We start from the raw sequence: 57671 nt of genomic DNA, 5'->3' as shown, positions 1-57671 counted from the left end.
AAGCACAAAACACAAAATGGAAACAAAAAAACAACATTTATCTGCTATTTAATCCATTTACATTCAGGATTAGGCACTTCTCCCCTTGTGAATATTACAAAAATATTGCATTTTTATGCATTTATTCTTATTCCTTAATCGGTCACATAGAGCATTAACCTAAAGAGCGGTCTAACCACAGCCCTATTATTCCGGCAACAACAGATCCTCTCGCTAAGAATCAACTAACTAACAAATGCATAAATAATCATTTGGCCAATATTGGTAACTTGTGCTACCTAAAAAATAAAAAGCAGTTCATTTAACTGGCTTTACTTGATATAGAAGGATATTGAGTCAATATTAAAATAACCACAATCAGGCAAATAAAATAGCACTAAAAGCCAGATACTGATCTAATAATTAGAATTAAACACCAAATAAAATAAAAAATATGGATTTTATACCATTTTTGGGTTTGGTGAATAATTCATCCTACTGGTTTGACTTCATATTTTCGCTTCGGTTATACCATTAATAACGTTAACAACCAGTTAACAGAAAAATAATTTATACCTAGGAAGATAATGGAGCGCATGGATGTATAAAAAAAATACAGCGTTGTCGGTTGCCGTCAGCCTAGCGCTAGGCTCATTGAGCGTAGCCCCTATGGTCGCCTATGCCGAAGAAGAAGTTGAAAAGCTTCAAAAAATGAAAGTAACGGGTTCACGTATTTCTCGTGTTGATATGGAAGAAGCGGAACCGGTTCAAGTACTTTCCTCTGATTATATTGAAAATACGGGATTAGTTTCACTTGGCGATGTCTTAAACCAAATACCAGGAGTTGGTGGCACAGTTCAGAGCTCTTCTGTCAACAATGGTAGTAATGGTGCAGCAACAGTTAACCTAAGAGGACTAGAAGCTAAACGTACTTTAGTTCTTGTTAACGGTCGTCGTATGGTAAATGGTGGTACAGGTGCAAATGCTTCTGTTGACCTTAATATGATCCCAACCGCGATGGTTGAACGTATCGAAGTGCTAAAAAATGGTGCATCGTCTGTTTACGGTTCTGATGCTGTTGCTGGTGTTGTTAACATTATCACTAAGCAAGACTACGAAGGCTTTGAAGTTAATGTAAAGCAAGGGGCAACCTCAAAAGGTGATGGTCAAGTCACTGATGTTAGTTTACTTGCAGGTTCTTCAAGTGATCGCGGTAATATCACTTTCTCTGCTGGCTACTCTGAAGAAAAGAAAATCATGGCGGGTGACCGAGGGTTTTCTAATACAGACATCATGCATGACGGTCTAGGTGGTACATACGTAGGTGGTAGTTCTGCTACACCATGGGGTTACTACGATGGAAAAACATTTGGTCCAGAAGGTGGCAGTTCGCTGCGTGATTTTTCTGCACCCGATGATTTATACAACTACGCGCCAGATAACTACTTAAAACGCCCATCGGAACGTATGTACCTAGCAACACAAGGAAATTACTTGGTTGCTGAAAATGACATTTTAGGTCCAGTGACGGCAAGTTTTGAAGCGCTTTATTCAAATTCAAAGTCAAACTACCTTCTTGCTGCTGAACCTATTTTTGGTGCATTCCAAGGGTATGGCCCAATCTCTGCTGACAATGAGTTTAATCCAACAGGTGCTGATATTACTGACTGGCGTCGACGTATGGTTGAAACCGGTGGTCGAAATCGCTCATTTGAATCAGATACAGCGCGCTTTGTCTTCGCTTTAGACGGTGAATTTTCTAACGGTTGGATGTGGGATACTAGCTTTAACTGGGGTAAAACCAAAACTAACCAGCTTGAAAGCAACGTATTCATGAAAGATCGCGTTTCTAACGCTGTCGGCGCATCAGCAAACGGTCAATGTTTAGATAGCGATGGCACTGTTATTGCCGGCTGTGTACCGATGAATGTATTCGGTGAAGTTAGCCAAGCCGCTTTAGACTATGCGACATTCACTCGCCAAGATTCAGGGTATAACCAGCAACAAATTTTCGACTTTAATGTTACTGGCGATCTTTTTGAACACGAAATGGGTACCGTCGCCTTTGCGGCAGGTTATCAAACGCGTACTGAAAAAGGTGGCTCTCAACCAGATGCATTGGTCGTGCTTGGTAATGCTAGTGGTAACGCAGAATCGCCAACTGAAGGTTCATACAGTGTCGACTCTTTCTACGGTGAATTACTGATCCCTATCCTTTCAGATGTCACATTAGCTGATTACCTTGAAGCAAAAGTCTCGGCTCGACATGATAAGTACTCATCGTTTGGTGGGGAAACGACGATGGGCTATAGCTTCTTGTATCAGCCAGTTGAAGATGTCCTGTTCCGAGGCACGTACAGTGAAGTATTTAAAGCACCGTCAATCGCTGAACTTTATGGTGGTTCAGCAGAAAGTGCGGATGTCTTAACGGATCCTACCGGTCAAGACTCAAGTGGACGATCTCAGTTCCCTGTATTCTATGGTTCTAATGAAGAGCTTAAACCAGAAGAGGGCCACACAGCTTCTCTTGGTTTAGTGTATTCACCATCATTTGTTGATGGACTATCAACCACTGTCGACTACTGGCAAATTGAGTTAGAAAACTTAATCGATAATATCGATCCTCAATTAATGCTTGATGAGTGTGCAACGTCAGGAAAGTACTGTGACAAGATCACTCGTTTTGCTAATGGTGATATTAAAGCTATCGATGCGCGTTTAACTAACGTCGGTAATTTGAAAACTGACGGTCTAGATGTAAATGTCCGTTACGCCTATGACTTTGACCCTATGGTACTGAGTCTAAACTGGGAAAATACATACGTTTTAAACTACGAACTGACTCAGTCTGATGGCACAGTTGAAGATTACAACGGTAAATTCATCAGTGATTCGATAGGTCTATTCTCAAAATTCCGTTCAACACTAAATGTTGGTCTAGCACAAGATGCATGGCGTGCTAACTGGACGACGCGTCTGATTGATGGTGTTGATTACGAACTACCAGGTACTGATAAAGAAACATATGACTTTAGCGTTCCAACCGTTGTTTACCACGATATAAGCGCTGCATATGCCTTTGATAATGGTATTACGCTATCTGGTGGTGTGAATAACTTATTTGATAAAGAGCCACCACTCATTCTAGATACCATCTCTGCTAACACAGATACAACAACCTATGATGTTGGCGGTCGATACTTCTACGCTAACCTAAACTTCAAATTTTAAAGTAACTAACTGATTAAGTTACTAATAAATTATAAATTTCCGGCACGATATATCGTGCCGGCCTTCCCCCTGACTGACAAGCCACACAAACAAGGATGTATCAATGAAATTAAAAACATTCGGTGTGAATGCCATCACCGCAGCCTTGCTCACTTTTAGTGGTGCAACTTTGGCATCAAATGCAGATGCTGTTATTTCAGCTCAAGCGAAAGCCGATAAATCAGCCCAAGTCTCGCAAAATAAAATCGATAAATATGCTGATAGTGCAGATGCGATGTTAGCCGAATACAAAGGCCTGCTTCGTCAAATTGACAGTATGACGGTCTATAACAAGCAAATTGAACGCATGGTGCTATCTCAACAAGAAGAGCTTAATTCACTCAACAATCAAATTGCTCAGATAGATCAAACAGCAACAGAGGTTGTGCCGTTGACACTAAAAATGGTGACGGCTCTCGATGAATTTATCGCTCTAGACCTTCCATTCCAGCAAGAAAACCGTGAAAAACGCATTAATGAATTGAAGCGAATGATGGACCGCGCAGATGTCACTACATCTGAAAAGTTCCGTAAAGTGATGGAAGCATACCAAATTGAAGAAGGCTTCTCGCGCTCGATTGAGTCTTACAAAGCAAGCTTAGATCGCGATGGTGAAACCGTTACTTATGACTTTTTACGCATCGGTCGTACCGCCCTTCTTTATCAATCACCAGATGGTGGAGAAACAGGGATGTGGAATCAACAATCGGGCAAATGGGAAACTCTGCCAGAGAGTTACCGCATTGCTGTTCAACAAGGTATTCGAATTGCTAAGAAACAAGCACCACCAGCACTGATTAAGCTACCTGTATTCACTGGGGAGGATAAATAATGAAAGGATTCAAATCATTAGCAGCAGTTTTACTCGCCAGCCTTTTTATGGTCTCAAGCGCACAAGCTGAAGCACCTAAAAATCTTAATGAGCTTCTAAAAAGTGTTAAGTCTGAAAGTATTGTTGAGTCAAAAGAAAACAAAGCCCGTGAAGCTGAGTTTCTTTCAGATAAAAATAAACAGGCCGCATTATTACAACAAGCAAAAGCAAAATTACAAGCAGCAACCGAGCAAGGTGATCAATTAAAAGCCACTTTTGATGACAACGACAAACAATTAACAGAGTTAACAGAAACCCTGCGCGTGCGCTCTGGTACTTTAGGTGAAATGTTTGGTGTTGTTCGCCAATATGCGGGTGAATTTAAAGGACTCTTTCACGCGTCACAAAATGCAGTTCAGTTTCCTGAGCGCGATGCTTTACTGACAAAATTAGCTGAGAGTAAAGAGCTACCTTCAACTGAAGAGCTAGAGTCTTTTTGGCACACTATTTTACAGCAAATCATTGTATCAGGCGAAACGTCTACGACACCGGCAACCGTAGTGTATGGCGAAGGTAAAGAAGCAACGACTGACGTAACACTGCTTGGTGAGTTCAATGCTATTGCTGACGGTAAGTATGTTACATACGTACCTGAAACACAGAAATTTGAAGAGCTATCGCGCCAACCTGCTAACAATATTACGACATTAGTATCAGGTTTCGAGGCCAATAAAGACACTTACCAACCACTTTTCATTGACCCATCTCGTGGTGTCATTCTTTCACTACTGGTACAAAGCCCAACTGTTAAAGAACGAGTAGAGCAAGGTGGAATTGTTGGTTATGTCATCCTTGGTATGGGTGCGATTGGTGCATTAATTGCGCTAGTTTGTTACCTACGACTACTGATTATTGGCAACAAAATGCGTAAACAAGAAAAATCAGACACGCCGCTGAAAAATAACCCATTAGGTGAGGTGATTGAAGCCTACCAAGATCACAAAGGTGACAACCTTGAAGATCTTGAAGCCAAGTTGGATGAAATCATTCTACGAAACGCACCTCGTATCGAACGCTTTGTTGGCTCAATTAAATTGTTCGCCTCTGTCGCCCCACTACTTGGCCTACTGGGTACCGTAATGGGTATGATTGGTACTTTCCAAGCTATCACGCTATTTGGTACAGGCGATCCAAAACTGATGGCTGGCGGTATTTCTGAAGCCCTAGTAACCACAATGTTAGGTCTGGTTGTCGCAATCCCACTCCTGTTCCTATACACCTTGGTACACAGTAAGAGCCGTCGCTTGATCCAAACACTTGAAGAGCAGAGTGCAGGCTTTATCGCTCGTTACCAGGAAAAGCTACACAAAGCCCAAGATTAAGGAGGCGTTATGTGGTGGTTAATTGAAGAACTGGAGTCAATAAGACGCTTTCTAGGTATGGGTGGTGATGTCCTCATCGCCATCTTTATACTCAGTTTTATGCTTTGGATTGTTCTCCTTGAACGTTGGTTTTACTTCATCGCTGTTGCACCCAAAGCCGCGAAAAGTGCACTTAACAATTGGATGACAAGAAAAGATCACAACAGTTGGAATGCAAAAGCTATTCGTCAAGAAATTATATCGAAACAAGATATTGAAAATAAACGTGGCTTACCCGTTATCAAAGTATTGATAGCACTCTGCCCACTACTCGGTTTACTCGGGACGGTAGTTGGTATGATCCAAGTTTTTGATATTTTGGCCGTCGTTGGAACCGGGAGTCCTCGTGCTATGGCATCGGGTATTTCAAAAGCAACAATCCCAACACTTGCTGGCATGGTGGCATCGTTATCTGGACTATTTTTTAGTACCCGCCTTGATCATCAAGCAAAAATGACGACACAGAAGCTAGAAGACCAACTTAAGCATATTGCCTAAATTCAAAGGATTGAGAGGTATAGGTCATGAAAAGACGCTATAGCAGTGATAGCAGCGATGAAGCAGCTATCGATATGACACCCATGCTCGACATCGTATTTATCATGTTGATTTTCTTTATCGTTACAACATCGTTTGTAAAAGAAGCGGGTATCGAAGTCAGTCGACCAAGTGCAAATTCCGCGCAAGTGGTTAAGAAAGGTAACATCATGGTTGCCGTTGGTGCCGCAGGTGATGTTTGGGTCGATAAACGCCGTATTGAAGTTGATGCAGTGCGAGCCAATATTGAACGTCTACGTGCTGAAAGCCCTGATGGAGCGGTAGTCATTCAAGCCGATCAAGAAGCCAATGCTGGCGTGGTTGTAAAAGTCATGGATCAAATAAAAATGGCAGGTGTTGAAAATATCTCCATTGCCGCAACGAATAAGGATTAAGCCTATGCGGTATTTGGTCTCTATTGCACTGGCGCTCGTTGTCTCCCTCGGGTTGTTCTGGGGGATGGACAAGCTAGTAAATAAAGAGCGCCACGAGCTGACGTCGGATGAAGATCTTCGTATGGTTGACTTCATCCACGTTAAACAAAATGAAAAAATACAGGAGAAGAAACGCGAATTGCCAAAACCTCCGCCACCACCAAAACGCCCGCCACCGCCACCAGAAATGAAGGTAACGGCAACGGTAAAACCGGTGATGGAACAAATGCCAATGGACACGCCGCAGTTAAATTTACCCGTTAATGTAACTGGTGGTTCCGTGCTAGGGCATTACTCTCAAGGCGGTGGTGCACAAGCGGTTGGTGGTAACAATGGTCCAATTCCACTAGCAACATTTCAGCCTCAAATGCCTCGAAAGGCTGCACGTTCAGGGCTTGAAAAAGGGGTCGTGTTACTCGAGTTTGTGGTTAATGAGCGCGGCGCGGTTGAAAACGTAAAAGTTCTCAAAGAAACACCTCGTAAGCTTGGCTTAGGCAAAGCTGCGAAAAAAACTGTTTCTAAATGGACCTTTAAGCCCAAAATGGTTGATGGTAAACCAGCGAGTGCGAAGATGTCTCAAGAGATCGAGTTCTCAACCAATTAAGGAGTCAAACATGATGAAATCAATAAAACACATGCTGGCTTCTCTCACGCTTGCTGCGGGTGTGCTCTCTGCACCCGCAGTAGCCAATGAGAACCCGCAACTTTCAGATCGTACTTTTCGTACTGTGAACAAAGTTCAAGAACTCATTGCAGAGGAAAAGTACAACGAGGCCATTAGCAAACTAAATAAATCGTTAAGTAGTTCAAATAAGAAGAAGTATGACCGTGCCGTGTTATTGCAACAAATGGGGTTTCTTTACTCTTTAAAAGATAATTACCCGAAGGCTGCCAAATATTTTGCTGACGCATTGAAAATGGATGCGCTACCAGTACCGGTGGCACAACAAGTTCGTTATAGCTTGGCACAGTTATATTTAGCAGAAGAGCAATACAAAAACTCGGTCAACACCATGAATACATGGTTTAAAGTTGCTAAAACGACCAAAGAAAAACCACCCGCGCATGCTTACATCACACTGGCAAGTGCTTATGTTCAAATGGGAAATTATAGAAACGCAATTGCACCTACAAAAAAAGCGATCTCAATGACGAAATCGCCGAATGAATCGTGGTACTTATTGCTAGTTTCATCCCATTACGAATTAAAGCAATACAAAAGTGTTGCGAGTGTCCTGAAAACCTTAACGAATAAGTATCCAAAGAAAAAACGTTATTGGATGCAACTATCTGGGGTTTATATGGAGCTCAACCAGAATAAAAATGCGCTAGCGACTCTTGAAGCTGCTTACAAATTAGGTTTGTTAGAGGGAGAAAAAGAACACCTTCGCTTAGTGAACTTTATGGCATACCAAGGTATTCCCCACAGAGCAGCGAAGATAATGGCGCAAGAAATGGCAAATAATAACATTGCTCGTACTCATGCAAATATTGAGAAGCAAGCCAGTTTTTATCATCAGGCAAAAGAGCTAGATGAAGCCATCAGTACCTATAAGCAAGCTTTTAAAATTGCTCCTTCAGGTAAACAACAAATCCGTATCGTTAAATTAATGATACAGGATAAGCAATTTAAGCAAGCAACTGCTTTTGCTAACAGTTCATCCAACGCTAAACGCGATGAAAAGGCTGAACTCGCTTACCTTAGGGGCATGGCTTACTTTGAATTAGATCAGCATCAAAATGCTTTAAAGGCGATGAAAACAGCTGCGCAGTCATCTTCGATGAAAAGCAGTGCTGAGCCATGGATTGCATTTTTAGAAGACCAAAGCTAAAGGTACCATCACCTTTCACTGTCGTGATCTTGTGTGAGTCAGTCACACTGTTTGGGGAAGTATTTATTACTTCCCCTTTTTTATCTCGTTAAGCACCGCATTTTGTGTGTCTGATAATGTTTGTTTCAACGTCTCAGCATTTTCTTGCTCAATGACAGCAACGACATTTACTTGCTGATCTGCAATTTGATGAAATTGAGAGAGATACCAATCACCACTCTCATCTGGTTCATTCGCATTAGTACTAAACGAGCTCACAACACTTATTGAAATTACAGCCGTTTTTATAGCATTAATAAGTACACGCCACATCATGAATAAATCCCCCTAAGAGCATTACTAATCAATTCATTCTGTAATCTGCAGAAATTGTACCAATCTTAAAAATGTTATTATTTCTAATGTTTTTGACAAAAAACGGGCTCAGTTAGTCTAACTCACTAAGCTAAATCGTTAACTTTTCGTTAAAACGACCAGTTATAGAGACAAAAAAAGGCCGTTTAATAACGACCTTTATATAAGCACTCATTTCTATTGAATTGCTAACCACTCTGGTACATCAGCAATACTGTCTAACACCACGTTTGCTAACGCTTCACCTTCATCCGTGATCGGCTTACCTGTACGTACGAGCACTTTTAAAGCAACATCAGCAGCTGTGGCTGCTTTCATGTCGTCCGCTTTATCACCAATCATCACAGATTGCGACATATCGATTTTCAAGAAATCGCGAGCTGAAATAAACATACCTGGTTTGGGTTTACGGCAATCACAATCTTGCAAGTAATCACCCTGCCCTTTTGTTGCATGGTGCGGGCAGTAGTAAATACCATCAAACTCAACGCCATTATCTACAAAGTTCCAGTCCATCCACTCGGTTAATGAAGTAAATTCATCTTCACTAAACATACCGCGAGCGATACCTGATTGGTTAGTCACCAGTACGAGTAAATAACCCATTTCTTTGAATTTTTTACATGCTTCAAATACACCTTCAATGTATTCGAAATCATCAACGGTATGGACATAGCCGTGATCAACATTAATCACGCCATCACGGTCAATAAAGACTGCTGGTTTGGCCAAAAGGATAGCCCTCTTAAATCATAAATTTTTTAGATTATGGCACGAGTTAATAATGAAGAGTACTCGTTATTGATTAACGCTCACAACATAGCCGTTTGGACGTCTAGATGTAAAAATAGCTATTGACAGCTTTTATAATAGAACATAGCATCACAATTTCAGGTTAGTTACTTATTTAACCCTAATAAAACAAATAACCATAAATTTATACAATAGTTTTTCAAGATCATACAATAGTTTTATCTAGGAGCAGGACGTTCAATGATAGAAATAAAGCAACTCAATAAAGTCTTCTATCAAGGCGATAAGGCTATAAACGCATTAAGCGATATAAACCTTACAATTAAGCAAGGTACTATCTTTGGGGTTATTGGCTCATCTGGTGCAGGGAAAAGTACCCTCATTCGTTGTGTTAATTTGTTAGAGCGCCCTTCTAATGGTCAAGTGATTGTCGATGGTATCGATCTTACTACTCTATCGAACCAAAAACTCACTTTGGCTCGTCGTAAAATAGGCATGATTTTCCAACATTTTAATCTCCTTTCATCTCGCACAGTTTTTGATAATGTTGCTTTGCCTCTTGAATTAGCCAATACCAATAAAGCGATAATAAAAACAAAAGTGACAGAGTTACTGACTTTAGTCGGTCTTGAAGATAAACACCAAAGCTACCCAGCAAATTTAAGTGGTGGACAAAAGCAACGTGTCGCGATTGCTCGTGCGTTAGCCTCTGATCCCAAAGTGTTACTCTGTGATGAAGCCACCAGTGCATTAGATCCTGCCACCACGCATTCGATTCTGGAGCTACTGCAAGAAATTAACCGAAAGCTAAACCTAACTATTTTGCTTATTACCCATGAAATGGATGTCGTGAAACGTATCTGTAGTGAGGTCGCAATTATTGGTGACGGTAAATTAGTTGAACAGGGATCAGTCGGTGATATTTTCTCACACCCCAACACCGAATTAGCCAAAGACTTTATTCGTTCAACATTGGATTTGTCGATTCCAGCTGATTACCAAGCTCGTATGACGCCAACACAAGTTGAAAACTCATACCCTCTTATTCGTTTAGAGTTCACCGGTGCTTCTGTTGATGCGCCACTGATAAGCCAAGTAACACGTAAGTTTGGTTTAGATATCAGTATTCTCAGCTCGGATATGGATTATGCGGGAGGAGTAAAATTTGGACTGATGTTAGCAGAGTTTTTTGGTGATCAAGACTCTGTTGAGAATGCGGTCAATTTTCTACGTCAAAATAAAGTAAATGTTGAGGTGCTTGGCTATGTCGCTTAATGATTTAACCCTGTGGTGGCAACAAAATACCCGCCTGATTGATTTACTGATTGAAGCATTAGGACAAACATTAACCATGGTGTTTGTATCAGGGCTAATTGGTTTTGTTATTGGTATTCCTTTGGGTGTCACCCTTCACTTAACGAAGAAAAATGGCTTATTAGAAAATACCGTTGTTAATAACATCCTTGGCATTATCGTTAATATTGGCCGCTCTATTCCTTTTATTATTCTGCTGGTTGCGATCATTCCATTTACCCGCTTTGTCGTAGGTAGCTCAATTGGTACTGCTGCGGCGATAGTTCCTCTTGCTGTAGGAGCAATTCCTTTTATTGCTCGTTTAGTTGAAGGGGCATTGTTAGAAATTCCATCAGGCCTTGTGGAAGCAGCACAATCTATGGGAGCAACACCACTACAGATCATTAAGAAAGTGCTATTACCAGAAGCATTACCAGGCATCATCAATGCGGTAACGATCACCCTTGTTACCTTAGTCAGTTATTCCGCGATGGCGGGTACGGTTGGCGGTGGCGGTTTAGGTGATGTCGGTATTCGTTATGGCTACCAACGTTTCGATGGCACCGTTATGGCTATCACAGTCGTCGTTCTAATAGTACTGGTCCAAATTATTCAATCTGTCGGTGATTACCTCGTAAAACGTGTTGATCATCGATAATCAAAACACTTTAAGGAAAACCCCATTTTAAGGAGAAGTTGTATGGCGTTTAATCTAAAACATGTTTTTGCTCTTGCAGGTGTTGCTGCAGCCCTATCACTAACAGGCTGTAGTGAAAAAGAAGCCGTAGTTGATAATAGCAAGGTAAAAATTGGCGTCATGGCAGGAGCCGAAGAGCAAGTTGCTGAAGTTGCTGCAAAACAAGCAAAAGAAAAATATGGCTTGGATGTAGAGTTAGTTTCTTTTACTGATTACGTATCACCGAATGCGGCATTAGAAGAAGGCTCTATTGATGCTAATGCTTTCCAACACAAACCATATCTTGATCAGCAAATTAAAGATCGCGGTTACAAGTTTGCGGTAGCGGGGAATACATTTGTTTACCCAATTGCAGGTTACTCAAACTCAATCAAATCTGTTGATAAGCTAAAAGATGGCGATAAAGTGGCAGTACCAAACGATCCAACCAACCTTGGTCGTTCACTCTTACTTCTTCAACAGCAAGGTTTAATTAAACTAAAAGATGGTTCAGGTTTAACTGCAACAGTATTAGATATTGTTGAAAACCCTAAAAACTTAAAGATTGTAGAGCTAGAAGCGGCACAATTGCCACGCTCTTTAGATGATGTGGCACTGGCTGTTATTAATACCACTTACGCAAGTAGCATCAACTTAACGCCTGAGCGTGATGGTGTGTTTGTAGAAGATAAAGAATCACCATATGTCAACCTGATTGTGTCTCGTGCAGATAATGTGAATGCGGAAAACGTGAAGAAATTTGTTCAAGCGTACCAATCTGAAGATGTATATAACTCTGCAAAAAATATCTTTAATGGTGGTGTGGTAAAAGGTTGGTAATCCCTACTTTCCTGTAACCATATACTTATCGGGTAGGTCTCAGCACCTACCCTTTTTTATGCTATATTCTTAGCTCTTTTGGCTTCTTAATTGGCTTCATTCCATGTCTTATAACATCGAACCTATCGGCATTATCCACTCTCCCTATAAAGAAAAATTTGCTGTTCCTCGGCAGCCTGGGTTAGTGCCAAGTGCGCGTTCTGAAATTATTTTACAAGGTGCTGCAAATTCATTAGAAGCGGTAAGAGGCATAGAGCAATTTAGTCATTTGTGGTTATTATTTTTGTTTGATCAGAATTTAGATGCCGGATGGCGCCCAACCGTTAGACCGCCTCGATTGGGTGGTAATGAACGTATTGGTGTGTTTGCCAGCCGTGCCACATTCCGCCCTAATGGGATTGGCATGTCTGCGGTCGAATTAAAAGGCATTCGCCATGAAAACGGTAATGTGATCATTGAACTCGGTGGTGTTGATCTCGTTGATGGTACGCCTATTATCGATATTAAGCCTTATATCCCTTATTCAGACAGCTTGCCACAAGCACAAGGTGGATTTGCTTCTAACACACCGGATCTAATGCCCGTGTGTTTTAGTGAAACAGCGCTCAATCAACTACCAGCAAAAAACAAAAGCTATTATCAAACCGTGATCTGTGAAATTTTAGCGCAAGATCCACGTCCTGCTTATAAGAAAGGTAAGCCCGATCCAAAACAATATGCGGTGCATTTATTTGATTTTAATGTTCACTTCTCAGTAACAGAGCAACAAATAACCGTTAATCAGATCGAGAAAGTTAATCAATAGCAGATCTTATACAGTTATCTTTGGCGAATAGCGTGTAGGCTGGTAAGATATTCGGCTATCGTCAGATCACTGACGGGCGGGATTTATCCCTTCTTTTTTAATCTAATTAATCAACGGATACCATCAATGCGTACCAGTAATTATCTTCTTTCTACTCTGAAGGAGACTCCAAACGACGCAGAAGTTATTAGCCACCAGCTAATGCTACGTGCAGGTATGATCCGTAAGCTGGCTTCAGGTCTATACACCTGGCTACCTACAGGTCTGCGTGTTCTGCGTAAGGTCGAAAACATCGTTCGCCAAGAGATCGACAATGCAGGCGCAATCGAAACCTTGATGCCCGTTGTTCAGCCGTTTGAACTATGGGAAGAAACAGGTCGCTCTGAGAAAATGGGCCCTGAACTACTTCGCTTTACTGACCGCCATACTCGTCCGTTTGTGCTTAGCCCAACAGCAGAAGAAGTGATCACAAGCCTAGTACGCAACGAAGTAAGCTCTTACAAGCAACTTCCGTTGAACCTGTACCAAATCCAAACTAAATTCCGTGACGAGCGTCGTCCACGTTTCGGCGTAATGCGTGCACGTGAATTCTGCATGATGGATGCTTACAGCTTTGACATTGACAAAGAAGGTCTACAAAAGTCTTACGATGCAATGCACGACGCTTACTGTAAAGCGTTCGATCGCATGGGTCTTGAGTACCGTCCAGTATGGGCCGACTCTGGCGCAATCGGTGGTAATGGCTCTCAGGAGTTCCACGTATTAGCAGAAAGCGGCGAAGACTTAATTGCATTCTCAACTGAATCTGACTACGCAGCAAACATCGAAAAAGCAGAAGCACTAGCTCCTGCTCACGATCGTGCAGCACCAACAGTGGAACTGTCTGTTATCGATACACCTAATGCGAAAACTATCGATGAGTTAGTTGAGCAACACGGTATTGCTATCGAGAAAACGATCAAGACCTTATTTGTTAAAGCTTCTGATGAAATCGATGCGCCTATCGTAGCGCTATTGGTTCGTGGTGATCACGAATTAAACGAAATTAAAGCTGAAAACCTAGACTGGGTTGCTTCTCCACTTGAAATGGCAACTGAAGAAGAAATTCGTCAGTTCGTTAACGCAGGTCCTGGCTCACTTGGTCCTGTCGGTCTTGAGCTTCCATTTATCGTTGACCGTACTGTTGCTGTAATGAGCGATTTTGCTGCAGGCGCAAACATCGATGGTAAACACCATGTTGGCATCAACTGGGGCCGTGACGTTGAGCTAGATCGCGTTGAAGATCTACGTAATGTAGTTGAAGGTGATCCAAGCCCATGTGGCCAAGGTACATTGATGCTAAAACGTGGTATCGAAGTGGGTCACATCTTCCAGCTGGGTAATACATACTCTGAGAAGATGAACTGTGGCGTGCTAGATGCTAACGGTAAAAACACCATTCTAGAAATGGGTTGTTACGGTATTGGTGTATCACGTGTTGTGGCATCAGCTATCGAACAGAACCATGACGAAAACGGCATTATCTGGCCAGATGCGCTTGCACCATTCCACGTTTCTATTGTTCCTATGAACATGGCGAAATCAGAAGAAGTAAAAGAAGCGGCAGAGAAGCTATATGCCGATCTAACTGCTGCTGGTATTGAAGTACTGTTTGATGATCGTAAAGAACGCCCAGGAGTCATGTTTGCAGATCACGAACTACTAGGTATTCCACATACTATCGTTATTGGTAACCGTAGCCTTGAAAACGGTGAGATGGAATATAAAAACCGTCGCACAGGTATCAAAGAAGCCGTTGCTGTAAATGATGTTGTTGCGTTTATTAAGCAAAAAATGGCTTAAGTAAAAAGCTAATAACATATTGAAAAAGCTGTCGTTATGGCAGCTTTTTTTCTATTCTTTATTTTAAAAAAACATTTTACTCACTCCCATTTTTTTATGTAACAGTAAATATCCGTTACAATCTTGCCGTTATCATTGATCTGCTCAAAATATGCCCTATAGTGACAAATCAAATAGTTATTGATCTTGTCGTAATGGAACAGGCTTTATTTAATCGATCTCATTCCTCACCTTCCCCTAAGCTAAAGCAAAAACCTTTAGCTGCGGATCAACGTCTGTTGATCCTGCAAAAACTTCAAGGGAAGCTGGAGATCCAAGCGTTATTTCAACCTCTCTGCAGAGAGCTAGATAAACAAATTGATATCGCTCGTTTAGTCTGGACCCTTGATGAAACTACAACATTGATCCGCCAAGGAAAACCGACACCTCATCAAAACAGCTTTGCTTTACGCTTTGGTGATAACTCTTTAGGCTCACTTCATTACTCCACTCTTTATCCGTTAGATAACGACGAAATAAGCCTATTACATACCTACCACCGTTTATTTGCAGGCCCTCTATTTAATGCGATTGAATATCAAAAAGTAAAACATATGGCACTGAAAGATAAACTTTCAGGGCTATGTAATAGAATGTGTTTTGAGCAAGATATTCATCATGCTATTGCGATGAGCGAAAAACGAGATGTGGAGTTGGTACTGTTTATTTGTGACTTAGATAATTTTAAACAAGTGAATGATAACTTTGGTCATCTTGATGGCGACAAAGTCATTAAAGATTTTGCTAATGCACTGAAGTTTGCAACGCGCACTTCAGATCGTTGTTATCGCATTGGAGGTGATGAATTTATTATTTTACTTCAACCTGCCAGTGCTCGCTCTGAAATAAAAGTGGTATCACGGATCAACCAATATATTCAACAAAGCCCAATCTTGGGTATCTTAAATATTGGATTTTCTTATGGCACAGCGACCTTTAATAAAGGTGATTCTATGCTGTCTTTGATTGAACGTGCCGATCGTAAACTTTATCATCACAAGCGTAATAAATAATCATCTCGTTGCGCTAAGCACCATAAATCCTACGTTTTTATTTTATTTAACGCTATGATGATCCACGTTAATAGTGAGTATATTCGAAGTGAGCCCCTACATTCTCTTCGAATACTTTCTAGAAAGGATGAATGATGCAAATTTATCAATGCTGTGAGCTTATCCGAGCAACTTACGCGCAAATTGGTAGTGGTGATCAAGGTTATATTCCTGCGGCTATTAGCTGTGCAATTAAAACCTTCAATGATATTGCCGAAGATACCAATTTACCGCTTGAAGTCCGTGAGCGTGCAGCGTTTGCTGCAGCAAACTTATTAATCAGTGATCATGAGGACAAATAATGGATTTAGCTAAATTTGAAAGCATGGATCCCATCATGTTAATGAGTATTGTCAACATGAAGATCCGTGATGACTTTCAAGATCTCGATGAACTCGTTAAATTCTACGAGATTGATCGCCAAAAGCTGATCGATAAACTTGCAAGTGCTGGCTTTGAATACTTGCCTGAAGTTAAACAATTTCGCTAAACAAAAAACGGAAGCTTAAAGCTTCCGTTTTATTTTTAGGTTAAACCCGTATTAGCCTTTAAAGATCGGCAGTAAATTTGCCATCGCCATAATGTGGAAGATTGCGGTCACCACACCAAAGCCAATCACAACATATACCGTCACATTACCGCCAGGCACAACAAACCCATCTTTCTTTTCTTTGCATTGACGAGTCTTTTTCGCTAATAAAGCAGGAATAATACACGCCCAAATCGTTGCAGCAGCACCGGCTAAACCAATCGCAGACAAGAAACCCAGTGGTGCAAATAATGAAAGGATCAGCGGTGGTAAGAAAGTGATAGCCCACGTCTTCAAGCGTCCTTGTTTTGAATCTTCAAAGCCAAATAAATCGGCCAAATAATCAAAAACCCCCAAACCAACTCCGATAAACGAAGAAACAACAGCGGCAATCGAAAAAATACGGATTGCTTGTTTAATGCTGTTTGAGTCAATAACGCTATCAAGTGCTTGCGTTAAAGCATCAATACCACCACCAGCCGAAACCACAGGACCAAATGCATCACGAGGTAAGTTGCCAAAAATACAAATCACCCACACTAAATAGAAACCTAACGCGATAAATGTGCCACCTAGAATCGCATTTTTAGCTTGGTATTCATCGCGGTAATAGTCGCGCATTGTGCTCACCGAATGGTGGTAACCAAAAGAAGTTAATGCTACAGGTAATAGTGCTAACGCATAAGGAGAATAGCTGGCATGTAAGTGAGTTGTATCCAGTAAAACAGGAACTTTGATATGCGTCGCTAGTCCTGAAATTCCAATTAAGAAACTCACCAACATAAAAACAATCAGTAAAATAGAAATACGATCAACCGCACGCGTTGAGTGCAGAACAAAGGTTGAACTGATTGCGACAAATAAAATAGAAGCTAACTTACTATCAATCCCTAATATATTACTAAAAATCATACCTGATGATGAAATATAGGCATAAAGCAAAATACCACCAACAAAGTATAATGACAGATTATTAATAATATTAATTTTAGTATTAAGTACATCTTTTGTGATGGTATTAAAAGACACTTTAAAATCATAATGCTTAAGCGCTTCTAATAATAACCAGCCTGATAATGTCATCATAACCATGGTTAAAGATATTGCAATAACGCTCCAGAATGTCCATGCACCCGCCCCAGCACTCGGTAAACCTAACATGCCCGCGCCTACACAAACGCTTGCAATAATACACGCTCCGCCAAGTGTCGATGGTTTGCTCATTTCTTTCCCTTCCAACTATCGTATCAGTAGACTAGTACACTAATACCTTTTGTATTTTATCGCAATAAAAAGTTACTAAGCAGGCTAAAAAAACAACATAATAAAAATTAGCTATATATCCTTCTTCACAAAACATGATTTAAAAGCATAAAAAACACCGTAATAAATAATATATTACGGTGCAAAGTAAATAATATTTCGATGAAAGATAGGGTGCTTGAACTTACTAGGAAAATAATGCCCTATTTGTCTTTTTTAAGAATTAAGATCAATCGTAATATCATGACCAGAAAACTCAGAGACGACAAAATACCCCACGACAGCAGCAAGTTTATCGCCATAAAAGATAAGAGGCGTACGGCTGCGTAACCAACTTGGTACATTATATTCTTGATAAAGTTTTTTTAATTTTCTGCTACCACATCGTCCTACAGGCTTAATAGCATCACCTTGATAGTGAAAACGCACGGTTATAATCTCATCAGATTCTGGCTGTCTTAATAAAGGATAATCACCCTCTTGGCTTAAAACCAGCGTCCCTAAGTTTTTCGGTAGCTGGCAAGGAGAATCTAAATCAATATTGTTTTTCCACTGGCTAATATCATCCCACTGCCGCAGTAAATATAACTTCTTTTGATAGCGACGCAGTTCAACATTTGCCCAACACAGTTTAGGATTCGCATCTTCTTTTGCCTGAACTACGTTAAACCAAATCTGTTCAAGCTGTGCTAATGATGGCATTAAGACTGATTGTTTTTTTAACCATTGACGAATTAACGCCATACCGACACGTTGAGTCACATAAGAAGCAAGCAGTAAGCTACCATCAGCTTGGATCGCTTGAGCAAGTTGGGTGGCTAATAACTCAGCTAGTAATGCTTCTTGCTCACCGCACAATGCGCTACTTCGTGCGACTGATTTATGAATACTTGGCCAACGTTCAACTAAACGAGGCGTTATTTGGTGGCGAATAAAATTGCGATCATAACGCTCATCTTGGTTGCTTTCATCTTCAACCCAAGAGAGTTTATGCTTCAATCCGTATTGCTCAATATCAGCACGAGTAATATTGAGTAATGGTCTTAAATGCATCCCTTTAGCAAAAGGGAGTATCATCGGCATCGCTGCTAATCCAGCAGGGCCACTCCCGCGCTTTAATGCCAATAGAAAAGTTTCAATCTGATCGTCACTGTGTTGAGCGGTTAATAGCATGTCCCCGATGTTGACGTGTTGCGCTAAAATGTTATACCGCGCTTCTCGTGCAGCTTGCTCAAGGCTAATTCGGTTTCCTGTTAGCACTTTTACACGTTCAACATCACAACTAATGCCGGCACTTTTAGCCCAAACCACACACTTATCAGCCCATATATCAGCATTCGTGCTTAATCCATGATGTACATAAACGGCATGACAGCTATATTCTGGATTTTGTGTAATAAATCGCGCCATTAAATCAAGCAATACACGAGAATCGAGCCCACCACTAAAGGCAAGAACAAACCGTTTACTTGCAGGGAGATGAGTCAATAATTGACGACAAAAAGCAGAATACAACATAAGATCTTTCAACATTAAGAGAAAACTATAGTCTATCGCAGCCTATCAAAGCACTAAATGGGAAAAACAAAAAAGGCCAGCTTAATTGCTGACCTTTTACTAAACGTTACACCAACTTTTTAGCAGTAACCATAACTCATTAGACGCTGATAACGACGTTCAAGTAACGTCTCAGTATCTAATTCATCCAGTTCAGCCAATGTTGCCTTAAGTTGTGCTTTTAATGTATTTGCCATTAGTAACACATTACGGTGAGCGCCACCCAGTGGCTCTTCAATGATGTTATCAATCAGCTCCAACTCTTTTAAGCGAGGAGCTGTCATACCCATTGCTTCAGCCGCTTGCGGTGCTTTGTCTGAATCACGCCATAAGATTGATGCACAACCTTCAGGTGAAATAACAGAGTAGGTTGAGTATTGCAGCATATTAACGCAATCACCCACACCGATCGCTAATGCGCCGCCAGAGCCGCCTTCACCCACCACATTACAGATAACAGGCACTTTCAAGCCAGCCATAACTTTTAGGTTCATCGCGATAGCTTCTGATTGACCACGCTCTTCAGCGCCGACACCAGGATATGCACCAGCTGTATCAATGAAGGTAATCACAGGCATATTAAAGCGCTCTGCCATTTTCATTAAACGTAATGCTTTACGGTAACCTTCTGGCTTAGGCATGCCAAAGTTACGCTTCACCTTCTCAGTCGTACCACGGCCTTTTTGATGACCAATCACCATAACAGGACGGCCATCAATACGGGCAATACCACCGACTAACGCTTTATCATCAGCAAACGCGCGATCGCCTGCCAATTCATCAAACTCTTCGAACATGTGCTCGACATAATCAAAAGTATATGGGCGCTGAGGATGGCGTGCGAGTTGCGCAACCTGCCATGCACCAAGATCACCAAAGATTTTCTTGGTAAGCTCTAGGCTTTTCTTTTCTAGTTGCTCAATTTCTTTTTCTAGATCAACCGAATTAGACTCATCACGACGAGATACATCACGTAATGCTTCAATTTTTGCTTCTAGCTCTGCAATCGGTTGTTCAAACTCGAGGAAGTTCAGGCTCATACCACTTAAAATCCTTTTGCTTATGATGATGATAGGGACTTAACTACCCTATCATAAACATTAAGCGCATTTAATTAAACTCAAGCTCGACCTGCTTATCACCTAGGAGTGTTTTTAGATCCGATATTAATTGATCGGCTGGCGTTATTCGCCATTCTGTTCCTAAAGTGAGTTTGGCACGGGCATTCGAGCGCTGATAGTACACATTAACAGGCACAGTACCTGCTCTGTGTGGTTCCAACACTTGGCTGAAACGGGCAAAAAACTGCTCATCAATCTGCTGTTCTGTTACAGATATAGCAAGACCACGGAGATGCTTTTCTCTCGCTTCTGATATATCGAGCACTTCACGTGCAGACATTCTAAGGCCACCATTGAAATCATCAAAGCTGACCTGTCCTGATATCACCACAATTTTATCTTTTTCAAGCAGATCAATATAACGATCTAAGGCATCAGAGAATAGCATGACTTCCATTCGACCTGAACGATCATCAAGCGTCATTAAACCAATTCTGGTCCCACGTTTGGTTGTCATTACACGGGCGGCAATAACAAGCCCAGCAACAGACGCTACCTTATCACGTCCTGTTTGCTGCGCATCTTTTAAACGCCATGTGGTGTAATGTTTTAATTCTGAGAGATACGCATTTATAGGGTGACCTGTTAGGTATAAGCCTAATGTTTCACGCTCCCCTTCCAACCAGACTTTATCTGGTGCTTCAGGGATATTAGCATACTTATTCTCAACTTCTTCAGGGGCGGCCGTTAATACGCCAAACATGTCGGCTTGACCAAAGGCTTCGGCTTGGTGGTGCTGACTCGCGGCTTTTATCGCATCATCTAAAGTTGCCAGCATCGCTGCACGATTAGGCCCTAAACGATCCATCGCACCCGACTTAATCAGTTTCTCTAAGACACGTTTATTGACTTTTTTAGTATCAATACGGGCACAGAAATCAAATAAATCTTTAAAGTGGCCACCTTTTTCACGGGCACTAATAATATTTTCAATCGGGCCTTCACCGACCCCTTTTACCGCACCGATACCGTAAACAACGGCACCGTCTTCATCAACATTAAAACGATATAGACCTTTATTAACATCCGGCGGCAGCAGCTTTAGCTTCATACGGTGACATTCGTCAACCAAGCTAATGATCTTGTCCGTATTATCCATGTCGGCTGTCATTACCGCTGCCATAAATTCGGCAGGGTAATGTGCTTTTAACCATAAGGTTTGATAAGACACCAATGCATAGGCGGCTGAGTGCGATTTGTTAAATCCGTAACCGGCAAATTTCTCTACCAAGTCAAAGATTTTCATTGATAGCTCGCCATCGACGCCATTTTTTATCGAGCCCTCTTCGAACACGGCTCGCTGTTTCGCCATTTCTTCAGGCTTTTTCTTACCCATCGCACGACGAAGCATATCCGCGCCGCCAAGGGTATAACCCGCCAGCACCTGCGCGATCTGCATTACCTGCTCTTGGTACAAGATAATGCCGTAAGTCGGATCGAGAATTTCTTTTAATGACTCATGCTGCCATTTTTCATCAGGATAAGACACCGCTTCTCGGCCGTGCTTACGGTCAATAAAGTTATCTACCATGCCTGATTGGAGCGGACCGGGACGAAATAGTGCCACCAGAGCGATCATATCTTCAAAACAGTCGGGTTGAAGACGTTTGATCAGATCTTTCATACCACGGGATTCGAGCTGGAATACCGCGGTTGATTCTGAACGCTGCAACATCGCAAAGGATTTAGGATCATCCATTGGAATCGCGGCGATATTTATAGGCTCTTTGCCTTGTTCAACCAAACGTGGGTTAATTAGCGCTAATGCCCAATCAATAATGGTTAATGTACGTAAACCTAAGAAGTCGAATTTAACTAAACCCGCAGTTTCAACATCATTTTTATCAAACTGAGTAACGGGGTTATTACCCTCTGCATCACAATATAAGGGAGCAAAGTCGGTGATGGTTGTTGGCGAGATAACCACACCACCAGCGTGTTTACCTGCGTTACGCGTTACCCCTTCAAGAATGCGACACATATCAATCAAGTCGCGAACTTCTTCATCCGCATCATAGGCTTGACCTAATTGAGGTTCGGCATCAAACGCTTTGGCGAGTGTCATCCCAGGCTCTGCTGGCACTAACTTTGAAATGCGATCAACAAAACCATACGGGTGACCTAGCACACGACCAACATCTCGAATAACCGCTTTGGCTGCCATGGTACCGAACGTAATGATCTGTGATACCGCATCACGACCATACATTTCAGCCACGTGATCGATAACCAAATCACGCTTATCCATACAGAAATCGATATCGAAATCGGGCATGGAAACACGTTCAGGGTTCAAGAATCGCTCGAAAAGTAAGTCAAACTCCAGCGGATCTAGATCGGTGATTTTCAGCGCGTAAGCAACCAATGAGCCCGCACCTGAACCACGGCCTGGGCCTACTGGTACATCGTTATCTTTCGACCACTGAATGAATTCCATTACGATCAAGAAGTAACCTGGGAATCCCATTTGGTTAACAACTTTTAATTCGATATCTAGACGCTCATCATATTCAGGACGACGAGCAGCACGCACTTCTGGATCGGGAAATAAAAATTCTAAACGTTCTTCGAGTCCTTCTTTGGATTTAACAATCAAGAAGTCCTCAATTGTCATATCACCCGTTGGGAAATTAGGTAAGAAATACTCACCTAATCGAACGGTTACGTTACAACGCTTTGCGATTTCAACTGAGTTTTGTAGTGCTTCTGGGATATCAGCAAATAACTCGCACATTTCTTCTTCACTACGAAGATACTGCTGTGCGCTATAAAGTTTCGGACGGTTGGGATCGACAAGGGTATAGCCATCATGAATAGCAACGCGAATTTCATGTGCGTCAAACTGATCGGCAGTGAGTAAACGAACATCATTGGTAGCGACAACAGGTAAATCGGCTTTTTCTGCCAGCTCAATCGCAAAGTGAAGGTAGGCTTCTTCATCAGCACGCCCTGTGCGTACTAATTCCAAATAATAACTATCTGGGAAATGGGTTTGATAAAAAGCAACCAAGCTATCAACCATGTTCTGGTTGCCTTTTAATAAAGCTTTACCCACGTCACCATTTTTACCACCGGATAGGATAATAAGCCCTTCACGGTGATTCACGAGCCACTCTTTATCAATAACAGGCTGATGCTGTACATGACCTCGTTGGTAGGCTTCAGAAATCAATAACGTAAGATTTTTATAACCTTCATTATTGGCAGCAAGAATGGTGAGTTCAAATAGTTCATCGCCCATCTCTGCTGACTGTACTTTGAAATCAGCACCGATAATTGGCTTTATTCCGGCATCATGAGCAGCAAAGTAAAACTTCACTAAACCACATAGGTTAGTAAAGTCTGTCATTGCGAGTGCAGGCATACCAAGTTCTGATGCCTTTTTAACGATTGGCTTTACTTTCGCCAAACCGTCAATCATCGAATAATCACTATGAACACGAAGGTGGATAAAACGTGGTTCTGCCATGACAACCTAATTTATTACGTAACTTAATTATGAAAATTATACCTGAAACAAGGTATGAGAGGTATTGAGCAAACAAAAAAATGGCATAGCGAATAGCTATGCCATTAGTCTGTAAAAAGAAAAATCGTTTAGTCTAAACCCAATACTCGCTTTACGGGTTTAAAGCTCTTACGATGCTGATCTATTGCGCCGTATTGCTCTAATGCTTCAAAGTGTGCTTTGGTTGGATAACCTTTATGTTTAGCAAAACCGTACTGCGGAAACTCAGCATCTAATATTTCCATTTCACGATCACGGGTCACTTTAGCAATAATGGACGCGGCACTGATCTCTGCAACACGTAAATCCCCTTTCACCACAGCCTGTGCCGCCATCGGTAATTCAGGTACTTTGTTACCATCAATAAGTACGTAATCTGGCTTTACACTTAAGCCTGCTACTGCGCGCTGCATCGCAACCATCGTTGCTTGCAAGATATTCAACTTATCAATTTCGTCCGCTTCACAACGACCTAATGACCAAGACAACGCTTTTTCTTTGATTTCATCAAACAACAAATTGCGTTTTTTCTCGGTCAATTTTTTAGAATCCGTTAAACCTTCAATGGGATTATTCGGATCTAAAATCACAGCCGCAGTCACCACTGCGCCAACTAATGGCCCACGACCGACTTCATCCACCCCAGCAATACAATTTGCTTGCGGGTAAACAAAAGGTTCAAACTCTTTTTTCTCAGCCATTTTACGCTCTATCAATCAAGGCAAGGACGGCATTTGCTGCTTGCTCATCAGCATTACAACGAATGGTTTTATGCATCTGCTCAAATTTCAACATCAGCTCAGAAGTGTCACCATATAGCATTTTATCCACTTCATGATAGAGCTTCTCTGGCGTGCAATCTTCTTGTAAAAGCTCGGTGACCAACTCTTCATCTGCGAGAATATTTGGCAATGAAACATACTTAGTTTTAAGCATTTTCTTAGCCAGCCACGCCGTTAATGGTTTCACTTTATAGCCCACCACCATCGGACGCTTCACTAACATACATTCTAATGCAACTGTACCCGATGCGAGCAATACAGCATCTGAAGCAATCATTACATTACGAGCAGTATCATCCACCAGCACGAAATCAAGATCCGGTGCCGTTTGTTGCCACGCTTGCTCAAATTGTGCTCGACGTTTTTGATTAACCAGTGCAACGACAAAACCTAAATCAGGATGTTTAGCCTTAAGCTTTTTACACGTTTCGATAAACGGTGGCGCGAGCATTTCCATTTCGCTACCTCGGCTACCGGGTAATACCGCAAGCCATCGTTTATCAGGATCTAAGCCTAATAATGTTTGTGCAGCACCTTGGTCGGTTTGCAATGGAATAGCATCTGCCATGGTGTGCCCGACGAACTCACAAGGCACATTAAACTTATCGTAAAACGCTTTTTCGAATGGCAAGAAAGCAAGCACAAGGTTGGTGGCAGCTTCGATTTTAAAGATACGCTTTTGGCGCCATGCCCATACCGATGGGCTGACATAATGCACGGTTTTAATACCGCTTTCTTTTAAATCTTTTTCTAGGCGTAAGTTAAAATCAGGGGCATCTATACCAACAAAAACGTCTGGCGGGTTATCGCTAAAGTATTTAACAAGCTCTGCTTTGACCTTAAATAAGCGAGGTAAGCGACCTAATACTTCAACAATCCCCATCACCGCGAGCTCTTCCATATCAAACAGCGCTTCACAGCCTTCTGCCTGCATACGAGGACCTGCAACACCAACAAATTCAGCATCTGGGTATTTGGCTTTAACAGCTTTAATAAAACCTGCACCTAAAATATCGCCGGAGATTTCTCCGGCGACAATTCCTATTCGAAGTGGCTTCGTCATTAGCGAATAATACCGCGTGTCGAGTTTTCAAATAGTTTCAGGAATAAGCCAATTGAAGGATAATCTTTACTCATTTCTTCAAGTACAGGTTTTACTTCAGCTAGCGTTTTACCTGAACGGTAAATTTCTTTATATGCACGACGAATAGCATGTAATTCTGGTTTTTCAAAACCACGACGCTTTAAGCCTTCGATATTAATACCGAACGGTTTCGCGTGGTTACCTTGCGCCATTACAAATGGTGGCACATCTTGAACAACAATAGAGCCGCCGCCGATAAAACTATGTGCGCCGACAGTACAGAATTGGTGTACTGGCGATAGTGCAGAAATAATCGCGTAATCTTCAACTGTTACGTGACCTGCTAATGTCGCGTTATTGCCCATGATAATGTTATCGCCCACAACACAATCATGCGCAATATGTACATTGACACAGAAAAGGTTATCACTACCTACGATAGTCACACCTTTATCTTGTACTGTACCGCGATGCATTTGAACACTTTCACGGATCACATTGCGATCACCAATCACAAGACGTGTTGCTTCGCCTTGATATTTCTTATCTTGGCACTCTTCACCGATCACGGCGAATGGGAATATACGGTTGTCTTTACCGATCACCGTTGGACCTTTAATCACAACGTGTGACATCACTTCAGTGCCTTCACCAATTTCAACATCAGTGGCAATATAAGTGAAGGGACCAACTTTGACATTAGCGCCAATCTTTACACCGTCTTCAATCACTGCTGACGGATGAATTTGTGCGGTTTCATGGATCATGAGAATACTCGTCGTGCACATTTAAGTTCAGCTGAGCATACCACTTCGCCGTCAACTGTTGCTACGCCATTAAATAGCGCAATACCGCGACGCTCTTTGATAAATTCAACATCTAAAATAAGCTGATCACCAGGACCTACAGGCTTACGAAACTTTGCTTTATCGATACTTGCAAAGTAGTACAGTTCATTTTCAGCAGGTGCACCAAAGGTTTTAAATGCAAGTAGACCTGTTGCTTGTGCCATCGCTTCTAAAATCATTACACCTGGAAATACCGGCATATTAGGGAAATGACCAGTAAATTGAGGCTCATTGACAGAAACATTTTTGATTGCTGTTAACGTTTTGCCTTCATCATAATTAGTAACACGGTCAATCATTAAGAAAGGATAACGATGAGGAAGCAGTTCCTGAATTTCTGTGATGTTTAGCGTCTTATTTTCGCTGGTCAAAACTAAATACCTGTATTAGAAAGAATAAAATAATATTCAATATCAATGCAAAACGGCCTACACAAGGTAGGCACATCAATTAAACGTAAAAACTTACTTACCTTTCGCTGCGAGTTCTTTTTCAACAGCTTTTAAACGTTTGTTCATATCATCAATACGATGAACACGCGTTGCAGTTTTACGCCATTCGCGGTTTGTTTGTAATGGAATACCTGAAGAGTACATGCCTTTTTCTTCAATACTTCGCATTACCATACCCATACCAGTGATGGTTACACCATCAGCAATGTTGATATGGCCATTTAATACTGATGCACCACCAATAATACAATATTTACCAATTTTGGTGCTACCAGCGACAATTGTACCACCCGCCATCGCTGTACCATATCCGATCTGCACGTTATGGGCGATTTGCATTTGGTTATCAATGATCACATTGTCTTCAATAATGGTGTCATCGAGTGCACCACGGTCAATCGTCGTACATGAACCAATTTCGACACGATTACCAATACGCACAGAGCCCAGTTGAGGGATTTTTACCCACTCACCTTTATCATTCGCATAACCGAAACCATCGGCACCAATAACCGTGCTTGATTGCACTAAACAATCGCTACCTAACTTTACATTGTGGTAGATAGTGACATTGGCCCATAATTTAGTGTTATCACCAATGACCACATTTTTACCGATAAAACAACCTGCACCAATTTGCACGTTATTACCTAAGGTAACACCCGCTTCAATCACTGCGTTATGGCCAATAGCAACGTTATTACCAAGCATAGCCGTTGGATCTACAAATGCAGATGCCGCTATCTCGGTTGCTGCTGCTGGCGTTGTATCTAATAGTTGTGCAACTAATGCGTAGCTTAAGTAAGGATCTTTTACAACCAGTGCATTACCTTGGAAGAATTCGACATCCGCTTCTCGTAGCATTACTGCATCAGCCTTGCAATCAGCAAGTTGCTTACGGTATTTGCTATCAGAAAGGAACGTTATTTGACCTTCCACTGCCTTGCTCATCCCAGCAATAGAATGAATTTCCACCGAGCCGTCGCCTTGAAGCTCTGCACCTAATTTTTCAGCTAGTTTAGCAAGTGTGATTGCAGCCATATTTACCTTATACCTATTGTAACAACAGCCACAAAAGTGGCTGTTAGATACACTAAAAACTGGTATATCGTGAAAATAACGATATACCAATCATTATTGCTTCATATTACTGATTATTTTACCGCAGCAATCACTTTAGAAGAAAGATCATCTTTCTTATTTGCGAATAAAACAGCTTGTGCATCTAGCACGATGTTATAACCGTTTTTCTCTGCTACTGTATCAATCGCTGTACGGATTTTCTTAACAAGCTTCTGCTCTTCTTCCATACCACGACGGCGTTGATCTTCAGCAAGTGCTTGTGCTTTTAGTTTGTAATCAGAATCAAGTTGAGCAAGCTCACGTTGAAGCTTTTGACGTTGATCTGAACTCATTAGTTCACCATCACGCTTCAATTTATCAATCTTGGTCTTCATCTTAGTTTCGATAGAACGTAGAGCCGCAACACGACCACTGAATTCTTTCTTTAACTTCTCTTGAACCTTGTAACGCTGAGCTAACTCAGACATTGCTTGACCAGTAGATACGTAACCAATTTTTTGAGCAGCTTCCGCTGCATTTGCGTACATAGACGAAGATAGAATTACCAAGCCAAGACTTGCTGCTTTAATCCATTGTTTCAAAAGTTCTCTCCTCAAAATTAGAATGTCTGACCAATAGTGAATGTGAAGAATTCCTCATCATCCCCTTCATATTTCTTGATTGGTTTCGCAATCGAGAATACAAGTGGACCCATTGGCGACATCCACTGTAAAGCTGCACCGGCAGAAGCGCGGATCATACCTGGATCTGAGTAATTTGCCAGTTTTTGACCATCGCTGCTCTTATAATTCAGGTTATATTCTGTATCCCAAACAGAACCAGCATCAACAAAGAAACTGGTACGGATTTGGTTTTTCAACTCACCAGAAGCAAATGGCGTTGGAACAATTAGCTCCATACTTGCAAGCGCAATGGCATTACCACCTGCTGCATCATCAGTACCTGTCGCACAGTTGTTATTACCTTGACCATTAACGCCACAACCACCAACAAATACCGCTTTTGGACCTACAGTATTTGAACGGAAACCACGAATTGAACTAAAGCCACCGGCATAGAAGTTTTCATAGAATGGCATTAGCTGATCGCTACCATTATCCGTTTTACCGTAGCCATTACCGTAACCCAACTTACCACGTAGTAATAAGCTAAAGTCTTGGCTCTCTGTTAATGGTATGTATTGACGAACGTTGTACTGCGCTTTGAAGTACTGTGAGTCAGAACCAGGAATTGTCATCTTAAATGAGAAGTCTTGGCGGTTACCAGAGGTTGGGAAGTAACCTCGGTTTAAGTTGTTGCGTGTCCAGCCAAATGTCCAACTAAAATCATCAAGGGTGATCGCACTATCGCTATCGAGATCAAAGCCATGAATCTTTTTAAACTGCTGAATTTGGTAATAATCTTGAGTGTTCGAAATCTTATTGTGATCGTAACCCAAACTAAAGTTAAAGTAGTTCAACTCATTAAATGGGAAGCCCCACGTTAAGCTTGTACCGTAGCTTTGGTTGGTGTAATCCGAGATATTGGCATCAGAAGCTTTAAACTCGTTATAGTAAATCTTACCACCCAAGCTTACGTTATTTATCGTGAAGTAAGGATCATTGTACTCAAGACTGATATTTTTCGAATAATCGTTCGTCATCGCATTGATACCAAAACGATTACCCGTGCCTAAGAAGTTATCTTGAGTTAAACCGGCTTGGAAACTAATACCTGATTCAGTACCGTAACCAACACCAAAGTTAACACTACCAGAATTGGCTTCTTTCACGTTGTACTTAATGTCAACCTGATCATCAGAACCAGGTACTCGTACCGTTTGTACATCAACATTTTCAAAGAAGCCCGTTCGGTTTAAACGTGCTTTACCTGTTTCAATCTTCTTCGCATTTAACCAAGTACCTTCCATTTGACGCATTTCACGGCGTAAAACTTCATCTTTCGTATTGGTATTACCACGGAACTCGATATTACGAACGTAAATACGTTTGCCTTGTTCAACATTAACAACCAATGATACTTCATTGGTCTTATCATCAAACTCAGGGTATGTCGTTACTTTCGGGTAAGCGTAACCTTCTTCACCAAGCTTACGCTTAATCGCTTCTTCTAGCGATGTAACTGCAGCGCCGTTATATACAGAGCCATTCTTAAATGTTACCAGCTTATCGAACTCAGCAACGCGACCTGCAACATCACCACGGAACTGTACATTCTTAACTTTATATTGATGCCCTTCATGGATTTTAAGAGTGATATACACGCCTTTTTTATCCGGAGAAATAGACACTTGTGTATCATCAAGTCGATATTTCAAATAACCATTATTCAAGTATTGAGAGCGCAGTGTTTCTAAATCACCTTGTAATACTTGTTTCTGATATTTTTCATTCGCCATGAAGTTCCACCAAGGCACATCGTCCTTTAGTTTAAACTTGCTGCGTAATTCGTCATCACTGAAAACATGGTTACCTAAAATGTTAATCTGCTTAATTTTTGCAGACACACCTTCAGTGAAAACAAATTTAATATCAGCACGATTACGAGGCAGAGGCGTAACAACAGCTTCTACCGTTGCGTTGTATTTACCAACACTGTAATAGAAATCCTCTAGCCCTTTTTCAATTTTTCGTAACGTCGTACGATCAAGTGCTTCACCCACTCGTAAACCTGATGCTTCTAAATTTTCTTTTAGCTGCTCAGCTTTGATTGCTTTGTTACCTGAGAAAGTAATATCAGCAATAGTAGGACGCTCTGTTACATCGATCTGAAGCGTATTGCCGTCACGATATACTCGAATATTTTCAAAGTTGCCTGAAGAATAAAGTGATTTTATTAGTTCTGAAATATCCTGTTGATCAACAGTATCTCCAACGCGGACAGGCATTTTTAACAATGCCGCACCTAACGTAACACGCTGAAGTCCTTCAAAACGAATGTTATCAACTACAAATTTATCTTCCGCACTATGCGCAACGCTACTGGTTAAAAGCAGCGATGCGACCAACAGTTTTTTAATCGCCATTACTGTTCTGATTATTCCTTGCTAAAAACGCATTATTAAAGACGGGTAAAATCATTGAATAGCGCAACGGCCATTAACGCAACCAAAACGGCTGATCCCACTCTATAGCCAATATCCTGAATTCGTTCTGATACAGGACGACGGGTTACAGCTTCAATGGCGAAAAACATTAAATGTCCTCCATCCAACACCGGAAGCGGTAACAAATTAACTATACCTAAATTGACACTTATCAGTGCTAAAAATCCAAGAAAGTAGACCAGACCAAAGTCGGCGGTCATTCCTGCACCTTTTGCAATGGATATCGGTCCACTGAGGTTTTTAATTGCAACATCACCTGTAAACAGTTTAGTGACCATATCAAAAGTTAGCGTCACTAATTGCTTAGTTTTTTCTGTTGCTTTAACCGCAGCTTCAATTGGACCAAACTGCAAGTTTACTTTATAAGATTCAGGCCACGGTTCAATCGCAGGTGCTAATCCTACATAGCCAACTTGATTACCATCTGGTTCAACCTTGCTACGAGGAACTAATGATAACATCACTGGTTCATCATCTCGCAACACTTCAACTGAAAGCGGTTGCTCAGGGTGCGTACGCACCGCATCAACAAACTGCTGCCATTCAGTTACAGGCTTTTTATCAATTGCTACAATCTTATCATTTAATTTAAATCCTGCATCTACTGCAGCACTATTATCAACCAATTGCGCGACATTTAACGTAATTTTAGGCCGATAAGGCGTAATACCTAATGTTTTTAGTACTTGCTGAGACTCAGGATCATAAGACCAATGAGATAGATCTAAAGTGCGCGTCACGATGACATTACTGTCAGGCTCTGTCGCTGTGATCACCATGCTCTTATCACCAATATGAGAAACCATTGCCATATTGGCTGATTCCCAATCTGATGTTTCGATTCCTGAAATAGATTTAAGTTCCATTCCAGGTGTAATTCCTGCTTGTGCCGCGATCGATTGTGGAGCCACTTCACCAATAAACGGCTTTAATGCAGGAACCCCAATAAGATACACAACCCAATATGCAAAAATAGCAAAAATAAAGTTAGCAAAAGGACCGGCAGCAACAATTGCACTTCGTTGCCAAAGTTTTTTGTTATTAAACGCCATATGACGCTTTTCTGCAGGCACTTCTTCTACCCGCTCATCAAGCATTTTTACATAGCCGCCCAGCGGGATCATTGCCAATGTATATTCTGTTCCGTCTTTTCCTTTACGACGAAAAAGTGCCTTACCGAAACCAATCGAAAAGCGTTCAACATATACACCACAACGGCGAGCAACCCAAAAGTGACCAAATTCATGGACAGCAATCAATATTCCTAGAGCAACTAAAAAAGCACTTAAATTGCGGATAAATTCAATCATGCAAATTCCTTGGTGATGACATCTGAAGCAAGTTGACGAGCTTGTTTATCTATTTCCATTACCTCTGCAATATTGTGAGGTTCAACAAGCACGGCTATTTCTAGCACTTTTTGGTTCACTTTAGCAATATCTGTGAAGCAAATTTCACCTGCTAAAAATGCCGCAACAGCCATTTCATTAGCAGCATTCAAAGTCGTTGTTGCCGCTTGCCCTTGATAGCACGCATCAATAGCGAGCTTTAAACATGGATAACGATCAAAGTCTGGTTTCATAAAAGTAAATTCACCAATTTGACTAAAATCAAGCGGAGCAACGCCTGCATCGACACGCTCTGGGTATGCCATTGCACAAGCAATCGGCGTACACATATCGGGTAACCCCATTTGTGCAATAACAGAACCATCTTTATATTGCACCATTGAGTGAATAACAGACTGCGGATGAATAATGACATCCATTTGCTCACGACTGGCATTAAATAACCAGCGTGCTTCAATATACTCTAGACCTTTATTCATCATTGTGGCTGAATCCACAGAGATTTTTGGTCCCATTGACCAATTAGGATGAGCAATCGCCATCGCTGGTGTCACATTATCTAACTCTGCAATATCAGTGTATCGAAACGGACCACCAGACCCCGTCAATAGCACTTTACTCACGCCTGATGCTGATAAATCACAACGTCCCATACACTGCTGAATATTGGTCGGCAACGATTGAAAAATTGCATTATGCTCACTATCAACAGGTAATAATTCAGCGCCATACTGTTCACAAGCATCAATGAACATTTGCCCAGTCATCACCAGCGCTTCTTTATTAGCAAGTAAAATACGTTTACCTTTTTTCACTGCAGCCATTGTTGGTAATAAACCCGCTGCGCCAACAATCGCCGCCATTACAGTGTCGGCATCATCAAGTGCTGCGACTTCACAAACACCTTGCTCACCACTAAGCACTGTTGTAGCAATTTCTTGCTGCTTTAATAAGGTCGCCAATTCTGCTGCAGCCTTACTATCAAACATTGCGACAAATTTCGGTTGCCATTGCTGACAAAGCGCAAACATTTTTTCAACATTTGAACCAGCAGCAAGTGCTACTACTTCAAATAGCTCAGGGTTTTTAGCAACGACATTTAAAGTACTGCTACCTATTGAGCCCGTCGCTCCTAGGATCGTTAACTTACGCATAAAATCACTTACATTTACAAAAAAGGCAGCGTAATGGCTGCCTTAGAAAAGAGGTGGCTTACATTAACCAAAGATAAAGTAATGCAAAAACAGGTATTGCTGCGGTTAAGCTATCAATACGATCTAATATGCCACCATGTCCGGGTAATATGTTACCGCTATCTTTAACGCCAGAAGCACGTTTAAACATGCTTTCAACTAAATCACCAAGCACAGAGATGACAACAGTAATAATAGCTATCGATAACAAGCTTGAAATTGAGACAAACGGGATAGAAAGAAGTTGGGCCATTAGCCAAGTAATAATAACAGCTAAAATTACCCCACCGACTAAACCTTCAATCGTTTTATTTGGGCTAACGGCTGGCGCCATTTTATGCTTACCAAAACGCTTACCTGAAAAGTATGCGCCAGTATCTGCAGACCAAACTAAGAAACAAACCAATAGAACAAGTTTAGCACCATGATACGAATCGATGCTGTAATCTACAGCACGTAACATTAAAATACTCCAAAAAAACGGGAGTAGTGTTAACAAGCCAAAAATCTGTTTAACAAAAGAATTAGATGCCCATAACTTATCAGTTTTAGGATATGTAATCGCTAATATAGATGCAATTAGCCACCATATTCCGCCTACTAATAACATGCCATGTAACCCATTACTCATCGCCGAAAGAGACGCTGTATCTACTGGTAATAACACTAGGCTAGCACCTAATGCAATCACAGGTAGAATCATTGCACGGATGCGAGATGATGTATTAATAAACTGTGTCCATTCCCAAAAACCCAATAATGTTATTGCCGCAATGGCTGCCACAAAGGCTGGAAATGGTAAGAAAAAGATCCCCGCAATAACAAGTGGTGCGAGGATTAATGCGGTAATAATTCGTTGCTTTAGCAAACTGCGTCCTCTATATAATTATTGTATAGGCAAAGGCCATATTTACTGTAAATAATAACGCCAACACACATCACTGTGCATTGGCGAAAAGTAATAACTCTTATTTTAACAATGCTTGTATTTGTTCGCCAGTACAGCCAAAACGGCGTTCACGAGTCACGAACCAAGCAATAGCATTCAATAAACTTGATTCATCAAAATCAGGCCAGTGCTCTTCTGTGAAAAATAACTCCGCATAAGCTACCTGCCATAACATAAAGTTACTAATTCGGCACTCACCACTGGTACGGATCAATAGATCAACCTCTGGTAACCCATACGTTGAGAGCCCTGACTCTAAATCTTGTTCCGTTACGGTTGCGAGATCAAGTTCATTATCAATAGCCTGCTGAGCTAGCTTTTTAGCCGCTTCTAAAATATCCCATTGCCCGCCGTAATTTGCTGCAATGTTCAATACCATACCGGTATTGTCAGCGGTTAATTCCTCTGCCGCTGAAATTTTATCTTGTAAGCGCTGACTAAAACGACGCTTATCACCAATAATACGTAATTGAATATTATTCTTATGTAATCTTTTTACTTCACGACTTAATACCGTCATGAAGAGCTCCATCAATAGTGAAACCTCCGCCTCGGGACGACGCCAGTTTTCACTACTAAAAGCAAATAGTGTCAAAGCTTTTATACCAAGACGATTAGCAGTAGAGACTGTTTTTCGCACGGCTTCTACGCCAGCCTTGTGACCAAACACCCGAGCTTTGCCTTTGGCTTTTGCCCAACGACCATTACCATCCATAATCACAGCAATGTGTTTAGGAAGACAATCTGCCGAAAGCCCAGCCTCGATTGAATGCTCTGCCATCTCTATCCCTCAAAAAAAAGGCGCTGTGCTGCACGCACAGCGCCTCTAGCCATTTAAAACCTAACGAATATAGTTTTAAACTTCCATTAACTCTTTTTCTTTTACTTCAAGAACTGCATCGATATTCTTAATAGCATCGTCGGTTAATTTCTGAATTTCATCTTGTGCACGACGATCATCGTCTTCAGAAATTTCTTTATCTTTTAGTAGACCTTTAACCGTTGCATTTGCATCGCGACGAATGTTACGAACAGCAACACGGCCTTGCTCAGCTTCTGCACGTACAATCTTAACAAGATCGCGACGACGCTCTTCTGTAAGTGGTGGAAGAGGAACACGGATCACAGTACCTGCAGACATTGGGTTTAGACCCAAATCCGACATCATGATCGCTTTTTCTACTTTTGGTGCTAGTTCACGGTCAAATACAGTGATAGCAAGAGTACGAGCATCTTCAGCAACCACGTTTGCCACTTGGTTTAACGGAGTGTTCGCACCGTAGTACTCAACATGAATCGTATCAAGTAGGCTTGGGTGAGCACGACCTGTACGGATTTTTACTAGTTGATTTCGTAGTGCATCAACACTCTTTTCCATGCGCACTTGCGCGTCTTGTTTGATTTCGTTAATCACGATAAATACCCTTGATAATTCGGTCACAGTAAAAAAGTAATCGTACTTTTTTCAATTAATCAGTTGCCCACTTTTGCTTAAGCGCTAGTGATTAGCGTACCTTCTTGCTCACCCATCACTACGCGACGTAGTGCGCCTGGTTTATTCATATTAAAGACACGAATTGGCATATTGTGGTCACGAGCAAGTGTAAAGGCCGCTAAATCCATTACCTTTAATTCTTTTTCAAGTACATCTTGGTAGCTTAGCTTATCACAAAGTACTGCATCTGGGTTCTTAACTGGATCATCTGTGTAAACACCATCCACTTTGGTCGCTTTTAGTACAACATCAGCTTCAATTTCGATACCACGTAAACATGCTGCAGAATCAGTAGTAAAGAATGGGTTACCAGTACCTGCAGAGAAAATTACGACACGGCCCTGGCGTAACTGGCTAATTGCATCAGCCCAGTTGTAGTTATCACAAACACCATTGAGAGGAATAGCAGACATCACTCGAGCGTTCACATAGGCACGATGCAAAGAATCACGCATTGCTAAGCCGTTCATTACAGTTGCTAGCATACCCATGTGGTCGCCCACAACTCGGTTCATACCTGCTTCTGCAAGGCCAGCACCACGGAATAAGTTACCACCACCAATAACTAGGCCTACTTGAACACCCAGTTCAACGAGTTCTTTGATTTCTTGAGCCATACGGTCAAGAACTTGTGCGTCAATGCCGAAACCTTCTTCGCCTTGTAGTGCTTCACCACTTAGCTTAAGCAAAATTCGTTGATAAGTTGGTTTTGGGTTTGTGGTCATGTGTTTTACCTTCCAGGCTAACTTGAGATATGGAGTTGTAAAAAGACCGCAGCCTTGGCTACGGTCTTTGGCATTCTTATAAAGAAGGATTAACCCTTCTGAACAGCTGCTACTTCTTCTGCAAAGCTCATTTCTTGAGCTTTCTCGATACCTTCACCAACTTCTAGACGAATGAAGTTAGTTACTGTAGCACCAGTTTCTTTCAGTACTTCACCAACAGTTTTCTTTGGTTCCATGATGAAAGCTTGACCAGTTAGAGAAACTTCGCCAGTGAACTTCTTCATGCGGCCTTCAACCATCTTTTCAGCGATTTCTTTAGGCTTGCCTTCGTTCATTGCGATTTCAACTTGAACTTCACGCTCTTTAGCAACTACGTCTGCTGGTACGTCAGATGGGTTAACGTATTCAGGCTTAGATGCAGCAACGTGCATTGCGATGTGCTTTAATGTTTCTTCGTCGCCGTTACCAGCAACAACAACAGCGATACGAGCACCGTGAGTGTAAGCAGAAACTTTCTCGCCTTCGATGTAATCTACACGACGGATAGAGATGTTCTCACCAATCTTAGCAACTAACGCGATACGTGCTTCTTCAAATTGTGCTTGAAGCTCTTCGATAGACGCATGGTTCGCAAGTGCTGCATCAGCAACTTCGTTAGCGAATGCTAGGAAGCTACCGTCTTTAGCAACGAAGTCAGTTTGGCAGTTAACTTCAACAAGAGCAGCTTTACCAGCAGCTTCTTTGATGATGATAGTACCTTCAGCTGCTACGTTACCTGCTTTCTTAGCAGCTTTTGCAGCACCGCTCTTACGCATGTTTTCGATCGCTAGCTCGATATCAGCATTAGCTTCTACAAGCGCTTTTTTACAATCCATCATACCTGCGCCAGTACGCTCGCGCAGTTCTTTAACTAGGGCAGCTGTAACTGTTGCCATTGTCATAATCCTCAGATTTAATTCTTCGAGTAAAAATCAGGGGCCCTATCGGCCCCTGGTAACCATTCTTAGTTTACACAAGGTAACTTAAGAGGCTCGGTAAGTAACAAGTACTTATTAAGCTTCAGCTACGAAACCGTCTTCTTCAGCTTGAACAGCGATATCTTGGTTACGAGCTTCTTTAACAGTTTGAGCTACAGCACCAGTGTAAAGCTGGATCGCACGGATTGCGTCATCGTTACCTGGGATAACGAAGTCAACGCCGTCTGGATCAGAGTTAGTATCAACAACAGCAAATACTGGGATACCTAGGTTGTTAGCTTCTTTGATTGCGATGTGCTCACAGTCAGCGCCGATTACGAACATTGCGTCTGGTAGGCCGCCCATGTTCTTAATACCACCTAGTGACTTCTCAAGCTTTTCCATTTCACGAGTACGCATTAGCGCTTCTTTCTTGGTTAGCTTGTCGAAAGTACCATCAGTAGATTGAGCTTCAAGATCTTTAAGACGCTTGATTGATTGACGAACAGTTTTCCAGTTAGTCAACATACCACCCAACCAACGGTTGTTTACGTAGTACTGATCACAGCTGATTGCTGCTTCTTTGATTGATTCGCTAGCTGCGCGCTTAGTACCAACGAAAAGAACTTTACCCTTACGAGCTGCAATTTTTTCAATTTCAGCTAGTGCTGCATTGAACATTGGTACAGTTTTTTCTAGGTTGATGATGTGTACACGGTTACGAGCGCCGAAAATGAATGGCTTCATTTTTGGGTTCCAGTAACGAGTTTGGTGACCAAAGTGTACACCAGCCTGAAGCATGTCGCGCATTGATACAGTTGCCATTGAATAATCCTCTATGGGGTTAGGCGTCCACATATCCCACCTTAAAACCGACCCGATAATAACTATATAAAGCTATTGTTACCTTATTAGGTAACCGAGCACCCCGGCAGATGTGTCGATATGTGTGAATAATAAAATAAGTATGTGTGACTCAATCAAGTCGCACCTTCGTATCTAATATTAGTGCTTACGCAAAAACATATGTTATCGAAAGAAACAAAATTACCGATCACGGCGCGCTTTATACCACATATTTAGGCGCTAAATCTAGTCAAATCTGGTTATGAGAATGAATCTTATCTTTCCATTAGCCCTAAGCGACTGGTAATATAGTGTTATAGCAAAACATACAAATAGAGACGATTATATGAGCATTAAGATCAAAACGGCTGAAGAAATTGAAAAAATGCGCGTTGCGGGCCGTTTGGCTGCTGAAGTGCTAGAAATGATCGAACCCCACGTTAAAGCTGGTGTAACTACAGAAGAGCTTGACCGTATTTGTCATGACTACATCACTAAAGATCAGCAAGCTATTCCAGCACCACTGAATTATCATGGTTTTCCAAAATCAATCTGTACTTCAATTAACCACGTAGTCTGTCATGGTATTCCAGCACTAACTGATGAAGAAGTACCAGAAGCAAATGGCAAGTACATTAAGCCTGCAGTGCTAAAAGATGGTGACATTATTAATATCGACGTAACCGTTATTAAAGATGGTTACCATGGCGATACATCAAAAATGTTTGAAGTAGGTGAAGTATCACTTGAAGACAAGCGTCTATGTCGAGTGGCACAAGAAAGCCTTTACTTAGCCATTAAAAAAGTAAAACCAGGTGCTCGTGTCGGTGATATTGGTACCGCTATTCAGAAGTTTATCAAATCTGGTAATAGCCGTTTCTCTATTGTTAAAGATTACTGTGGTCACGGTATCGGAAATGAGTTCCACGAAGAACCACAAGTAGTTCACTACAAAAACAGCGATCGTACCGTACTAAAAGAAGGCATGTGTTTCACTATCGAGCCAATGATCAACGCCGGTAAATTCGGTTGTGAATCTGATGATCAAGACGGTTGGACTGTTTACACTGTCGATGGTAAGAAATCAGCACAGTGGGAACATACCCTGCTAGTGACAAAAGATGGTTGTGAAATTTTAACACTTCGTACAGAAGAGACACTTCCACGCGTTATGCATAACGCATAACATACCGACTTCGTTAACACGATCATAAAAACCGACCTTCTGTGTCGGTTTTTTTCTCCCTATACATGTTGTTCCTCACTGGTAGTCGTTATAGTAAAGATAAGATTTAGCAATAGCACGGACTGCCATGACAGATACCCTCTCTCTTCAACTTGATCGTTACCTTGATCAAGACATCACCCTCGATAATTTACGTAATGCATTAACCACCTTTGCAGAACAACAAAAAGAAAGTTTTTTTCAGCATGTCCCTATTGCCGATCTAGTTACCGCTCGCAGTAACTATATAGATCAACTACTACAACGTTTATGGCATTTTTATGGATTTTCACAGCAATCAGATTTAGCTTTTGTTGCCGTCGGTGGTTATGGCCGTGGTGAGCTTCATCCCCTTTCGGATGTCGATATTTTAATTTTAAGTGAACAACCCATTAGCGATGAGATTGGCACTAAAGTCAGTGAATTTATTACGCTACTGTGGGATCTTCGATTAGAAGTAGGACAAAGTGTCCGTACTGTTGCTGAATGTATTGATGTAGGCAAAAATGACCTAACCGTTGCAACAAACTTAACCGAAGCCCGTTATTTATGCGGCAATAAAGGCACCTATAATCACCTTATTGAATCCATTAATGATGGCGCATTCTGGCCAAGTCATACGTTTTATAAAGCCAAGTTAGAAGAACAAAAAAAACGTCACGCTCGTTATCACGATACCACCTACAATTTAGAACCTGATATAAAATCTAGCCCTGGCGGACTGCGAGATATTCATACTTTAAGTTGGGTTGCACGCCGACACTTTGGCGCCACCAGCTTATTTGAAATGAGTCGCCATGGTTTTTTAACTGATGCTGAGTATCGTGAACTGGTTGAATGTCAAAATGAGCTGTGGCGAATTCGCTTTGCATTACATATCGAACTTCGTCGTTATGATAATCGCCTTACTTTTGATCATCAGGCATCAGTGGCTAACAACTTAGGTTATCAAGGTGAAGGTAATCGCCATGTTGAAATGATGATGAAAGAGTTCTACCGTACGCTTCGTCGAGTAGCCGAACTCAATAAAATGCTACTACAGCTATTTGAACAAGCGATTATTACTCAACCAAAAGATACCGTACCCACGGTACTTGATGAAGACTTTCAAATTAGGGGGCATTTAATTGAAGCCACCAAGCCAGCGCTATTCCAAGCTCGCCCTGAAACTATTTTAGATATGTTCCTTCATGTTGCTAAAAACTCTGAGATTGAAGGTATTGCGGCGCCAACACTGCGTCAACTTCGCACCGCCCGTCGGCGACTGAATCTCTTCCTAATTGAAATCCCAACCGCTCGTGAAAAGTTCATGGAGTTGGTCCGACAACCCAACGCCTTGCAAAAAGCCTTTCGCTTGATGCATCGTCACGGCGTGTTATCCGCTTATCTACCGCAATGGAGCCACATTGTTGGGCAAATGCAATTTGATTTATTCCACGTTTATACCGTCGATGAACACAGTATTCGTGTGATCAAAAACCTGAATAAATTTAGCGATCCAGAAAATCAACAACGTCACCCGATTTGCTGTGAGATCTATCCCCGCATAGTTAAGAAAGAATTATTAATTCTAGCGGCTATTTTTCACGATATCGCCAAAGGTCGAAAAGGCGATCACTCTGAACTCGGTGCTGTCGATGCCTATGAATTTTGTATCCAACATGGGCTATCACGACCAGAAGCAAATATTGTTTCATGGTTAGTTAAAAAACACCTCCTCATGTCAGTAACCGCACAACGTCGCGATATTTACGATCCCGAAGTGGTCACTGAATTTGCTAAAGAAGTGCGAGATGAAGAACGTCTGGACTATTTAGTCTGCTTAACCGTTGCTGATATCTGTGCCACGAACCAAGACTTATGGAACAGTTGGAAGCGCACTCTCCTCTCCGAGCTTTACCACTCAACCCAAAAAGCATTACGTCGCGGTTTAGAAAATACACCAGATGTGCGTGACCGTATTCGTCACAATCAACAATTAGCCTCTGCTATGCTACGTAGTAAAGGTTTTCAGCCACGAGAAATTGAAGTGTTATGGCAACGCTTTAAAGCTGATTACTTTCTTCGCCATACCCACAAACAACTGGCGTGGCATGCTGAAGCATTACTCACGCACGATCATGACAAACCGCTCATCTTACTCAGTAAAAAAGCAACCCGTGGCGGTACTGAGGTATTCGTGTATAGCAAAGATAAAGCCAAGCTTTTTGCTATCGTCGTTTCAGAGCTAGATAAAAAGAACTTAAGTGTCCATGACGCGCAAATAATGAATAGTAAAGATGGTTACACACTTGATACCTTTATGGTGTTAGATCCTAACGGTAAAGCAATCAATGAAAACCGTCATACCACTATTCGACGCACGTTAACCAAAGCGTTAACCGTGATGAAATCTGAACGAAAAATCCGTCGAGCACCACGTAAGCTATTACACTTTAATGTAAAAACTAAAGTCAGTTTTCTACCGACCAAAACAGGCAAGAAAACGATGATGGAATTAGTTGCGTTAGACATGCCAGGATTATTAGCCAAAGTGGGAGCTGTATTTGCCGAACACAATATTAGTTTGCAAGCGGCCAAAATAACCACGATTGGTGAGCGCGCTGAGGACTTCTTTATTCTGGTTAATGATCAAGGTTGTAATCTTAGCGTTGAGCAGCAAGAAGTATTGGAAGCGTCGCTAATACGCACAATCAATCAACACGCATAACCGATAACGTATTAGGGTAAAAATAACAAAGCCTGCAATTACTGCAGGCTTTCTCTTTTATATCTGTGCAATAAAGGTGTCAAACCAACCTTTAGCGACATCTAACGGCTCAAAATGGATGCCCGCATCAATATCAAGGCGATCTTGTACAGGTTTAGCGCCTAACTCCACTAATAACGCATCAAATTGACGCCCAGCACCACAAAAGCGATCTTCACCATAGCTTGAATCCCCTAACGCTATCACACCAAATTGCTGTTGAGGTAAGAGAGGGAATTGATCTTGCAATGCAACATAAAGCGGTAACAAGTTTTCAGGGATCTCACCCTGTCCCGTTGTCGATGAAATGATCAGTACATTATCATCTTTGTAATCAAGAAAATCATCTAGCGTGGGGTCAAAATAGACCTGCGTTTCAATTGACGTCGCACTCTCTGCTAATGCTTCTGCCAGATCTTCCGCACCACCATAAACAGATCCGATAAAAATACCTAATCGAGCCATAATGCCCTCCATTGCCACTATAAACTATCACCAATGTGGCAATGATAAGCTTAAAAATCAAGCACTATGATCCGATATAATTAAACTTCAATTAGTCTCGCACTAATAGATTGGGGGACCAATTAAACGCAGTCATGACTTTACGCCACGTCTCATCAATATCTGCACGAATATCAATAGAATCACCTGTGATCGGGTGATCAAATTGTAATCTTGATGCATGCAGCATTAAACGGTGACAATCATAATGTTCACGGAACATACGGTTATGGCGTCCATCACCATGATTTACATCACCAATAATATGATGACTTAAATGATGCATATGTCGACGTAGCTGGTGCTTCCGCCCAGTTTCTGGTTTCATTTCAACTAAACAATAGCGACTGGTTGAGTAGCGCCCTACCGCAATATCTGTTTCAACCGTTGCTAATGGCTCGTAAGCCGTTACAGCTGGTTGTGCTTCTTTCTCTTCTGATGCATTTTTATCAGCGATCTTATCAAGCTCAACCTTCAACGGATAATCGAGCACTGCCGCTTCTTTTATCCAACCACGCACCACGGCATGATACGTTTTATGCATATCGCGCCCAGCAAAAAGTGGCATCATTTGTGATGCAATCTCACTGGATAATCCAAACAACAAAACACCCGATGTTGGGCGATCTAAACGATGTAATGGAAAGACATGCTGGCCAATTTGATCTCGCAATGTTTGCATCACAAAAACAGTCTCATGACTATCTAGCCATGAACGGTGAACCAACATACCGGCAGGCTTGTTAACCGCAATCAAATAGTCATCGCGATATAAAATTTCAAGTTCCATTACATTCACTCAGTGTTGTTTAAATAGTAAATCTAGCTGACGTGTGACCGATAAAATATCGTTAACACCTACTTTTTCTTTCATTGCTTCTTCAATATAAGGACTAATCTCAAACTGTGCTGGTAACGGTAATTGTAAAGCAATCAGTTGTCCGAATTTGGGAATAAAAATCCATTGTAACCATTGGTGGCAATCTAATGTATCAATTGCAAATGGTTCAGTGCTTGTAAGTAACTGCTCATCAGGAGGCGTTAACTGCCAATGAGAATGTTGACGTAGTACCAACTCTAATTCTTCAAGTAAACGTTGACTATGATGATATTTATCCATCTTCCCCCCTGATAGTAAGCCGCGCAGAATAGCACTTGAAACGAGATGCCCCAAGTAATTCAAGCGTCTTAGCATCGCGGTTATAAAACCTTTAGCCTACCCAATATAAATCCTTTAGTTAATAGGTATGCTTGGCTCACCGCAAAAGTTATACTGACTTTCTGACTTAGGAGCACAGATATGACCATGGATAAATTTCATACCCTGACCCAATTACTTGATAATGCAGGCTGCCAATACAACATTTTTGATCTCGGCCGCCGTGTGAATGAAATTGATGTTTCACAATTTAAAGCTGTCGAAGAAAATCGCCAGCCTTATCCATGGCCATTACAGCAACATGCGCATTTAGCTATTTCTTTTTGGCAACCTCAACATACACCGTGGATCTGGTTTCTTCGATTACCACTCGATGAGCGTGGCTTATTAAAACAAGCAGCTGTTGGTGATTTTATTAAGTATGTGATTGAAGCGATGGGCGCAACACTTAATAGCGAGCCGACTGAAGAAGAACAAGAAAAGCTAGCGGCTAATCCTTACACGTTTAAACCCACCGATGACAAGATGGCTATTTTTCACGCCCAGATCCGTCATCAATTGGATTTACCAGCAAGCCAATATTACGAACATGCTCAGCAATATTTATCCGGTAAATTAGATTGGCAACAGTGGCAAGGTGTTGGTTTACAAGGCATTGCCGATATTTGTGCGCGAATGAAGCAAGAAAATAATGCGACCTTTATTCGTAAAGCAATTGCAAACCTTCCTATGACGCCACTTTATGCCCTGCTTGGCTGCTTAGAGCACTGTACATTACCTGATCCTTTAAGTACTCGTATCAGTGAACATTTAAGTGCTGAAATCAATAGCCAAGATCCGGATCTATTTTTAGTTTCAGCGTTGATCCGTGCAATATCTGGCAGTGATAGCAAAGTCTTAAACCCTGCTCTTGAAAGTATTTTAGCCCAACCTGAATTGTGTCACCGCGAAGTGTTAATCGCTATTGCTGGTCGATGCTGGTCGGGGCTATTAACAACAGACAACGCTGCAAGATTTTTATTACGCCTTGCTGAGACAAACGATCAAGCACTGTTCAATCAATTATTTGCAGATTTAGTTATGCTTCCTGTATTACGCGGCACCATGCTTCAAGTATTACATGGTCAAGCTGAACCTGCTTTAGTCGCCGCGATTGAGAAATTACAGCAACATGCTCGTGGGCAATAAGAGAATAGGAATAAAAATTTGGACAATTTATTCGGAATACTGCTTATCGCTATCATCGGTTTTTTATTTTGGCAGCAAAGACGACAAACAGAGCTAGCGCAATATTTTATAGAGCAACGCTGTAAAAATATGGGACTGCAATTACTGAGCTTTGCGAGAGGAACACATAAAATCAAAGATCATCGTGGAGAATGGGGATGGCGTACTATCTTTGTCTTTGAGTTCTCTGCCGACGGGCATGATGCCTATCAAGGTTATTTAGAAATGAAGCGACTTAGAGCAAGCCATTTTTATATTCCCCCTCATCGTCTTCCTGAGGGTGAAGAGTATTAATTTTTTATAGTGATAAAAAGAACGGGCGCAACTTTCGTTGCGCCCTATGGCTTTACATGCAGCATTCCCGCTACTATGGTGCTCCTTGCCATCAATCCTTGATATACTTAAATCCCCAGTGTAGCTCCAAACTCTATCCTAGAGTTGCTCTTCGGTAGTTCCTTGACCCATCAATATTCCAATATTGACTCTCTCTTCCGTCCTGGAGGTGTCCTTTACTTCATCCTAAAGCTGTTCCTGACTTCATCAATGAAGATTAATCCCTACTCAATCCTAGAGTGTTCCACTCACTCCATCCTAGAGCGCTGTCCCTAAACTTCATCCTGAAGTGTTCCATGTCATCCAGACCAGTAAATATCCTATTTACCTCACTACATCCTGTAGTTTTCCCTGCACAATCCTTGTTAGATAGCTCCGCTATCTATCCTCATCCTGAGGTAGCTAATCCTTAGCTGTTCCGTTTCCTAATGCCGTTCCCTTTCGACAAGGTAGATATTACTAGATTAGTAATCATGAACAACACATATATAGATTATGAAAAATAAAGACTCTTTATTAAATCGCCAACCGCCAATCTAACTAATTGATCTTAAATAATAATCTATTTCCAATTACTATTTTTACGATTAAAAAAAAGAATTAATCCCACAGTGATGTAAGAGATCTCTTACAAAGTGAATAGATAAAAAGCGATGAAGCATAAAAATAAAGACAAAATAGAGAGAAGAGAGGCGTTGAATGTGAGATTAACGCATTAAAAGAAGTATAAAAAAGAGATATGAAAAGTTAGAAAGGCATAAAAAAGAGCGGGCGCGACTTTCGTCGCGCCCTTAGGTCTTACTTGCAGCATTCCCGCTACTATAGTGCTCCCTGCCTCATTCCTTTGACTGCCGATTCCTTCAGCATTGTCCTTGCGCTTCGTCCTGAAGTTGTTCCTTTGGTTATCCTAACCCGTCACCACATCCTGTTATGACTCTCTTCTCCTTCCTGGAGGTGTCCTTTACTTCGTCCTGAAGTGTTCCTTTTGTCATCCTGACTGGTAAACATCCTGCTTACCGAACTCTATCCTAGAGTGTTCCCTTCACAGTCCTTGTTTGATAAACCATCCTAGCTTATCAACCTCTCATCCTGAGACCACTACATCCTGTAGTATATTCCTGTTCCGTTCCGTCAGTTCCTTCCGACACCATTAATATTACGCCAATCACCTTAATAAACACAGACACCGAAATACATTTATTTTCTATTAAAAATAAACCAAACAGTCACAAAAAAATAAGGTAATAATAATCATACACTTAACAGCATAAGGAAGACATCAAACACTGCTTAAACGACAGATATCCTACGCCTTTGTAAGAGATCTCGCACAACGAAACAAGAGATTAACGACATAAAAACTGAAATATTCTTTTATATTTAATCTTTTTACGCATAAATCGACATATACGTTACGCTATAAAAACAACTTTCAGTATAAATAGGAGGAAAAGGAACAAAGATATTTTCCTTTAAACAAAAAGAGAGGGCGTGACTTTCGCCACGCCCTTAGGTCTTACTTGCAGCATTCCCGCTACTATAGTGCTCCCTGCCTCATTCCTTTGACTGCCGATTCCTTCAGCATTATCCTTGCGCTTCGTCCTGAAGTTGTTCCTTTGGTTATCCTAACCCGTCACCACATCCTGTTATGACTCTCTTCTCCTTCCTGGAGGTGTCCTTTACTTCGTCCTGAAGTGTTCCTTTTGTCATCCTGACTGGTAAACATCCTGCTTACCGAACTCTATCCTAGAGTGTTCCCTTCACAGTCCTTGTTTGATAAACCATCCTAGCCTATCAACCTCTCATCCTGAGACCACTACATCCTGTAGTATATTCCTGTTCCGTTCCGTCAGTTCCTTCCGACACCAATAAGATTACGCGATTTGCTTTTTTAAACAATAAAGCGCTAGCAATTATTTATAAAATATTTTTTGATAAAATAAACATCAATAAATAAGACATTTAAAATCAATAAGATAGTAAGTTAAGTAACGATAAGTGTTATGTTTGTAGGTTTGTTTTCTCACGCTGTTGTAAGCGATCTCTCACAACAGGAATAGTAAAAAAGACAGTTTGAATACACTATACTTTGCTTAATATCTCGGTCATGATTATGAGGAAGCGATGATGGAACAATTTCAGCACAATTTATCTCATTTATTCAGCCAATTAGGACTTAATAATTCAGATGAGTTTATACAATCATTTATCATCCAACATCAGCTAGCCCAACATCAGAATATTGCTGAAGCACCTTTTTTCTCAGTTATACAACGTCGATTTATAAAGGAATGCCAAGAACAAGATGCTGACTGGTGCGAAGTGATTGATCAACTTGATGCTTTACTGAGAAAGTAAATGCGTTGTTATATGTAGGATACTTAAAACAATGTCGACAATTACCCAAGAATTAGAAAACGCAATTAATTCTTTAATCTCAGAGGGAAAAGAGCCTTCTGTTGCATTAATAAAGTCACGATTAGCGAGCCCTCTACCGATCCCGGTTATTATCAAAGCGCTTCAAGCATGGAAAAAAAATGCCAAAGTGCCAACGATTGAAAAGCAAACCAAAGCGCTCACCGCTGATGAACGTATCACTCAACTCGAACAACAAATCATCACACTTTCAACTCGCTTAGCTAAATTAGAAGCTCAGCAATAATAACAAGGCTCCTTTGATCAAATCAGGAGCCTTTTATATTATTGATAGTTCCACGATAAGTTTGAAACTAATCGACATTTATCGCACTTGAAATGAAATAAACCATGTAAAGGATCCTCTACACGCCAATCATTATCACATTTAGGACATGTTCGGTTTATTTCACTCTCGAGACTTTCTCCACCCACACGATAGAGGTAGTAATAAGTAGGGATCTGGGTTGTTGATTCGATCTGTTCACGTAATTTCTCACCACGAGAAAATAGTTCACTATCAACCTCACCAATTTCATCTAGTGCCACTTTTATTGCAGGTTGGCTCTTATTTGCCATCTGAATTTCATCAAAGGCTTGCCATTCTGTTTGCCATTTAACCAGTGCTTTATAATCACCATCAAGATGGGCGCCTGTCTGATAGAGTGGGATCGGCAATAATGAATCACCACTACGTAACGGCGAACATGTATGTACATAAGTTGTATAAAGCACTTGCCATGATGGCTTACTCTGCTCAGCTGCCGCTTCTGAGTTTAAATCAACACCTAACACTTTTATTTTTGGTGTCAGTAAACAAGCATCACTCAACTTTTCAATGCAACGTGTCACTTGTTCACTATTGTACTTGGGATGCAGACTGTCTTTTTCAGGGCATACGGCACGTACACGAAAAATCCCATCATCAATCGTAATCGGAAACTCACGTCCTAGCACTTGACCGTTATAACGTAAATCATCCATTAATCCATTAATGGCACGATCCACACGTGATAGCGTTGTATTATCAAAACACTCAAACTGTAACTCTACAACGTACACTATTTATTCCTCTATTATTACGGGGGTTAACTGAGTTAAGAACTCTTCAACATTAACCGCTAACACTTCACGAATATCTTTACCTAGCGTTTCTCGTAAGACATTCCCCGTTAAATTACAGATAGAGATCACTTCAAACTCAGCTTCTAATGCGGCAATAAAGACGGTTGGCTTTAGTTTTAAACGGCGTTGTGTTACTAAGTGGCCTAAAATATTTTGTTGTAAACGATCTATATCATCTTCATTAAAAGCTTGTAGTAAATCCAACTCAATATCACCAAATTTTGCCTGCATATCACCACTAAACTGTGAGCAGTAAAACGCATGAATATCGTCATGCAATGTCAGTTCAATGCCTTTTTCAACCCCGTCTAAACGCCCCATTGGGGTTCTTAGTTCAGGTTTCCATGTCACAGCATCGCCAGAGTCATGAACAACGCAAGGTGAATCTAAGCCAACAAGATCCTGACTTTCTGGAAAACCGCGATCTGCATCACACCATGCTTGCAAATAACGAGAAGAAAAATCAGATAAAGCACAGGTAACTGGATGATTCATTCGCAACCTCATTAAAGATTCAGTAAACTTTAGACTTGAAAACCGTTTTTACAGACTATCAATTCTAATCCAAGAGTGTCATAGACAGTATGAGTAAATATAAAGACGCTAAAGAATTAGCTGGTTTAACCCTTGGTAAAACCACAGAGTATAAAGATCAGTACGACCCATCGCTACTACAAGCAGTGCCGAGAAGCCTAAACCGTACTGATCTCAATATTAGTGATGATGCACTCCCTTTCACTGGCTATGATATTTGGACGTTGTACGAATTGTCATGGTTAAATAGCAAAGGTCTACCACAAGTTGCCATTGGTGAAGTACGTCTACCAGCTTCAAGTCCAAACTTGATTGAATCTAAATCTTTCAAGCTTTACCTTAATAGCTTTAATCAAACACGATTTGAAAGTTGGCAAGGTATCGCAGACACACTGCAGATTGATCTGTCACGTTGTGCAGGTGCTGATGTTGATGTCACGATTCAACCGTTAGAAGATTTTAGCGAACAACCTATCGTGAACTTCTTTGGTACTTGTATTGATGATCAAGATATCGAAATTGAGGATTATGACTTCAACCCTGCACTACTTGAAAATGGTGTCGAGGAGGAAGAAGTAGAAGAAATCCTACATAGCCATTTATTAAAATCAAACTGTCTGATCACCAACCAGCCTGATTGGGGCAGTGTTCGTATTGCTTATAAAGGCAAACGTATTAATCGTGAAAAATTGCTACGTTATGTCGTTTCGTTCCGTAATCACAATGAATTCCATGAGCAATGTGTTGAGCGTATTTTCAGTGATATTATGAAATACTGTAAACCCGAGTTATTGACGGTATATGCACGTTATACACGCCGTGGTGGCTTAGATATTAACCCTTATCGTACCAATATGGGTAAATCACCTAGCGACAACTTCCGTCTCGCTCGCCAGTAATTAGACTCTGTTAGCGAAATCAACATTAAGTCCAGCAAAAAACCTGTCTTTGCTGGACTTGATGCCTTAAGCCAGTAAAATCAACCCTATTCTTTTTTTGTTGTATTGGGATGATATGTTTTTTCGCCGTTTGCTTTGCACTGCTCTCTTTGTGTTCTCAATTTCTTTCAGCCTGCAAGCAAAAACCTACACCGTCCCGATGCTTTCTGAAGCTAACAGCTTGCTACTTAGTCAGCCTGAGCGAGCACTTTCTATCACCCAAAAATACCTTAGCCAACGTCGCTTAAGTAAACCTCAAGACCCAGCTAGAGTGCATATCAATGAAGAAAGTGATCATACTATCCGAACACCATTAAATACGGTGAATGCACTCCAAATTCAAGCTAAAGCGCTCTCGATTTTACAACGTTCAGAACAAGCTATTGGTGTTATCAAAAAAGCTGAAAAAATCGCAACTGAACATCACCTTATTTATCCTTTATATGAAAGCCAGTTATTGCTAGCTACATTCTATTGGGAAAACCTTCGCAATAGCACTACTGCATTAAAAATGCTCGATAATATTGATACTGAAAGTCGTAAAGCTCCCTCACTCAAGCTAACGAAGCAACTTCAAGTCCTTAAATATCGTTCATTAATGTTACGTGCCAACATTGAATCAAGTATTGGTGCTGATGAAAAAGCAGAAAAACTGTATATCAAAGCCAAAGGTTATTTAGTGGCGTTAGATGATCAAGACGAGCTCATTAATTACCAATTGAAACTGGGGCAACATTATTTAAAGCATCACCACTATGATATGGCACTCGATCGTCTACTTAGTGGTTATTGGCTAGCGGTAGAAACGGATGATCAAGGACAAATAGCCCAAGCTAACTATTATTTAGCTGAATTATTTGATGAACGAAAAGTATTTGATAAAGCACTCGATCATGCCACCCAAGCGGGGGAGTTTTTCGAGCGCTATAAGCGCAGTCAGCAACTAGCTAAGACATTAACATTAATTGCTTCTATTTATGAACAACAAGGGCGTTATAACTTAGCGCTGGTTCACTATTTCAACGCGCTAGATCAAGAAAACCAACTTGACCACGATGTTCGCTCTGCACGGTTACGTCTAAATATTGCTCGCGTGTATTTGCATTTATACAACTACACCAAAGCAGAAGCTTATATCGTACAGGCACGTAACTTAGCGCTACAAACCGGTAATGAAAACATTGTAGCTGAAAGCCAAATATTACAAGGTCAATTAGAGCTTGCTGAAAACAAACTCGATGATGCGGTAACCTCTCTTCAAGCAGGTTTAATTTCAGCCAGTCGTATTGGCGCGGTCAAATTACAACTCCTGGGTGAATCCATTCTTTCTGAGGCCTTTGAAAAACAAAATGATTACTACAACGCGTTATTAAGTCAGCGCCGCTATGAACAGTTATATGCTGGCCAACAAGAAAGTATTGCAAGAAGTAATGTTGAAGTATTTAAACAACAACAAAAAATGATGGAACGCTCGCTTAAGCTTGAAGAGATGGAGCGTGAACAATTTGAAAGTGAAAAAGCCTTATATAAACAGCAAAAAATTACCATGGTTTTAATTGGGGTTTTAGCCTTTATGCTTCTGCTATTACTTCGCCGCCAACATCTGAATAAACAACTTAAACAACAACTAGCGCAACTGCGAACGGATTATTATACCCATCCCCGTAGTGGTCTACGTAATTTACGGATGCTCAATGCACGTTTAGCAAATTCACTTCAGCAAAGTAGTGCTAACTTTGAGCAGTGGCACTTAGGTGAAATCATCAATGAACCGCTAAGTGACCGATTACGCTTTGCGTTATTTGAAGTCTCTTGTTTAAAGCGAATTTACTTAGAGCAAGGCTATAAGCAAGGCTTAGATGCCGAAAAGGCCTTTGGTTTGTATTTACAAGAACAAGTGTTAGAACCGGCGAGGATCTATCACTTCTCCGATGCCATGTTCTTATATATAGAGCCGAACGCACGGTTAAGTTGCGATCCTAAACAATTAGCGGATTCATTACAGCAACTTGTTGATAACTATGCGCTTAAAAACAATCTCAATAATGATATTCAAATCGGTATGGCAGAGTACCCATTCTTGCCCCGCGCTTATACGGCGATTAATGATCAAGAGCTTATTGATATCTTATTGATGGCAGTCAATGCGGGAGTGAAAATGAATGACAGCGAACCGGGTAGCCATTGGGTACATTTATGCGCTATCGATGCCGCACCGGCAGCCAGCTTTGTCTGTGGTGACATTCGTCGATCTTGCATTGAAGGCATTGATAAAGGGCTAGTGAAAGTACGAAGCTCATCCAAATCCGATATTATCTGGAATAATGATCACAGTACTGACATAAATGTAAGTTAAGTTACTCAAGCTTTTTTTTTTAATGTCGAAAATAGTTGAGATACGTGTAAATTTAAGGGATTGAGGTAATAAACGCTCAATGAAGAAGATAGATATTAATGCTAATGATGAATACGTAATCCTGTGACAGATATTAATTCGGTTGTTTCTGAAGTGAGTAACTTGAAGCAGCGCTTAGATCAAGCTCAACTTTCTTATCGTGATGCCTCTTTAAAGTCACGCCGTGAAATCGTGATCTTAAAACGCCTCATCACACGATTAGTTATCGCTTGTAAAGGAATAAATTCTGAACTCGATGAGCGTTTAGAAAGTATTCGTCACGAGTTAGAACAACCGACAGATATCAGTAAACTTATCCCTCGCTTAGCTGTTATTGAACGTTTAGTTAATCAACAAGCTGATATTGTTCATAAACAGAATCTACGTTTAAATCAAAAAATTCATCAAGCGGGAGAAACGCTTTCTCGCCACCGTGATTTACCTGTTCAGTTACGACGTGATCTACGCGCCGTACTGAACCATGACTCAGGTGTTTTACTCGACAACCATCGCCGTATTTTACGTTTGTTAGAACTTTATGAGCGAACGATAAAACTAGGTTCTGCGACCAAAGTTACCCATCCAGCAGACGTTGTAGAAAAGTCGACGCATCATCTAGAGCTAGTTGCCGAGTTACAACATCTTATTACTGAAATAGATTTTAACGGTGAGCATGGTAATCAGCTGATTGAGATCAAATCTCAACTTAACAACGAGCTTGATACTCAACAACTGACAAAAATTCAGTTCCAAGTATTGCGTTTGATATTAGATGCCACGTTGTATGAACGCCAAGCTTCACAAAGCTTTCTTAATAATATTAATAGTGACTTAGCCGAACTGCACAAAGATACCCATCAAACAGCAGACAAATCGCACATATTACATCAACACAGAAGCGAGTTGGATAACGAATTATCACAGATTACCCAACAACTAAAAATAAGCTTATCTGATAACGCCAACCTTGAAGATAAGCGTCCAACGCTTCATGCTGCTGCAAACGAGATAGACAGCATTGTTGAAAGAAATATCGCACTTCAAGAACGAGAGCGAGCACTGATTGAGCAACAGCAACATAACGAAAAACAAATTCAACAGTTGATCCAACAAACCCATAATTATCGTCAACGTCTGCATGATCAAGAACAAAGCATGCTACGAGACTCATTAACTCTAGCCTATAACCGTAATGCATTTATGGATCGTATTGAGCATGAATATCACAACTGGAAACGTTATGAATATGCACTACCTGTTGCGCTTATTGATGTTGATAGTTTCGGTGAGATCAACAATAAATTTGGTCACCTTGCTGGTGATAAAGCATTAAAAATTATCGCTAAAAAAATTCAACAATGTTTATCTGACACGGATTATTTAGCACGTTTTAGCAGCGATGAATTTATGCTTATCATGCCAGATTGTGATGAACAAACTCGCAATAAAAAGCTTGCTAATATTCGAGAGGCTATCAGCCAACTCCCCTTCCGATTTAAAGACCAAAACCTGTCTATTTCGGTCTCTATCGGCGCGACCTTATTTGAAGGTAATGATGACCATCATGTTGTTATCGAGCGAACCGTAAAAGCATTAGCAAGCGCAAAAAGTGCTGGCACTAATCGCTTAATTTGGATCTCTTAAAACGCTAAGCAAACACTTTTGCTTAAATACCTTTCTTAAAACGTAATATGATAGTGAAAACAGACGTCTGATTTTTTTTATTAACATCTAGTCAAATGCATATTCACTGTGTATGGTAATAAAAACAAACACTATTTTAGTGCTTCCTCCAAACACCTTCTATCGTAGATATCTGATGGGGGAATAACCTCAAAATCATCAACATACTCTGCTTGATTTTCGCATATAGCAAGAACCAAACTGAGCTTTCATTGTTTCCAGGGAGGTTACTATGATCACACATATCAGTCCTGTTGGGGCTATGTCCCTGCTTTCCCAAATAGAAGTTGATAGCTTAAAAGCAACCGCTTCCAGTGACTTATACCGCCTATATCGTAACTGTTCACTGGCAGTACTGAATTCCGGTAGCCATACCGATAACTCAAAAGAGCTATTAGAAAAAAACAAAGATTTTGATATCAACCTAAAACGTCGCGAACGTGGTATCAAGTTAGAGTTGGTCAACCCACCTGAGCATGCGTTTGTAGATGGTAAGATCATTACGGGTATTCAAGAGCATATGTTCTCAGTATTGCGCGATATTATTTATGTCGATATGCATGTTGCTCGTCGTAACGATATAGATCTTAGTAGTGCGCCACACATCACTGATTTTGTCTTTAGCTTATTGCGTAATGCTCGTACCCTTCATGCTGGTGAAGATCCCAATATTGTTGTTTGTTGGGGCGGTCACTCTATCAACCCTACTGAATACCAATACACCCGTGAAGTGGGTAATGAACTTGGTCTTCGTGAGCTCAATGTCTGTACCGGTTGTGGGCCTGGCGCAATGGAAGGGCCAATGAAAGGCGCTGCTATCGGTCATGCGAAGCAACGCTATGGCAGCAGTCGTTTTATAGGGTTAACGGAACCCTCAATTATTGCCGCAGAGCCACCAAACCCAATCGTTAATGAATTAGTCATTCTGCCTGATATTGAGAAGCGCCTAGAAGCTTTTGTTCGCGTTGGACACGGTATTATTATTTTCCCGGGCGGCGCTGGTACTGCGGAAGAATTGCTCTATATTCTAGGGGTGCTGATGCAGCCTGAAAATGCCGAACAACCGATGCCGGTAGTATTAACAGGGCCGAAAGAAAGTGAAGATTACTTCCGTACGCTTGATGATTTTATTCAGAATACTTTAGGCGAAGAAGCAACCAAGCATTATCAGATCATCATTGACGATCCTGAACAAGTCGCAAAAGTTATGAAAACCGCCATGACCAAGGTTAAAGAACATCGTCGAGAAATCGGAGATGCTTACTGCTTTAATTGGTCACTCAAGATCCCTGCAGAATTTCAGATGCCTTTTGCCCCCACTCATGAAGCAATGGCAAATTTGGATCTGCATATGGATCAACCCGTTGATAAACTGGCAGCCAACCTTCGCCGTGCTTTCTCTGGCATTGTCGCAGGTAACGTCAAAGAAGAAGGTATTCATGAAATTGAACGCCATGGCCGCTTCAAAATTGATGGTGATAAATATTTAATGGATCGGATGGATAAGCTGTTACAAGATTTCGTTAAACAGCAACGAATGAAGTTACCCGGCAGCAAATATGAACCCTGTTATGAAATTATAACAGCCAATAAAGCAACAAAATAATCACAACATCGATGATTATAATTGCGTACAATAAGGAGCTTTAGTGCTCCTTTTTATTTACAAAGAATTTGTTTATGGCTATCCACCTTGTTGTTATTGATGCTCTTAATCTCATTCGTCGTGTTCATGCGGCTCGTCCCGGTGAACCTGATGTAAAAGCGACAGCTGAGACTTGTTGTCGAGCACTGAAAAAAATCATCAAGATCAGCCAACCGACCCATATTGTGGCAGTATTCGATCATCATGGTGATGAGCGTGGCTGGCGAGCTGAGCTTCTTCCTCACTACAAAGAAGGAAGAAAACCCATGCCTGATGAGCTCATGACGGGGATGGATATTATTCAAGATGCTTTTATGGAGATAGGGATTGATTCACTGCTCTCTGATGGTGATGAAGCCGATGATCTCGTCGCCACCCTTGCGCTAAAAGTCGCCTCTCGTGGTGAGCAAGTCACCATCATTTCAACGGATAAAGGTTACTGCCAGTTATTACAACCGACACTGCGCATTCGTGATTACTTCCAAGAACGCTGGCTCGATAGTGCTTTTATTGAAAAGGAATATGGCGTAGCGCCAGATAAGCTAACGGATTATTGGGGACTTGCTGGGATAAGTTCGAGTAAGATCCCTGGTGTTGCAGGTATCGGTCCTAAAGCCGCTGTAGAGTTACTCAACCTATACCCAACGCTAGAAACTATTTTGGCAGCAAATGATCTGCCTGCTAAATGGAAAAAGAAAATTGATGGTCACCACGATGTGGCACTTGCAAGTAAAGCGGTATCAAGTTTAAAAACTGATTTAGAGTTAGGTTTTAACCTACAAGATATTCGTTATATCATGCCACAATAAATAAAACATACTAAATATCATAAGCTATCATATTAATAATATGTGATAGCTTATGATTAAAGAATTATTATTCTTTACCCAGCTTTTCTCTAAGAGAGATAATTTTATCATTGATACTTTTGCTAGGTTTAATCTTATTATATGAT

52 protein-coding genes are annotated in these 57671 nt (G+C 41.1%); 26 read left to right on the top strand and 26 right to left on the bottom strand.

Translation table 11 applies throughout. The features are described from left to right. Positions 1-579: 579 nt before the first annotated feature. The 7 genes from C9J45_RS18000 (at position 580) to C9J45_RS17970 (ending at position 8284) form a co-directional block, all read left to right on the top strand. Positions 580-3210 (top strand): TonB-dependent receptor, encoded by a 2631-nt coding sequence (locus C9J45_RS18000; protein ID WP_107207695.1) that lies wholly within the window; start codon positions 580-582, stop codon positions 3208-3210. A gap of 103 nt (positions 3211-3313) precedes the next feature. Further along, positions 3314-4081: a DUF3450 domain-containing protein gene (locus C9J45_RS17995; protein WP_107207696.1), complete on the top strand. Its 768-nt coding sequence runs from the start codon at positions 3314-3316 to the stop codon at positions 4079-4081. Continuing rightward, positions 4081-5442, top strand: a complete 1362-nt coding sequence (locus C9J45_RS17990; RefSeq protein WP_107207697.1) for a MotA/TolQ/ExbB proton channel family protein — start codon at positions 4081-4083, stop codon at positions 5440-5442. The genes C9J45_RS17995 and C9J45_RS17990 overlap by 1 nt, the downstream gene beginning before the upstream one ends. A 9-nt stretch (positions 5443-5451) precedes the next feature. Next, positions 5452-5979, top strand: a complete 528-nt coding sequence (locus C9J45_RS17985) for a MotA/TolQ/ExbB proton channel family protein (RefSeq protein WP_107207698.1) — start codon at positions 5452-5454, stop codon at positions 5977-5979. Between the two features lie 26 nt (positions 5980-6005). Beyond that, on the top strand, positions 6006-6413 hold the full coding sequence (locus C9J45_RS17980) for a biopolymer transporter ExbD (RefSeq protein WP_107207699.1): 408 nt from the start codon (positions 6006-6008) through the stop codon (positions 6411-6413). A gap of 4 nt (positions 6414-6417) precedes the next feature. After that, positions 6418-7056 carry an energy transducer TonB gene (locus C9J45_RS17975; RefSeq protein WP_107207700.1) on the top strand — a complete coding sequence of 213 codons (639 nt, stop codon included), beginning with the start codon at positions 6418-6420 and terminating at the stop codon, positions 7054-7056. A gap of 13 nt (positions 7057-7069) precedes the next feature. Then, positions 7070-8284, top strand: a complete 1215-nt coding sequence (locus C9J45_RS17970) for a lipopolysaccharide assembly protein LapB (protein WP_107207759.1) — start codon at positions 7070-7072, stop codon at positions 8282-8284. A gap of 66 nt (positions 8285-8350) precedes the next feature. On the opposite strand, the gene C9J45_RS17965 is transcribed toward C9J45_RS17970, so the two are convergent. Continuing rightward, positions 8351-8599 carry a hypothetical protein gene (locus tag C9J45_RS17965; protein WP_107261070.1) on the bottom strand — a complete coding sequence of 83 codons (249 nt, stop codon included), beginning with the start codon at positions 8597-8599 and terminating at the stop codon, positions 8351-8353. Between the two features lie 216 nt (positions 8600-8815). Further along, entirely contained in the window at positions 8816-9370 is a 555-nt protein-coding gene (gmhB, locus tag C9J45_RS17960) for a D-glycero-beta-D-manno-heptose 1,7-bisphosphate 7-phosphatase (RefSeq protein WP_107292833.1), read from the bottom strand. A gap of 261 nt (positions 9371-9631) precedes the next feature. Here gmhB and metN point away from each other — a divergent pair, with 261 nt between their 5' ends. From metN to C9J45_RS17920, 8 genes are all read left to right on the top strand, one after another. After that, entirely contained in the window at positions 9632-10666 is a 1035-nt protein-coding gene (gene metN / locus C9J45_RS17955) for a methionine ABC transporter ATP-binding protein MetN (RefSeq protein ID WP_107292832.1), read from the top strand. After that, positions 10656-11342, top strand: a complete 687-nt coding sequence (locus tag C9J45_RS17950; RefSeq protein WP_107207704.1) for a methionine ABC transporter permease — start codon at positions 10656-10658, stop codon at positions 11340-11342. Before metN ends, C9J45_RS17950 begins: the two co-directional genes overlap by 11 nt. 42 nt (positions 11343-11384) lie before the next feature. Beyond that, positions 11385-12200 (top strand): MetQ/NlpA family lipoprotein, encoded by an 816-nt coding sequence (locus C9J45_RS17945; protein WP_107247525.1) that lies wholly within the window; start codon positions 11385-11387, stop codon positions 12198-12200. 103 nt (positions 12201-12303) lie between these two features. Then, positions 12304-13005 carry a tRNA (N6-threonylcarbamoyladenosine(37)-N6)-methyltransferase TrmO gene (gene tsaA, locus C9J45_RS17940; RefSeq protein WP_107261067.1) on the top strand — a complete coding sequence of 234 codons (702 nt, stop codon included), beginning with the start codon at positions 12304-12306 and terminating at the stop codon, positions 13003-13005. Between the two features lie 126 nt (positions 13006-13131). After that, a complete protein-coding gene (locus C9J45_RS17935) occupies positions 13132-14847 on the top strand; it encodes a proline--tRNA ligase (RefSeq protein WP_107207707.1) in 1716 nt (571 codons plus the stop codon). Between the two features lie 194 nt (positions 14848-15041). Beyond that, entirely contained in the window at positions 15042-15899 is an 858-nt protein-coding gene (locus C9J45_RS17930) for a GGDEF domain-containing protein (protein WP_107207708.1), read from the top strand. Between the two features lie 134 nt (positions 15900-16033). Beyond that, complete coding sequence (locus C9J45_RS17925; RefSeq protein ID WP_107207709.1) at positions 16034-16240, top strand: YaeP family protein; 207 nt, start codon at positions 16034-16036, stop codon at positions 16238-16240. Beyond that, the gene (locus C9J45_RS17920; RefSeq protein WP_107207710.1) at positions 16240-16428 is read left to right on the top strand and encodes a DUF4250 domain-containing protein; all 189 of its coding nucleotides are present in this window, start codon (positions 16240-16242) and stop codon (positions 16426-16428) included. The genes C9J45_RS17925 and C9J45_RS17920 overlap by 1 nt, the downstream gene beginning before the upstream one ends. Positions 16429-16479: 51 nt before the next feature. Here the strand turns inward: C9J45_RS17920 and C9J45_RS17915 are convergent, their stop codons facing one another. The 19 genes from C9J45_RS17915 to rpsB all read right to left on the bottom strand — a co-directional run bounded on the left by C9J45_RS17915 (position 16480) and on the right by rpsB (position 38763). After that, entirely contained in the window at positions 16480-17691 is a 1212-nt protein-coding gene (locus C9J45_RS17915) for an aromatic amino acid transport family protein (protein ID WP_107292831.1), read from the bottom strand. Between the two features lie 255 nt (positions 17692-17946). Further along, the gene (gene tilS, locus C9J45_RS17910) at positions 17947-19263 is read right to left on the bottom strand and encodes a tRNA lysidine(34) synthetase TilS (protein WP_107292830.1); all 1317 of its coding nucleotides are present in this window, start codon (positions 19261-19263) and stop codon (positions 17947-17949) included. Between the two features lie 104 nt (positions 19264-19367). Beyond that, positions 19368-20327 (bottom strand): acetyl-CoA carboxylase carboxyl transferase subunit alpha, encoded by a 960-nt coding sequence (gene accA / locus C9J45_RS17905; RefSeq protein WP_005371685.1) that lies wholly within the window; start codon positions 20325-20327, stop codon positions 19368-19370. Between the two features lie 70 nt (positions 20328-20397). Beyond that, positions 20398-23877, bottom strand: a complete 3480-nt coding sequence (gene dnaE / locus C9J45_RS17900; RefSeq protein ID WP_107207713.1) for a DNA polymerase III subunit alpha — start codon at positions 23875-23877, stop codon at positions 20398-20400. A gap of 128 nt (positions 23878-24005) precedes the next feature. Further along, entirely contained in the window at positions 24006-24617 is a 612-nt protein-coding gene (gene rnhB / locus C9J45_RS17895) for a ribonuclease HII (protein WP_107247522.1), read from the bottom strand. 1 nt (position 24618) lies between these two features. Then, a complete protein-coding gene (gene lpxB, locus C9J45_RS17890; protein ID WP_105060854.1) occupies positions 24619-25761 on the bottom strand; it encodes a lipid-A-disaccharide synthase in 1143 nt (380 codons plus the stop codon). Then, positions 25761-26549: an acyl-ACP--UDP-N-acetylglucosamine O-acyltransferase gene (lpxA, locus tag C9J45_RS17885; protein ID WP_107207715.1), complete on the bottom strand. Its 789-nt coding sequence runs from the start codon at positions 26547-26549 to the stop codon at positions 25761-25763. Before lpxA ends, lpxB begins: the two co-directional genes overlap by 1 nt. After that, the gene (gene fabZ / locus C9J45_RS17880) at positions 26546-27001 is read right to left on the bottom strand and encodes a 3-hydroxyacyl-ACP dehydratase FabZ (RefSeq protein ID WP_005371673.1); all 456 of its coding nucleotides are present in this window, start codon (positions 26999-27001) and stop codon (positions 26546-26548) included. The genes lpxA and fabZ overlap by 4 nt, the downstream gene beginning before the upstream one ends. 93 nt (positions 27002-27094) lie before the next feature. Then, positions 27095-28123: a UDP-3-O-(3-hydroxymyristoyl)glucosamine N-acyltransferase gene (gene lpxD / locus C9J45_RS17875; RefSeq protein ID WP_107292829.1), complete on the bottom strand. Its 1029-nt coding sequence runs from the start codon at positions 28121-28123 to the stop codon at positions 27095-27097. Positions 28124-28236: 113 nt separating this feature from the next. Continuing rightward, complete coding sequence (locus C9J45_RS17870) at positions 28237-28746, bottom strand: OmpH family outer membrane protein (protein WP_107207717.1); 510 nt, start codon at positions 28744-28746, stop codon at positions 28237-28239. A gap of 17 nt (positions 28747-28763) precedes the next feature. Continuing rightward, the gene (gene bamA, locus C9J45_RS17865) at positions 28764-31190 is read right to left on the bottom strand and encodes an outer membrane protein assembly factor BamA (protein ID WP_107207718.1); all 2427 of its coding nucleotides are present in this window, start codon (positions 31188-31190) and stop codon (positions 28764-28766) included. 35 nt (positions 31191-31225) lie between these two features. Beyond that, positions 31226-32581, bottom strand: a complete 1356-nt coding sequence (rseP, locus tag C9J45_RS17860) for a sigma E protease regulator RseP (RefSeq protein ID WP_107207719.1) — start codon at positions 32579-32581, stop codon at positions 31226-31228. Then, positions 32578-33774, bottom strand: a complete 1197-nt coding sequence (gene ispC, locus C9J45_RS17855; RefSeq protein ID WP_107207720.1) for a 1-deoxy-D-xylulose-5-phosphate reductoisomerase — start codon at positions 33772-33774, stop codon at positions 32578-32580. The genes rseP and ispC overlap by 4 nt, the downstream gene beginning before the upstream one ends. 58 nt (positions 33775-33832) lie before the next feature. Further along, positions 33833-34681 carry a phosphatidate cytidylyltransferase gene (locus C9J45_RS17850; RefSeq protein ID WP_107207721.1) on the bottom strand — a complete coding sequence of 283 codons (849 nt, stop codon included), beginning with the start codon at positions 34679-34681 and terminating at the stop codon, positions 33833-33835. Between the two features lie 100 nt (positions 34682-34781). Further along, positions 34782-35543: an isoprenyl transferase gene (locus C9J45_RS17845; protein WP_107287842.1), complete on the bottom strand. Its 762-nt coding sequence runs from the start codon at positions 35541-35543 to the stop codon at positions 34782-34784. 75 nt (positions 35544-35618) lie between these two features. Beyond that, positions 35619-36176 (bottom strand): ribosome recycling factor, encoded by a 558-nt coding sequence (gene frr / locus C9J45_RS17840; protein ID WP_107207723.1) that lies wholly within the window; start codon positions 36174-36176, stop codon positions 35619-35621. Between the two features lie 77 nt (positions 36177-36253). After that, positions 36254-36982 carry a UMP kinase gene (gene pyrH, locus C9J45_RS17835; protein ID WP_005371658.1) on the bottom strand — a complete coding sequence of 243 codons (729 nt, stop codon included), beginning with the start codon at positions 36980-36982 and terminating at the stop codon, positions 36254-36256. An 89-nt stretch (positions 36983-37071) separates the two neighbouring features. After that, positions 37072-37917, bottom strand: a complete 846-nt coding sequence (gene tsf / locus C9J45_RS17830) for a translation elongation factor Ts (RefSeq protein WP_107207724.1) — start codon at positions 37915-37917, stop codon at positions 37072-37074. Positions 37918-38034: 117 nt separating this feature from the next. Then, entirely contained in the window at positions 38035-38763 is a 729-nt protein-coding gene (rpsB, locus tag C9J45_RS17825) for a 30S ribosomal protein S2 (RefSeq protein ID WP_005371655.1), read from the bottom strand. Positions 38764-39130: 367 nt separating this feature from the next. On the opposite strand from rpsB, the gene map reads away from it, so the two are divergent. Both map and glnD read left to right on the top strand, forming a co-directional pair. Then, positions 39131-39970 carry a type I methionyl aminopeptidase gene (gene map, locus C9J45_RS17820; protein WP_107207725.1) on the top strand — a complete coding sequence of 280 codons (840 nt, stop codon included), beginning with the start codon at positions 39131-39133 and terminating at the stop codon, positions 39968-39970. Between the two features lie 127 nt (positions 39971-40097). Continuing rightward, positions 40098-42719, top strand: a complete 2622-nt coding sequence (glnD, locus tag C9J45_RS17815) for a bifunctional uridylyltransferase/uridylyl-removing protein GlnD (RefSeq protein WP_107287841.1) — start codon at positions 40098-40100, stop codon at positions 42717-42719. A gap of 57 nt (positions 42720-42776) precedes the next feature. Here the strand turns inward: glnD and C9J45_RS17810 are convergent, their stop codons facing one another. The 3 genes from C9J45_RS17810 to C9J45_RS17800 all read right to left on the bottom strand — a co-directional run bounded on the left by C9J45_RS17810 (position 42777) and on the right by C9J45_RS17800 (position 44382). After that, positions 42777-43223: a flavodoxin gene (locus tag C9J45_RS17810; RefSeq protein WP_107207727.1), complete on the bottom strand. Its 447-nt coding sequence runs from the start codon at positions 43221-43223 to the stop codon at positions 42777-42779. Positions 43224-43314: 91 nt separating this feature from the next. Next, positions 43315-44052 (bottom strand): tRNA pseudouridine(65) synthase TruC, encoded by a 738-nt coding sequence (truC, locus tag C9J45_RS17805; RefSeq protein WP_105060867.1) that lies wholly within the window; start codon positions 44050-44052, stop codon positions 43315-43317. A 9-nt stretch (positions 44053-44061) separates the two neighbouring features. Then, on the bottom strand, positions 44062-44382 hold the full coding sequence (locus C9J45_RS17800) for a YqcC family protein (protein ID WP_105060868.1): 321 nt from the start codon (positions 44380-44382) through the stop codon (positions 44062-44064). A 186-nt stretch (positions 44383-44568) separates the two neighbouring features. On the opposite strand from C9J45_RS17800, the gene C9J45_RS17795 reads away from it, so the two are divergent. The 4 genes from C9J45_RS17795 (at position 44569) to C9J45_RS17770 (ending at position 48643) form a co-directional block, all read left to right on the top strand. Then, positions 44569-45609, top strand: a complete 1041-nt coding sequence (locus tag C9J45_RS17795; protein ID WP_198038459.1) for a DUF3549 family protein — start codon at positions 44569-44571, stop codon at positions 45607-45609. Positions 45610-45627: 18 nt separating this feature from the next. Next, positions 45628-45942: a DUF3301 domain-containing protein gene (locus C9J45_RS17790; RefSeq protein ID WP_107207728.1), complete on the top strand. Its 315-nt coding sequence runs from the start codon at positions 45628-45630 to the stop codon at positions 45940-45942. Between the two features lie 2166 nt (positions 45943-48108). Beyond that, complete coding sequence (locus C9J45_RS17775) at positions 48109-48339, top strand: DUF2789 domain-containing protein (protein ID WP_005371635.1); 231 nt, start codon at positions 48109-48111, stop codon at positions 48337-48339. A 31-nt stretch (positions 48340-48370) separates the two neighbouring features. Continuing rightward, positions 48371-48643: a hypothetical protein gene (locus C9J45_RS17770; RefSeq protein ID WP_107207729.1), complete on the top strand. Its 273-nt coding sequence runs from the start codon at positions 48371-48373 to the stop codon at positions 48641-48643. 38 nt (positions 48644-48681) lie between these two features. Here the strand turns inward: C9J45_RS17770 and C9J45_RS17765 are convergent, their stop codons facing one another. Together C9J45_RS17765 and syd are read right to left on the bottom strand one after the other, a co-directional pair. Continuing rightward, positions 48682-49458 (bottom strand): Zn-ribbon-containing protein, encoded by a 777-nt coding sequence (locus tag C9J45_RS17765; protein WP_107207730.1) that lies wholly within the window; start codon positions 49456-49458, stop codon positions 48682-48684. Between the two features lie 3 nt (positions 49459-49461). Beyond that, the gene (gene syd / locus C9J45_RS17760; RefSeq protein ID WP_107207731.1) at positions 49462-50016 is read right to left on the bottom strand and encodes a SecY-interacting protein; all 555 of its coding nucleotides are present in this window, start codon (positions 50014-50016) and stop codon (positions 49462-49464) included. Between the two features lie 89 nt (positions 50017-50105). On the opposite strand from syd, the gene queF reads away from it, so the two are divergent. The 5 genes from queF to xni all read left to right on the top strand — a co-directional run bounded on the left by queF (position 50106) and on the right by xni (position 57525). Continuing rightward, positions 50106-50954, top strand: a complete 849-nt coding sequence (gene queF / locus C9J45_RS17755) for an NADPH-dependent 7-cyano-7-deazaguanine reductase QueF (RefSeq protein ID WP_107247514.1) — start codon at positions 50106-50108, stop codon at positions 50952-50954. Between the two features lie 115 nt (positions 50955-51069). Next, complete coding sequence (locus C9J45_RS17750) at positions 51070-53349, top strand: tetratricopeptide repeat protein (RefSeq protein WP_107207733.1); 2280 nt, start codon at positions 51070-51072, stop codon at positions 53347-53349. A 123-nt stretch (positions 53350-53472) separates the two neighbouring features. Beyond that, entirely contained in the window at positions 53473-55032 is a 1560-nt protein-coding gene (locus tag C9J45_RS17745; RefSeq protein ID WP_107292828.1) for a GGDEF domain-containing protein, read from the top strand. Between the two features lie 271 nt (positions 55033-55303). Continuing rightward, complete coding sequence (gene ppnN, locus C9J45_RS17740) at positions 55304-56677, top strand: nucleotide 5'-monophosphate nucleosidase PpnN (RefSeq protein WP_107247513.1); 1374 nt, start codon at positions 55304-55306, stop codon at positions 56675-56677. Positions 56678-56751: 74 nt separating this feature from the next. Beyond that, complete coding sequence (gene xni, locus C9J45_RS17735) at positions 56752-57525, top strand: flap endonuclease Xni (RefSeq protein WP_107292827.1); 774 nt, start codon at positions 56752-56754, stop codon at positions 57523-57525. Positions 57526-57671: the final 146 nt, after the last annotated feature.

The sequence above is a fragment of the Photobacterium sp. GB-1 genome, from assembly GCF_003026165.1.
Lineage (GTDB): Bacteria > Pseudomonadota > Gammaproteobacteria > Enterobacterales > Vibrionaceae > Photobacterium.
The sequence above is the reverse complement of the archived record's forward strand: the minus strand, read 5'-3'. Positions and strand labels throughout refer to the sequence as shown.

Coding starts and splice junctions, on each gene's coding strand:
- C9J45_RS17975 (WP_107207700.1), top strand. CDS start 6,418: ATGCGGTATTTGGTCTCTATTGCACTGGCGCTCGTTGTCTCCCTCGGG.
- accA (WP_005371685.1), bottom strand. CDS start 20,327: ATGAGCCTGAACTTCCTCGAGTTTGAACAACCGATTGCAGAGCTAGAA.
- dnaE (WP_107207713.1), bottom strand. CDS start 23,877: ATGGCAGAACCACGTTTTATCCACCTTCGTGTTCATAGTGATTATTCG.
- rseP (WP_107207719.1), bottom strand. CDS start 32,581: ATGATTGAATTTATCCGCAATTTAAGTGCTTTTTTAGTTGCTCTAGGA.
- C9J45_RS17970 (WP_107207759.1), top strand. CDS start 7,070: ATGAAATCAATAAAACACATGCTGGCTTCTCTCACGCTTGCTGCGGGT.
- truC (WP_105060867.1), bottom strand. CDS start 44,052: ATGGAACTTGAAATTTTATATCGCGATGACTATTTGATTGCGGTTAAC.
- lpxD (WP_107292829.1), bottom strand. CDS start 28,123: ATGGCTGCAATCACACTTGCTAAACTAGCTGAAAAATTAGGTGCAGAG.
- syd (WP_107207731.1), bottom strand. CDS start 50,016: ATGAATCATCCAGTTACCTGTGCTTTATCTGATTTTTCTTCTCGTTAT.
- C9J45_RS17980 (WP_107207699.1), top strand. CDS start 6,006: ATGAAAAGACGCTATAGCAGTGATAGCAGCGATGAAGCAGCTATCGAT.
- C9J45_RS17810 (WP_107207727.1), bottom strand. CDS start 43,223: ATGGCTCGATTAGGTATTTTTATCGGATCTGTTTATGGTGGTGCGGAA.
- C9J45_RS17770 (WP_107207729.1), top strand. CDS start 48,371: ATGTCGACAATTACCCAAGAATTAGAAAACGCAATTAATTCTTTAATC.
- tsaA (WP_107261067.1), top strand. CDS start 12,304: ATGTCTTATAACATCGAACCTATCGGCATTATCCACTCTCCCTATAAA.
- C9J45_RS17920 (WP_107207710.1), top strand. CDS start 16,240: ATGGATTTAGCTAAATTTGAAAGCATGGATCCCATCATGTTAATGAGT.
- C9J45_RS17950 (WP_107207704.1), top strand. CDS start 10,656: ATGTCGCTTAATGATTTAACCCTGTGGTGGCAACAAAATACCCGCCTG.
- C9J45_RS17990 (WP_107207697.1), top strand. CDS start 4,081: ATGAAAGGATTCAAATCATTAGCAGCAGTTTTACTCGCCAGCCTTTTT.
- C9J45_RS18000 (WP_107207695.1), top strand. CDS start 580: ATGTATAAAAAAAATACAGCGTTGTCGGTTGCCGTCAGCCTAGCGCTA.
- queF (WP_107247514.1), top strand. CDS start 50,106: ATGAGTAAATATAAAGACGCTAAAGAATTAGCTGGTTTAACCCTTGGT.
- C9J45_RS17965 (WP_107261070.1), bottom strand. CDS start 8,599: ATGATGTGGCGTGTACTTATTAATGCTATAAAAACGGCTGTAATTTCA.
- glnD (WP_107287841.1), top strand. CDS start 40,098: ATGACAGATACCCTCTCTCTTCAACTTGATCGTTACCTTGATCAAGAC.
- C9J45_RS17800 (WP_105060868.1), bottom strand. CDS start 44,382: ATGGATAAATATCATCATAGTCAACGTTTACTTGAAGAATTAGAGTTG.
- tilS (WP_107292830.1), bottom strand. CDS start 19,263: ATGTTGAAAGATCTTATGTTGTATTCTGCTTTTTGTCGTCAATTATTG.
- C9J45_RS17930 (WP_107207708.1), top strand. CDS start 15,042: ATGGAACAGGCTTTATTTAATCGATCTCATTCCTCACCTTCCCCTAAG.
- C9J45_RS17995 (WP_107207696.1), top strand. CDS start 3,314: ATGAAATTAAAAACATTCGGTGTGAATGCCATCACCGCAGCCTTGCTC.
- C9J45_RS17795 (WP_198038459.1), top strand. CDS start 44,569: ATGGATAAATTTCATACCCTGACCCAATTACTTGATAATGCAGGCTGC.
- C9J45_RS17845 (WP_107287842.1), bottom strand. CDS start 35,543: ATGGCAGAGCATTCAATCGAGGCTGGGCTTTCGGCAGATTGTCTTCCT.
- ispC (WP_107207720.1), bottom strand. CDS start 33,774: ATGCGTAAGTTAACGATCCTAGGAGCGACGGGCTCAATAGGTAGCAGT.
- rpsB (WP_005371655.1), bottom strand. CDS start 38,763: ATGGCAACTGTATCAATGCGCGACATGCTTCAGGCTGGTGTACACTTT.
- map (WP_107207725.1), top strand. CDS start 39,131: ATGAGCATTAAGATCAAAACGGCTGAAGAAATTGAAAAAATGCGCGTT.
- tsf (WP_107207724.1), bottom strand. CDS start 37,917: ATGGCAACAGTTACAGCTGCCCTAGTTAAAGAACTGCGCGAGCGTACT.
- C9J45_RS17985 (WP_107207698.1), top strand. CDS start 5,452: ATGTGGTGGTTAATTGAAGAACTGGAGTCAATAAGACGCTTTCTAGGT.
- rnhB (WP_107247522.1), bottom strand. CDS start 24,617: ATGGCTGAGAAAAAAGAGTTTGAACCTTTTGTTTACCCGCAAGCAAAT.
- xni (WP_107292827.1), top strand. CDS start 56,752: ATGGCTATCCACCTTGTTGTTATTGATGCTCTTAATCTCATTCGTCGT.
- metN (WP_107292832.1), top strand. CDS start 9,632: ATGATAGAAATAAAGCAACTCAATAAAGTCTTCTATCAAGGCGATAAG.
- pyrH (WP_005371658.1), bottom strand. CDS start 36,982: ATGACCACAAACCCAAAACCAACTTATCAACGAATTTTGCTTAAGCTA.
- ppnN (WP_107247513.1), top strand. CDS start 55,304: ATGATCACACATATCAGTCCTGTTGGGGCTATGTCCCTGCTTTCCCAA.
- C9J45_RS17945 (WP_107247525.1), top strand. CDS start 11,385: ATGGCGTTTAATCTAAAACATGTTTTTGCTCTTGCAGGTGTTGCTGCA.
- lpxA (WP_107207715.1), bottom strand. CDS start 26,549: ATGATCCATGAAACCGCACAAATTCATCCGTCAGCAGTGATTGAAGAC.
- lpxB (WP_105060854.1), bottom strand. CDS start 25,761: ATGACGAAGCCACTTCGAATAGGAATTGTCGCCGGAGAAATCTCCGGC.
- C9J45_RS17750 (WP_107207733.1), top strand. CDS start 51,070: ATGTTTTTTCGCCGTTTGCTTTGCACTGCTCTCTTTGTGTTCTCAATT.
- C9J45_RS17935 (WP_107207707.1), top strand. CDS start 13,132: ATGCGTACCAGTAATTATCTTCTTTCTACTCTGAAGGAGACTCCAAAC.
- C9J45_RS17775 (WP_005371635.1), top strand. CDS start 48,109: ATGGAACAATTTCAGCACAATTTATCTCATTTATTCAGCCAATTAGGA.
- bamA (WP_107207718.1), bottom strand. CDS start 31,190: ATGGCGATTAAAAAACTGTTGGTCGCATCGCTGCTTTTAACCAGTAGC.
- C9J45_RS17925 (WP_107207709.1), top strand. CDS start 16,034: ATGCAAATTTATCAATGCTGTGAGCTTATCCGAGCAACTTACGCGCAA.
- C9J45_RS17915 (WP_107292831.1), bottom strand. CDS start 17,691: ATGAGCAAACCATCGACACTTGGCGGAGCGTGTATTATTGCAAGCGTT.